This window comes from Bradyrhizobium sp. MI1.11, assembly GCF_055811255.1.
Window position 1 is genome coordinate 1 of the sequence record NZ_JBVVPM010000053.1, and the last position, 53537, is coordinate 53537.

The 53537-nt window shown below is 61.9% G+C and carries 39 protein-coding genes and 4 pseudogenes; 24 read left to right on the forward strand and 19 right to left on the reverse strand.

Going from position 1 to position 53537, the window contains the following annotated elements:
• Positions 1–78 precede the first annotated feature (78 nt).
• A pseudogene (locus AC0L30_RS33955) lies at positions 79–1423 on the forward strand (IS5 family transposase).
• Between the two features lie 121 nt (positions 1424–1544).
• Here AC0L30_RS33955 and AC0L30_RS33960 read toward each other — a convergent pair.
• The 4 genes from AC0L30_RS33960 to AC0L30_RS33975 all read right to left on the reverse strand — a co-directional run bounded on the left by AC0L30_RS33960 (position 1545) and on the right by AC0L30_RS33975 (position 11609).
• Entirely contained in the window at positions 1545–7997 is a 6453-nt protein-coding gene (locus tag AC0L30_RS33960; RefSeq protein WP_473406165.1) for an amino acid adenylation domain-containing protein, read from the reverse strand.
• Positions 7998–8120: 123 nt separating this feature from the next.
• Entirely contained in the window at positions 8121–10070 is a 1950-nt protein-coding gene (locus AC0L30_RS33965) for an alpha/beta fold hydrolase (protein WP_473406166.1), read from the reverse strand.
• A gap of 38 nt (positions 10071–10108) precedes the next feature.
• Entirely contained in the window at positions 10109–10579 is a 471-nt protein-coding gene (locus AC0L30_RS33970) for a hypothetical protein (protein ID WP_473406167.1), read from the reverse strand.
• A gap of 808 nt (positions 10580–11387) precedes the next feature.
• On the reverse strand, positions 11388–11609 hold the full coding sequence (locus AC0L30_RS33975; RefSeq protein ID WP_473406168.1) for an MbtH family protein: 222 nt from the start codon (positions 11607–11609) through the stop codon (positions 11388–11390).
• A gap of 435 nt (positions 11610–12044) precedes the next feature.
• Between AC0L30_RS33975 and AC0L30_RS33980 the strand changes: the two genes are divergently transcribed.
• Genes AC0L30_RS33980 through AC0L30_RS34020 form a run of 9 tightly spaced genes read left to right on the forward strand, consistent with a single transcriptional unit; the run spans position 12045 to position 23552 of the window.
• Complete coding sequence (locus AC0L30_RS33980) at positions 12045–13346, forward strand: lysine N(6)-hydroxylase/L-ornithine N(5)-oxygenase family protein (protein WP_473406169.1); 1302 nt, start codon at positions 12045–12047, stop codon at positions 13344–13346.
• A 10-nt stretch (positions 13347–13356) separates the two neighbouring features.
• A complete protein-coding gene (locus tag AC0L30_RS33985; protein WP_473406170.1) occupies positions 13357–14394 on the forward strand; it encodes an NAD(P)/FAD-dependent oxidoreductase in 1038 nt (345 codons plus the stop codon).
• Positions 14395–14419: 25 nt separating this feature from the next.
• Positions 14420–16462, forward strand: a complete 2043-nt coding sequence (locus AC0L30_RS33990; protein ID WP_473406171.1) for a class I tRNA ligase family protein — start codon at positions 14420–14422, stop codon at positions 16460–16462.
• On the forward strand, positions 16456–16773 hold the full coding sequence (locus AC0L30_RS33995) for a phosphopantetheine-binding protein (protein WP_473406172.1): 318 nt from the start codon (positions 16456–16458) through the stop codon (positions 16771–16773). Before AC0L30_RS33990 ends, AC0L30_RS33995 begins: the two co-directional genes overlap by 7 nt.
• Positions 16770–20126 (forward strand): non-ribosomal peptide synthetase, encoded by a 3357-nt coding sequence (locus AC0L30_RS34000; protein ID WP_473406173.1) that lies wholly within the window; start codon positions 16770–16772, stop codon positions 20124–20126. The genes AC0L30_RS33995 and AC0L30_RS34000 overlap by 4 nt, the downstream gene beginning before the upstream one ends.
• A 1-nt stretch (position 20127) precedes the next feature.
• Positions 20128–21639, forward strand: a complete 1512-nt coding sequence (locus tag AC0L30_RS34005; protein ID WP_473406174.1) for an AMP-binding protein — start codon at positions 20128–20130, stop codon at positions 21637–21639.
• Complete coding sequence (locus tag AC0L30_RS34010) at positions 21636–21890, forward strand: acyl carrier protein (RefSeq protein ID WP_473406175.1); 255 nt, start codon at positions 21636–21638, stop codon at positions 21888–21890. Before AC0L30_RS34005 ends, AC0L30_RS34010 begins: the two co-directional genes overlap by 4 nt.
• Before the next feature lies 1 nt (position 21891).
• Positions 21892–22521: a GNAT family N-acetyltransferase gene (locus tag AC0L30_RS34015; RefSeq protein ID WP_473406176.1), complete on the forward strand. Its 630-nt coding sequence runs from the start codon at positions 21892–21894 to the stop codon at positions 22519–22521.
• Positions 22518–23552, forward strand: a complete 1035-nt coding sequence (locus AC0L30_RS34020; RefSeq protein ID WP_473255506.1) for a C45 family autoproteolytic acyltransferase/hydolase — start codon at positions 22518–22520, stop codon at positions 23550–23552. Before AC0L30_RS34015 ends, AC0L30_RS34020 begins: the two co-directional genes overlap by 4 nt.
• A 43-nt stretch (positions 23553–23595) precedes the next feature.
• On the opposite strand, the gene AC0L30_RS34025 is transcribed toward AC0L30_RS34020, so the two are convergent.
• Positions 23596–24507 (reverse strand): beta-ketoacyl-[acyl-carrier-protein] synthase family protein, encoded by a 912-nt coding sequence (locus AC0L30_RS34025; protein WP_473406177.1) that lies wholly within the window; start codon positions 24505–24507, stop codon positions 23596–23598.
• A gap of 53 nt (positions 24508–24560) precedes the next feature.
• Here AC0L30_RS34025 and AC0L30_RS34030 point away from each other — a divergent pair, with 53 nt between their 5' ends.
• Together AC0L30_RS34030 and AC0L30_RS34035 are read left to right on the forward strand one after the other, a co-directional pair.
• Entirely contained in the window at positions 24561–26864 is a 2304-nt protein-coding gene (locus AC0L30_RS34030; RefSeq protein WP_473406178.1) for an iron-containing redox enzyme family protein, read from the forward strand.
• A 103-nt stretch (positions 26865–26967) separates the two neighbouring features.
• A complete protein-coding gene (locus AC0L30_RS34035; RefSeq protein WP_473406179.1) occupies positions 26968–28134 on the forward strand; it encodes an acyl-CoA dehydrogenase family protein in 1167 nt (388 codons plus the stop codon).
• A 112-nt stretch (positions 28135–28246) separates the two neighbouring features.
• Here AC0L30_RS34035 and AC0L30_RS34040 read toward each other — a convergent pair whose 3' ends face one another.
• Complete coding sequence (locus tag AC0L30_RS34040; protein ID WP_473406196.1) at positions 28247–29014, reverse strand: alpha/beta fold hydrolase; 768 nt, start codon at positions 29012–29014, stop codon at positions 28247–28249.
• Between the two features lie 270 nt (positions 29015–29284).
• Here AC0L30_RS34040 and AC0L30_RS34045 point away from each other — a divergent pair, with 270 nt between their 5' ends.
• Positions 29285–30100, forward strand: a complete 816-nt coding sequence (locus tag AC0L30_RS34045) for a 4'-phosphopantetheinyl transferase family protein (protein ID WP_473406180.1) — start codon at positions 29285–29287, stop codon at positions 30098–30100.
• Positions 30101–30579: 479 nt separating this feature from the next.
• Here AC0L30_RS34045 and AC0L30_RS34050 read toward each other — a convergent pair whose 3' ends face one another.
• The 7 genes and pseudogenes from AC0L30_RS34050 to AC0L30_RS34080 all read right to left on the reverse strand — a co-directional run bounded on the left by AC0L30_RS34050 (position 30580) and on the right by AC0L30_RS34080 (position 35394).
• Positions 30580–31083, reverse strand: a complete 504-nt coding sequence (locus AC0L30_RS34050; protein WP_473406181.1) for a hypothetical protein — start codon at positions 31081–31083, stop codon at positions 30580–30582.
• A 9-nt stretch (positions 31084–31092) separates the two neighbouring features.
• Complete coding sequence (locus AC0L30_RS34055; protein ID WP_473406182.1) at positions 31093–31995, reverse strand: 3'-5' exonuclease; 903 nt, start codon at positions 31993–31995, stop codon at positions 31093–31095.
• Between the two features lie 344 nt (positions 31996–32339).
• A pseudogene (locus AC0L30_RS34060) lies at positions 32340–32630 on the reverse strand (UvrD-helicase domain-containing protein); the annotation flags it as partial.
• Between the two features lie 30 nt (positions 32631–32660).
• Positions 32661–33671, reverse strand: a complete 1011-nt coding sequence (locus AC0L30_RS34065; protein WP_473406183.1) for a UvrD-helicase domain-containing protein — start codon at positions 33669–33671, stop codon at positions 32661–32663.
• On the reverse strand, positions 33619–34257 hold the full coding sequence (locus AC0L30_RS34070; RefSeq protein WP_473406184.1) for a PD-(D/E)XK nuclease family protein: 639 nt from the start codon (positions 34255–34257) through the stop codon (positions 33619–33621). Before AC0L30_RS34070 ends, AC0L30_RS34065 begins: the two co-directional genes overlap by 53 nt.
• Positions 34254–34655 (reverse strand): PD-(D/E)XK nuclease family protein, encoded by a 402-nt coding sequence (locus AC0L30_RS34075; protein ID WP_473406185.1) that lies wholly within the window; start codon positions 34653–34655, stop codon positions 34254–34256. The genes AC0L30_RS34070 and AC0L30_RS34075 overlap by 4 nt, the downstream gene beginning before the upstream one ends.
• Entirely contained in the window at positions 34642–35394 is a 753-nt protein-coding gene (locus AC0L30_RS34080; RefSeq protein ID WP_473406186.1) for a DUF6088 family protein, read from the reverse strand. The genes AC0L30_RS34075 and AC0L30_RS34080 overlap by 14 nt, the downstream gene beginning before the upstream one ends.
• Positions 35395–35854: 460 nt before the next feature.
• On the opposite strand from AC0L30_RS34080, the pseudogene AC0L30_RS34085 reads away from it, so the two are divergent.
• Together AC0L30_RS34085 and AC0L30_RS34090 are read left to right on the forward strand one after the other, a co-directional pair.
• Positions 35855–36055, forward strand: a pseudogene (locus tag AC0L30_RS34085) (aldo/keto reductase); the annotation flags it as partial.
• Between the two features lie 281 nt (positions 36056–36336).
• The gene (locus AC0L30_RS34090; RefSeq protein ID WP_473406187.1) at positions 36337–37041 is read left to right on the forward strand and encodes an autoinducer binding domain-containing protein; all 705 of its coding nucleotides are present in this window, start codon (positions 36337–36339) and stop codon (positions 37039–37041) included.
• Positions 37042–37662: 621 nt separating this feature from the next.
• Here AC0L30_RS34090 and AC0L30_RS34095 read toward each other — a convergent pair.
• From AC0L30_RS34095 to traA, 4 genes are read right to left on the reverse strand one after another with little or no spacing between them, the layout of a single operon-like run.
• Positions 37663–38280, reverse strand: a complete 618-nt coding sequence (locus tag AC0L30_RS34095; RefSeq protein ID WP_473309316.1) for a TraH family protein — start codon at positions 38278–38280, stop codon at positions 37663–37665.
• A gap of 11 nt (positions 38281–38291) precedes the next feature.
• Complete coding sequence (locus tag AC0L30_RS34100; protein ID WP_473406188.1) at positions 38292–39434, reverse strand: conjugal transfer protein TraB; 1143 nt, start codon at positions 39432–39434, stop codon at positions 38292–38294.
• Between the two features lie 13 nt (positions 39435–39447).
• The gene (gene traF / locus AC0L30_RS34105) at positions 39448–39981 is read right to left on the reverse strand and encodes a conjugative transfer signal peptidase TraF (RefSeq protein WP_473406189.1); all 534 of its coding nucleotides are present in this window, start codon (positions 39979–39981) and stop codon (positions 39448–39450) included.
• Entirely contained in the window at positions 39978–43286 is a 3309-nt protein-coding gene (gene traA, locus AC0L30_RS34110; protein ID WP_473406190.1) for a Ti-type conjugative transfer relaxase TraA, read from the reverse strand. The genes traF and traA overlap by 4 nt, the downstream gene beginning before the upstream one ends.
• Positions 43287–43541: 255 nt before the next feature.
• Between traA and traC the strand changes: the two genes are divergently transcribed.
• The 5 genes from traC (at position 43542) to AC0L30_RS34135 (ending at position 47106) form a co-directional block, all read left to right on the forward strand.
• On the forward strand, positions 43542–43802 hold the full coding sequence (gene traC / locus AC0L30_RS34115; protein WP_473255525.1) for a conjugal transfer protein TraC: 261 nt from the start codon (positions 43542–43544) through the stop codon (positions 43800–43802).
• A 4-nt stretch (positions 43803–43806) separates the two neighbouring features.
• Entirely contained in the window at positions 43807–44022 is a 216-nt protein-coding gene (gene traD, locus AC0L30_RS34120; protein ID WP_473309291.1) for a type IV conjugative transfer system coupling protein TraD, read from the forward strand.
• Positions 44009–45958, forward strand: coding sequence for a Ti-type conjugative transfer system protein TraG (gene traG / locus AC0L30_RS34125; protein WP_473406191.1), 1950 nt, complete (start codon positions 44009–44011; stop codon positions 45956–45958). Before traD ends, traG begins: the two co-directional genes overlap by 14 nt.
• Before the next feature lie 265 nt (positions 45959–46223).
• Positions 46224–46577 (forward strand): hypothetical protein, encoded by a 354-nt coding sequence (locus AC0L30_RS34130; RefSeq protein WP_473406192.1) that lies wholly within the window; start codon positions 46224–46226, stop codon positions 46575–46577.
• 241 nt (positions 46578–46818) lie between these two features.
• The gene (locus AC0L30_RS34135) at positions 46819–47106 is read left to right on the forward strand and encodes a WGR domain-containing protein (RefSeq protein WP_473406197.1); all 288 of its coding nucleotides are present in this window, start codon (positions 46819–46821) and stop codon (positions 47104–47106) included.
• 612 nt (positions 47107–47718) lie between these two features.
• Here the strand turns inward: AC0L30_RS34135 and AC0L30_RS34140 are convergent.
• Entirely contained in the window at positions 47719–47862 is a 144-nt protein-coding gene (locus tag AC0L30_RS34140) for a hypothetical protein (protein ID WP_473256551.1), read from the reverse strand.
• A gap of 748 nt (positions 47863–48610) precedes the next feature.
• Here AC0L30_RS34140 and ltrA point away from each other — a divergent pair.
• A pseudogene (gene ltrA, locus AC0L30_RS34145) lies at positions 48611–49993 on the forward strand (group II intron reverse transcriptase/maturase).
• 269 nt (positions 49994–50262) lie between these two features.
• Here the strand turns inward: ltrA and AC0L30_RS34150 are convergent.
• Positions 50263–50445: a hypothetical protein gene (locus AC0L30_RS34150; RefSeq protein WP_473255530.1), complete on the reverse strand. Its 183-nt coding sequence runs from the start codon at positions 50443–50445 to the stop codon at positions 50263–50265.
• 410 nt (positions 50446–50855) lie between these two features.
• Here AC0L30_RS34150 and AC0L30_RS34155 point away from each other — a divergent pair, with 410 nt between their 5' ends.
• The 3 genes from AC0L30_RS34155 to AC0L30_RS34165 all read left to right on the forward strand — a co-directional run bounded on the left by AC0L30_RS34155 (position 50856) and on the right by AC0L30_RS34165 (position 52289).
• Entirely contained in the window at positions 50856–51041 is a 186-nt protein-coding gene (locus tag AC0L30_RS34155) for a hypothetical protein (RefSeq protein WP_473406193.1), read from the forward strand.
• 698 nt (positions 51042–51739) lie between these two features.
• A complete protein-coding gene (locus tag AC0L30_RS34160) occupies positions 51740–52027 on the forward strand; it encodes a hypothetical protein (protein WP_473406194.1) in 288 nt (95 codons plus the stop codon).
• A gap of 43 nt (positions 52028–52070) precedes the next feature.
• Positions 52071–52289, forward strand: a complete 219-nt coding sequence (locus AC0L30_RS34165; protein WP_473406195.1) for a hypothetical protein — start codon at positions 52071–52073, stop codon at positions 52287–52289.
• The last annotated feature ends 1248 nt before the right edge of the window (positions 52290–53537 follow it).

Genomic DNA, 53537 nt, shown 5'->3' on the forward strand with positions numbered 1-53537 from the left:
CCGGCTTCAATGAGGTCGCGTCACAAGCGCCTGCCGCGCCCTCGCGTGAGCGCGACCTCACAGAACCCTCCAGATTCGATGCGGCCACGGGAGCGTAGCGAGACGGGGGAGCAGGATCTTTTTCGGTCCCGGCTCGATCAGATCATCGACATGAAGCATCCGCTGGTGACGTTGGGCCGCACGGTGGATTGGGGCTTTTTGGAAGGGCGGTTCGGCGAGGTTTACGACGATGACCCCGGCCGGCCGCCGCTGCCGACACGCTTGATGGCGGGGCTGGCGATCCTCAAGCACACCTACGACCTGTCCGACGAGGTGCTGTGCGAGCGGTGGGTCGAGAACCCCTATTACCAATACTTCTGCGGCGAGGAGTTCTTCCAGCACCGACTGGTGTTCGACACCGCTCGTCGCTGACGCGCTGGCGCAACCGCATGGGCGAGGAACGGCTGGCGGCGCTGATCCAGGAGAGCCTGTCGATTGCCGTCAAGACCAAGGCGATCAAGCCGTCCGAACTGTCGCGGGTGATCGTCGACACCACGGTTCAGCCCAAGAACGTGACGTTCCCCACCGACGCGAAGCTTCTGAACCGGGCGCGCGAGAAGCTGGTGCGGCTGGCGCAGCGCCATGGGGTTCCCTTGCGCCAGTCCTTTGCGCGGGTGGGTAAGTTCGCCCTGATCCAGCACCAGCGCTATGCCCACGCCAAGCAGTTCAAGCGCGCCAGGCGGAAGCTCAAGACGCTGCGGACCTATCTGGGCCGCGTGATCCGCGATATCGACCGCAAGATCGAGGGTAACGGCGGGCTCGAAGCGGCGTTCGCAAAGCTGCTATTGCTGGCGCGGCGCGTGCGCGAGCAGCAGCAACGTCAACGTGGGCCGAAGGTCTATTCCCTTCACGCGCCGGAGGTCGAGTGCATTGGCAATGGTAAGGCCCATCGGCCTTACGAGTTCGGCGTCAAAGTCTCCGTCGCCACCACGATCGGCCACGCCAAGGGCGGCCAGTTCGTCACCCATGTGAAGGCGCTGCCCGGCAATCCCTACGACGGTCACACGCTGGCCACCGTGATCCCGGACACGGAGGCGCTCATCGGCAACATCATCGCGCGCCTCCTCGCCGACAAGGGATATCGCGGCCACAATGCGCCGCCCGAATACAAGTTCAGAGTCTTCCTCTCCGGCCAGAAGCGAGGAGTGACACCCAGGATCAAACGCGAATTGCGCCGCAGGGCCGCTGTCGAGCCCGTCATCGGCCATCTCAAAGCCGAGCACCGCATGGGCCGCAACTACCTCTGGTTCCGCACGGCGACGCCGCAAACGCCGTCCTCGCCGCCGCCGGATACAACTTCCGCCGCCTCATCCGATTGCTCAGGCTTTTGCTGCGCCTGTTCCTGACCGCACTCTCCCCCGGCGCTCTGACCGTTCCAGCGTGAGATCGGCCTTCTTCACGGACGACCAATTACGTCATCGTTTGCAAATCCGTTTTGGTCCGCACTGCTGTAAGTGCTTGATTTGCTGTGGGCGCACCTGGGCTCGAACCTGGGACCGGCTGATTCAGCGACCAGCTGAGCTGGAGACGGCCTCATCTGACATTTGCTCCGCGAGCCGGCGACCGATTTGATCGTCTCCTCGCTTCTCCAGCATGGCTTCGACGGTCGCAAGTGCCAGCGCTTCGACCGTGGGGTTGTCGAACATGAGCCGGACGGGCAGTTCGGCCCCGAACTCATCTCTGATCCGAGAAATGACGCGAGTGGCCAACAATGAATGCCCGCCCAGTTCGAAGAAATTGTCTCTAATGCCGACGTTCGGCACCTGAAGAATCTCGCTCCACAGGCGCACCAGTGCAATCTCCACGGGCGTCCTCGGGACCGCGCCGGTGATGGAATCGGACGCCTCCTCTTGCGTATCGGGCAGGTTGCTTCGGCTAAGCTTGCCACTCGGCGTAAGCGGTAGCGATCCCACAATGACATATGTCGCCGGAACCATTTGTTCAGGCAAAATGGCTCGAAGATGCGCCCGGAGGTCCTCCGTCGACACGGGCGATTCCGGATCTGCCTGAATGTAGCCGAACAGACGAAGCTCCCCGCCGCTTTCGCGCGCCACCACGACGGCTTCGCGGACGGACGGATGCATCCGTAGGGCAACTTCAATCTCGCCAAGCTCGACGCGAAAGCCTCGAATCTTGACCTGCTGGTCCGACCGTCCGAGGAACTGAAGCTCTCCGTTCGACATGAAGCGCGCGCGGTCGCCTGTCCTATATAGTCGTCCTCTCTTCGCGCTTTGACCATCCGGGACGAAACGCTCGGCCGTCAGGGCGGGCTGCTCCAGATAGCCGTGCGCCAGTGCAGACCCACCGATGCACAGCTCGCCCGGAACACCGATCGGACAAAGCTGTCCGTGCGAGTCGAGGATCTGGATCATCGTATTGGGAAGCGCGCGGCCGATCGACGGGCGCGCCGGCCAGTCGCTTGCCGCGCCGGTCAACCTGAGCTCGGTAACGACATGAGACTCGGTCGGTCCGTATTGATTGTACAGATCCGCATTGAGCCGAGTGATCATTGCAGCTATCTGTGGCGTGATCTGCAGTTGTTCGCCGGCCGTTACGATCTCTGTCAACGATTGCGGAAGGACGGGGGCATGTCGAGCATGTTCTGCCAGTTGCTGGAGCGCGACATAGGGAAGGAAGAGCCGACGCACGTTTTCCTGATACAGCAATTTCCATAGAGCGGGCGGATCCCTGCGCTGCTCCTCTGTTATGAGTACGAGCGTTCCGCCGGCGCCCAACGTAGCGAATATTTCCTGAAACGAGACGTCGAAACTCAGCGAGGCGAATTGCAGCGTTGGCGCTCCCGTCGGCAGCGCGGACCGGGCGATTTGCCAACGGATCAGCGACGCAAGTGGATCATGTGGCATCGCTACGCCTTTCGGCCTGCCCGTCGATCCGGATGTATAGATGACATAAGCGAGACAGTCGGCCGAAGCGGGCACGGCCGGATTGTCGTGGGAGAGGTTAGCGAGTTCGGAGTCGTCCATGGCGAGGAGCGCGCCAGTCACTCCCGACAATTCATTGCGCCGCGCACCCTGCGTCAGCACCAGTGCGGCCCGAGCGTCTGCCGCCATATAGGCGATACGCTCTTTCGGGTAGGACGGGTCGATCGGAACATAGGCCGCCCCGGCCTTTAGCGTCGCGATAAGGGCGACGATCATATCCATCCCACGGTCGATGCAGATAGCGACGCGAGAACCCGGTCCGATGCCAAGCCCAATCAGACGGTGCGCCAGAGCATTGGCGTGAGAATTGAGTTCCTTGTAGGTGGCTTTTTTCTCCCCCGCGACGAGCGCAACTTCATCCGGCAACAGCGCCGCCTGCCTCTCAAACAGCACATGGCAAATTTCCGGTTGGACCGGGTCCTCGGTGTCGTTCCAGTCCGCGAGAGCTTTGGTCTCGGCCGGCAGAAGCATTGGCAGCGACCATATCGGACAGTCCGGCTCCTTCATCGCCGCGGTGAGCAAGGCGCCATAATGTCCCGCAAGTCGTTCAACCGTCGACAGATCGAACAGATCGGAATTGTATTCCAGCCCGGCCTGAAGGTCGCTCGCCGTTTCCGACAGGAACATGGTCAGGTCGAATTTGGCTACGCCCGCGCTTAGCGTCGCCATATCATCATCGAGCGTGCCGTTGACTGCCGGGGGTCGGCCGGTGTTCTGCAAGGCGAACATGACCTGGAAGAGCGGGTTGTAAGACAGGTTTCTCTCCGGCTGGATCTCCTCGACCAGCCTTTCAAAAGGAATGGCTTGGTGTGCGAACGCTGCCATCGTCATATCGCGCACCTCTGAAACGAGGGTGCGGAAAGTGGAATTTGCTGAAAGTTCGGTGCGGAGGACGAGTGTATTCGTAATGAAGCCGATCAACCCTTCGAATTCAGGGCGAACCCGATTGGCGATCGGAGAACCAACGACCAGGTCTTCACGACCTGTGTAGCGGTAGAGAAGAACATAGAACGCCGACAGCAATGTCGTAAAAAGAGTTACCTGTTGCTGCTCCGAGAACTTCTTGACGCTCTTGAGGAGCGAAAGGGGCAGGACGAACGGGTACAACCCTCCGATGAAGGTTTGCCGCGCTGGCCGCGGTCGGTCTGTCGGCAACTCGAGCAAGGGCGGTACGCCTTCGAGCTTGTTCTTCCAGTAGCTGACATCGCGCTGCAGTACCGGGTCGGACAGATATCGGCGTTGCCAGCAGGCGAAATCCGCATATTGGATCGGAAGGTCCGGCAACGATGGAGACCTCCGGCTAAGCCGCGCTTCGTAGAACGCGACGAGCTCCCGGGCAATTATTTCCATCGACCAACCATCCGCGGCGATGTGGTGGATGATGAGAAGGAGTAGATTGTCATTCGTTCGCAGACGTATGAGTTCAGCGCGCAAGACCGGCCCGTGCTTGAGGTCGAACGGCTTCCGCATCTGCTGCGCCATCAGACGTTGTGACTCGATTTTCTTGGCCTGCTCGGGCCAGTTGCGAAGGTCGTGAACGGGCATCTTGATCTGGAGCAGCGGTGCGATCACTTGCACAGGCTCGTCCGCGACCGTGTCAAATGTCGTACGCAGCGTTTCGTGGCGCGCAATGAGGTCATTGAAGGCGCCTTGGAGCATTGCCACGTCGACCGGTGCTGAGAAGCGCACCGGCATCGCTATGTTGTAAACGGCGCTATCGGGATCGAACTGATCCAGGAACCATAGGCGCTGCTGTGCAAACGATAGCGGGATAGGCCGATCCCTGGGCACGCGGGTGATCGTGGTGACCTGGGCTTGAGGATCTGAACCAATGAGCGGCCTTATCATTGACGCCAGTTGCTCGATCGTTGGCGCTTCGAACAAGCCCTGGAGCGGCACGTCGACCTGCAACGTATCGCTAATTCGTGCGACGATCTGCGTCGCAATCAGGGAATGGCCGCCGAGTCGGAAGAAATTGTCGCGGATACCGACAACGTCCATGTGGAGGACGTCCATCCAAATCTGCGTCAAATGAATTTCCAGATTGTCGCGCGGCGCAAGATAGTCTTCGGCCCCGGATGTCGGAGCGTCGAGCCGCGCGACCATGTCCGCCAACGCACGTCGGTCGATGCCGCCTTTGCTGTCGTAGGGGATCTCTCGCCTGAGTTCAAACGACGAGGGTATCAGCCGCGCTGGCATCCGCTCAGCGAGGAAGCTCTGCAGTTCCGATACGGGAACGTCCCGAGACAGTTTTAGAAATGCGACCAGCCCTCGTTCATGCAATCCCTGGCGGACTCTTGGCGCAACGGCCGCTGCCTTGACGGCCGGATGGTCGCGAAGAGCAGCCTCGATCTCGACAAAGTAGATCTTCAAATGCTCCGTCAGCAGAGCATCTTGCATCTCGCCATGCAAGACGAACTGCCCGTCTTCGAGCCGAGCAAAGTCACCCGTGCGATAGCCCGGCTCGCGCAGATCGGCATTCTGAACATAAATATCTCCAGGCACGCGTCCCGGCACAGGCTCAAGGTCCTGTCCCAGAAGGTTTATGCGGGCGCCCGCAGCAGGAATTCCGAGTGGAATGACCGCGGCATCCGGCTTGAGAAGCGCCAGCGCCTGTATCATGTAGAAGCCACCCGCGGCCGGGTCGCCCGACACCATATAGACCCGTTCCAGAATCTCGGGCGCGAGCGCTTCCTGAAGCTGGCCCCAATCCAACCCGCGTTCAGTGGAAAGCACGAGCCGCACGCTTCGCAAGGACCGCGGAAATTCGCGGGCTAACCGCACCAGATCCGCCAGAGCGAGAGACATGACGGTAACGGCGGTCTCTTGCAACAATGCTGCAAAGCGCCGGGAGCGAGATGACAGTTCGGGCGGAACGAGTACGATCGCCGCCCCGGCGGCCAGCGCGCCGAAGATTTCGTACCGCGCGCAATCAGAGCCGATACTGGAAAGAAGCGCGACGCGATCCTCCGGCGAAAGGCGAAGGAAGCGGTCACGTCCGGCACGGTTAAGCATCCGATGGCTCAGGTGCACAACGCTCATCTTGACCGTGCTGTTAACCCGGGCAAGCATCACGGCGGGAGATCCGGGCGTCACGCTGTTGGTGAGTTCATCGTCCGGTTGGGTCTCCGAATCTGCCCAGACCTCCTCAAGGCGGACGATCTGTCCGCCCAATGGGCGGAAGCATGGCTCGCTCGCTTCGTCCACGACGATCAATGCCGGCCGAAGTGTCGCCAAGATGCGCTCCGCCCGATCGGAGTTCAGCGGCTTTCCGTCTGGCGTCAAGATGTCGGCAGGATCGATCGGAGCCCAGACCAAGCCCGCCTTCAGGATTGCCAGGATGACCGCGAGCTCTCCCGATCGGGGCCGCCCGCAAGCGACCGCGACGGTGCTGCCAGCACTCAGATTGGCGAGGAACGATGTGCGCGCGATCCGGATCGCCCGTTGGTTCAGCTCAAGATAGGTGCACGTACCATTGGGATCGACGATGGCAAGGGCTGTCGGTGAGCGCGCCGCATGGGCGGCGATCCGCACGCCCATGACTTCCACTGGCTCCACCGATGTTTCCGGGTCGTCGGCGGAATGCGCGGTGTTGATGACCTCATCTTCCATCCATATGGAGAGGTGCGACAGCTTTTCGTGAGGATTCTCTACAATTCTGTGCAGCAGCGTCATGTAGCGCGCAATCATGGTCTCGGCAGTCGCCGCGTCGAAAAGGTCTGTGTTGAACTCGAGAGAACCTTGCGCACCGGCTCCGGTATCGAACACCGACATCGTCAGATCAAACTTGGCAGTACCATTGCCGACCGGGCCTGCCTGCATTTCGGACCCTAACGGCTGGATAGGAGCCGCGCTACGGTCGACGGTTCCGATGTTCTGGACCCCGAACAAGACCTGGAAAAACGGATTGCGGCTCAAGTCTCGATCGAGCTGAAGTTCGTCGACCAACTTCTCGAACGGCATGTCCTGATTGGCATAGGCGTCCAGCGCTACATCCCGCTCACGCACGAGCAACTCGACAAAGGTCGGATCGCCCGAGAGATCCGTTCGGAGCACCAGCGTGTTGACAAAGAAGCCGATCAACGATTCATGCTCTGAACGGGTCCGGTTGGCGATAGGCGACCCCACGGCAATGTCGGTTTCTCCACTCAGACGGTGGAGTAATATCTTGAGCGCGGCGAGCAGCGTCATGAACAGCGAGGCGCGGTTGGTGTTGCCGAGCGTCTTGAGAGCTTCGCACAGCTTCTGATCCAGCGTAAACGTGCGGACTGACCCGTTGCTGGTCTGCACCGGTGGTCTGCGACGATCGGTGGGAAGATTGAGCACAGATCGCAGTCCGCTGAGTTGCTTGCGCCAATAACGGAGCTGCTTTTGCAGCAGCTCGCCGCGAAACCACTCCGCCTGCCATACGGCGAAGTCCGGATATTGAATTGTCAGTTCCGGCAATGGAGAGGGCTGCCTGCGTAAGAATGCCATGTATATCGTCGTCAATTCCCGACTTAGCACCGACATCGACCAGCCATCGGACACGATATGATGCATCACCAGCATAAGACAGCTCTGGCTCGAATTCAGATGCACCAGTGAAGCATGCAGCAGCGGGCCCGTTCTAAGATCGAACGGCCGTCGACTTTCCGTGTAGACGAAGCGGCTCACATCCTCATCCCGCGCTACACCGGAACGCGAACGCAGATCCACACTGTTGAGCTGGAGCTTCAAGGAAGCCTTTACGACCTGTGCGGGTTGACCGTCGATCACTTCGAATGTCGTCCTCAAGGCTTCGTGCCGCCGAATGATTTCATTTATGGTTCGCTCGAGAACCGTCGCGTCGACCCGGCCATACAGCGGGATCGCTGTCGCCAGATTGTACGCGGGATTGCCAGGCTGAAATCGGTCGAGAATCCACAACCGGGATTGCGCGAAGGACATAGGACAAACACGCCGTTCGCCATTCTTGACGAACTGGGACACGGAGCCGTGCGGATTACCGGGTGCCTGAGAGCTCAAGGACATCATTACAGCTCCACTTTCTGCGGAAAACCCCTGCGAGGCGGCGCTCGAGTAGTGCCCGCTTCCCCGGAGAGGGGGCCGCAAAACACGCCGCAGGATCGGGCGAGGTTCGATTTTCGTGTTCCGGGCTCATTTATCGGCCCGGCGCAACCCGGCCGTATCAGCTGAGCTGCTCCCGTGTGGGGGACCCAAGGGTGGCATATCTCCGTCGCGACGTTCGGGCATGCCATCACCAGAGGCAAACCATTCAATCACGCGTGCCACGACATCAGCTCGATCATAGAGAAAGTAGTGCGTCGCTCCCGGAGCCTGCAGCAGGCGAACGCGGGGAAATAACCCGCGCGCCCATTCCGACGCTTTGGGCGCTGCGACACGGTCGTACTCCGACGCCAGAAGCAAGATCGGGACGTCGACATGGCCCGCGACTTTGCTAACATCGTAATGCCAAAAGTCGATCATCTGATGCGCAAATCTCATCGTTGAGTTCGCGTCGCGAAACGGCCGTAGAACAGGCTTTCGCAGGTCACGGTTCATCGCACCGAGAACGGCCTCCGACTCATCGGTTTCTGTCTCCAACATCAGGTCCAGGCCGGCCTCACTCGCACCCGACGTTAGAGAAACCGCTATCGACGAGGCCGTCGACGGACTTTGTTCCAACTCGCTGAAAATGGCCTGAAACTCGGTTTCAAATGGCGTGTCAAAATCGAGCGAGCTCTCAAGACACTTCACCTGCATATTCAGGAACGTCATGGAGCGCACCCGACCAGGGTGACGCAGAGCGAATTCCGCCCCGATTTTAGGGCCAGTGCACCATCCCACCAAATGAACGCCGGTCACCGACTCGCGCTTGATGATCGACGCCAGATCGGCAACATGGTCAAGAAGCGAAAACCGAGCTTCTGACTCCTCGAGTCCGCGCGGATCCCAACTTAGGACTCGAAACTGCCGGCGTAGATGAGTTATCAGCCGAGACCATGGCTTCGGTCCCTGACCGAGAGCATTGAGCAGCACAATAGCCTCGCCCTTGCTGCCGGTGGAACGATAAGATAGCTCTCGGTCGCCACCATGCGTCTTTCCGGTGTCCGTCAGCTCCGATGCGCGCGAAACGAGCGCACTATGCTCGGACAACTGCGCCTGACGTGCCGCTTCCACCAAATCATCGAACTCGGTCGGAACCAGGCAGGCCTGACCAACCTCCATACCTGCGATCTTGTAGGCATGTTCGATCACGTCGAGGTCCGGCTGACCCAAGTGTTCGGCGAAGTTCATCAACCGTCGATCGAACAGCTCGTCGATGGCAGTTAGCTGCGGAGAGAACGGTGCCTTGCCGTCCAATGCCAGTAGGCTTACGCCGTAAGTGTTGCCGACGCGCTCGAGAAACTCTTCCCCCGACAGGCTCGCCGTCCCCGCTACAACATAGTTGCCGCCCACGGTCCGATCAGCAATCGCCGTTATGATCGCTGCCGCCTTCTCGGTTCTTAGGATATTGATCCGGGCACTCGGCGCAATCAGGCACCGCAACCCTCGGTATTCGAATAGATCGTCAGCCCTTTCATCGATTTCCGTCTTGAGATCGAATAGAGTGGACAGGAAATGAAGGACGCCTTCTTGTGCGATGTCGTCGGGTGGGGCGATATCAAGCGTGAGGGTCGTTCGGAACGACCTCGTCACGGGAAACTCGATCATAGCCGGACTGCCCTCGACGGCCGAGGCGTCTCGCGGCAGAATCCAGCGCCAACGCTGGCCACCGCAATAAGGGGTCGTGACGACGTTCAGCGCACCGATGCGGGCGAGCTGAAAGTTTTCGAGCACCGATCCGGCAATGGATTCGCCGCTCGACGCGAAGTGCCATACTTCCGCGCCGGCAGCGTTCTCCAATGAAGATAGGTGCTCCAGCTGTCCCGCCTCGGCCTTCGGCTCACGGCGGAGCGAAATCCGCCGGACCAAGGACTCGAAGCGTGCATACGCTCCCGATGGAGCCATGACGGCCACTCGCTGGGAACGCGACAACCGCTCGGCGGCGATGAAGGCCGCCAGGAGGCCCGGCATCCCAGTGAAGACAGCATTGCCTTGCGACATGCCGAGTTCCTCCCAACGTCGTCCGCCTCGGCGATGTATCAGTTGGCTGCTCCGGGCGCCCCTTTCGGTGGGGTGAAGGGATCGCTGGCAGCGATCACGCCAGAACCTGGTGCCACCAAGTTCATTGCCGTCGTTGAAACGTAAAGCAGGCTTTGGCCCAGATTCCTTATATCTGTGAAACCCAAGTCGTTCATGTCGCACTCGGCAATCAGTCGCTTCAATTCAGCTTTGTACCTATCGTACGCCTCGGCGTATTGACGCGGCAGGGTCTGATCGCTGAAGAATGATTGCACCTTCTGTTGATATTCATCTTGCGCGGTGCGGTAATGCTCTGCTTGTTGACTTTGAAAGGCCTTTTCGACCCCGCGATCGAATTCGTTGAGGATGCCACGGTACCGGCTCTGACAGTCCGCCCACGCCTCAGACACATCCCGGAAATATCTTTCGTGCAACAATTGCAGCTCTCTGTGTGGCGCCGCGTTTGATCTGTCTTGGTCTGCCTGGTTCATCGAAAACCTCCCTATGTTTGGTTGGGTTGGGTCTCTTGCGATAGTGCCACGCGCAATCTTCTGGTTGTGCCTAAGACATCTACGGACTCATGTCGGTCGCTAGCATTCATCTGAAAGGATCGTGAGACCCTGGAATTGCTTGCCGCCCGTTGGGCTTTCCGATGCACGCCACAATCCGCTCCACCGATATGGCAGCTTGCTGCTGGCAAAGCGGCTACCGAGATCCGACATTCCGGCACGGCCTCAAAGCTCACTATCGGCAGATCGAGCTCGATATCGCCAAGGGAGCTGACGCTGGCAAATTCGTCACGCCACCTGAATGATAAATCGTCGGACAAATGATCGGTTGGCTCGGTCGCCGCCGACGCCTCAGCAAGCCTGGGAAATGATTCAATCAAAGCGCACTTGCCTTTCTGCTCTGAGCAACTCGACAGAGGGCCAGAAAACTATGCCGAGGAATTCTATGCTTCCGGACAGGCACCCACCTCAACTCCCCCGCAATTTGGGGTGCAGCGTCCTTTCGCTCGCACGAATTCGCGCTCAAGTTGTATTGGTCGTTTCTCTCAGAGGTTGTAATAACACATTCGGCATGCTTCTGTGAAAAGAAATTTTTGCGAATTTAGATCCAAAGAATTTTGATCCAAAGATCGAAAGGCGAGCGATCTCGGTTCGCCTTCGCCGATGGACTAATCCGCGATCCCCGCTTTCTTGCGATTGCAACGAGTTCAAGATTGCAAGGATGATAGCCCGATCAATGGGTATCGATTGATCGGGGACTACGCCATAAGGCCTGCCGCGACGATTTCTCTCAGCGCTCTTTATCAGCAGGAGCTTCCTGATCCGCCATGTATTTCCTGAGGCTCAGCGGACGCATGTCGGTCCAGACTTGCTCGACAAATGACAGGCATTCCTCCTTCGAGCCGACCTTGCCCACATCCTGCCAGCCAATCGGATTGTCCCGGTCAGCCGGCCAAATCGAATACTGCTCCTCATGATTGATCACGACTTTCATTTGTGTGTCATCAGACATGTCAGCTCTTCCATACAGCGTTAGCGGAAAATCACGATTCCAGTCATCGGATACTTTCCTAACAACTAAGAGTAGGATATAGTACCTGAAGAAACTGGGAATAGAATACCAAATTCAACCACGTCTCTTTATGACTCTCGTAGAGACTGACTCTCGTACCAATCTTAAATCGACGCTGATCTCCGGACTTCGCGGCGGTGCGGGAACTTGTTTGATTGCCAAGTTTAAGTTCGCGCAGATCTGGCAAATGTGGCGAGGGAGCAAGATGTCGGAATTTCCGATTTATGCTGCCGGCGCGTCGACGCCGGCGATATCGACAAGACGACCACTGCTCCAGGTAAACCGGCGACGGCAAATTTGCTTTCTACAGGCGCGCCCTATCCGTCAAGCTGCTAGTACATCACGCCTTTTGGGCCGTATCACCGAGAGATTGCCATGATCTATCAGTGTGTCGGTATCGGAGTCGGGCCGTCGAACTTGAGCCTTGCCTCGCTTCTGCATCCGTATAAGGGCCTGCTCAGCGCTTTCTTCGACCGAAAGCCGGAGTTCACGTGGCATGACGGGATGTATTTCCCCGGCGCGACGCTGCAAGTGGCGCTGTTCAAGGACTTGGTGACATTATCGGACCCTACCAATCCTTTCTCGTTCATTTCTTACCTGCACGCCGAGGGTAAGATTCATCACTTTCTCAACGCACGATTTGAATCGGTGCCGCGGCGGGAGTTTCGGAACTATCTGAAATGGGCAAGCGATGCGAACGAGAACGTCCATTTTGGTGAAGAGGTCAAGCAGGTCCGGTTCGACGGGCATTTTATCGTGGAGACGGAGAAGCGCTGTGTCCATGCCGAGAACATTGCCGTCGGCGTCGGCACCGAGGTCCACATTCCCGTCTGCGCCCGAAATCATATCGGCGCCACGCAATTCCATGTCAGCGAGTACGGCGCCAAGGCCAAGTCGCTGAAGGCCAAACGTGTCGTTGTCGTCGGCGGCGGGCAGTCCGGCGCCGAAGCCTTTCTCGACGCAATCACTTGCGAGCGCGACCTGCTGCCGAAGGAGGTCATCTGGGTATCGCGGCGTGAGAATTTCTTGCCGTTGGACGATTCTCCATTCGTCAACGACTATTTCATGCCGAGCTTTTCCGATTACTTTTTCGATCAGGGTGCCGATTTCAGGAGGTCATTCCTCGAACGGAATGTTCTGGCCAGCGATGGCATCTCGGAAAAGACAATCAAGGAAATCTATCAGCGACTTTACGTGCTCCGCTTTATCGAAGATTGCGGCAATGTGACCGTGCTGATGCCCGGTCGAACGGTCGAGCAGGTATGGCACGACGGGCGGCAATGGGGGCTGTCCGTGACCCATGATGCGACCAAATCGGAGGAGGAGGCCGTCTACGCCGACATCGTCATATGGGCGACCGGCTTCCGCAGCGCCGCAATGCCATTTCTCCAACCGCTCGTGTCGCGCCTTGAATACGACGACGTCGAGGTTCGCATCGACTCCGATTTTGCGGCGGTCTGGGACGGTCCGGCCAACCGGCGCATCTTCATGCTGAATGCCGCGCGGCGGCAACGCGGGTTGGCCGAGCCCAATCTCAGCCTGATCGCCTGGCGCAGCCAATGCGTGATCGATGCGATGCTGGGCCGGGCGGGCTGCACGCGCGCATCCCAAAAGCGGTCCTTTGTGACCTGGCAGCCGGTCAACACTTGGTCCGAGCGCCAGCACCGTGCAGTGTGAGGGGGCAGCCATGGGCGAACGTGTCGTTGTTGCAGGTGCGGGGATTATCGGCTCCGTCGTCGTTCGACAGATTCTGGCCGAGCGCCCCGGCACCGAGATCATCGCGATCGACCGGGACTTGGTCGGTTCGGGCGCGTCGCGGCGTTCTGCTGGGTTGCATTTTCCGGCTGGCCGGACCGAGCGCGTCCGCGCCATGGCCGAAATGAGCCAGCGCTACTATCAAGCGCTCGCAGCCCGCGACCCCAGCCTGCCGATCTATCCAGTCGCACTTCACGCGGTTGCCTTCGGCGCCGCCGCCGAGGCCGCACGGTGCAATTTCGTCGAGGCCGGACCGATCGAAACATCGCCAGCCTGCGGGCACGCGACGAGGGGCCAGCCGCTCGGCGCATCCGTCTGGTCTGTCCCAGGTTGCCACTACACCGATGTCGGGGCCCTGGCAGGTCGCCTTGCCCGTGATTTCCGGTCCACGATCTCGCTGCTCGAGGGCGTCGCCATCGCGAGTATCCAGGAGGAGAAGGGCGCCGCCGCACTGCTGCTCTCGACCGGCGAGACGTTGAGGGCGGACCGATTGGTGCTGGCGCCGGGCCCGTGGGTGAATGCGCCGGCATGGCGGGCGCTGGTCGCGCCGCTCGGCATCCGGATCAAGAAAATCGTCGCCCTTCATGTAGACGCTCCGGTGGGCATGGCAGATGCCGCGGTCTTGTTTCCGGAGGAGGACGCCTTCCTGCTGCCGCTGCAGCATCGTGGCCATTGGCTCTTTAGTTATACGTGCCTCGATTGGGATGTCGATCCGGACGCGCCGCAGCCTGGCGTGACTCGACAGAATCTCGATGAGGCGCAGGCGGTGCTTCGGCGCTACGCACCTGAGCTGGTTGGGAGATTGCGGTCCGGCCGTGTGTTTTGCGACGCGTATAGTCCGTGTCGGGAACCGGTTGTCGCCACGGTCGGCGCAGGCGGCCGGATCATTTTCGCCGGTGCTGCAAACGGGTCCGGCTACCGTCTGGCACCGGCCATTGCTGCTGCGACGCTGCCTCTGCTCGATGATTGATCACTCGGCTTTAGGAACGCACGCTATGAGAATCATAACCGTGGACGAAAGCGCCTACTCGGTTGCGTTCGGCATCGAGATGGCGCCGGTCGGCAGCCTTGCCGGCCCAGGCGCTTCCGCGAGTTTCGGGCGCGTCTTATCGGGGGGCCAGACGACACCGCACCAGCATGACGAGACCGAGGCATTCGTCATACTCAAGGGCAAGGGCGAGCTGGTGGTCGACAACGTCATCCATGACGTCGGCCCGGGCTCGGTGGCGATATTCGAGCCTTTTGAAACTCACACGCTGCGAAATCCGGGCAGCGTGCCGCTGGAGTTCTTGGATCTCTATTGTCGCGATCCAGCCCGCGCCGCCGAAGCGGCCAAGAATACCGGCAAGGAACGCTTTTCCGGACGGCCTGTCTTCGTCTTTTCGACGCCGCCCACGCCAAACGGCGATCTTCATCTGGGGCATCTCTCCGGCCCCTATCTCGGCGCCGACGTATTCGTCCGCTTCCAACGCATGAACGGGGTCGCGGCTTATCACCTCACCGGCAGCGACGATTTCCAAAGCTATGTGGTCAGCCGCGCCTTGAAGGAAGGCACCGAACCTTCGCGCGTTGCCGCGCACTATGGCGCCGAGATACGCGCGACGCTTTCTCTCATGGACATCATGGTCGACCAATTCACCGTTACCGGAACGGACCCGACCTACCGGAAAGGACTACAGGACTTCTTCTCGCGCCTGGTTGAATCCGGTGCGGTGCAACGGCGAAAAGACGGGGCACTCTTCGATGGAGAGACCCGGAAGTATCTCTATGAGGTCGATATCGGCGGGTTGTGCCCGAGTTGCTCGGCACCGACCGGCGGCAACATCTGCGAGGAATGCGGCGAGCCCAATCTCTGCGTCGATATCGTCAGAGCCAGATCCAATCTTTGCGCGGCGGAGCCAGCGCGCGGGACGGCCGAACGCTACTCCCTGCCGCTCCATGATTTTCGCGACATCGTGCTGGCGCATCACCGCATCGGCAAGGTTTCGCCGCGGCTCCAGGATCTCGCCCGGCGTGTCTTTGCGCGGAAGGAATTCCATTTGCCCGTCACCCACCCAGCCGAGTGGGGAGTGCCGCCGGTAGAACCGGTCGAAGGACGCCAAGTCATCTGGGTCTGGCCCGAAATGGCCTATGGATTCTTGCATGGCATTGCTGAGCTTGGCCGCCGCCACGGCCAGGATTGGTCGGCGGACGCGCCGCAGCGCAACTGGAAGATCGTCCATTTCTTCGGTTACGATAACAGCTTTTACCACACGATCCTGTATCCGGTGCTGTACGCCCTCGCTTATCCCGATTGGTCCTGCGACATCGACTATAACGTCAACGAGTTCTACCTGCTCGACGGCAAGAAGTTTTCGACCAGCCGGCGGCATGCGATTTGGGGCAAGGATGTTCTGTCGCCCGAGACGGTCGATGCCGTGCGCTATTATCTCGCGCTGACGCGCGGCGAGACGGAGCGAACCAATTTCAAGTTGAAGAGCTGCCAGGCCGTCATCTCGGGGACATTGATAGAGCGATGGCAAACCTGGCTGAACGGGCTGGGCGATCGTGTCGCCTCGCAGTTCGAGGGCCACGCCCCGGACGCCGGCGCCTGGTCACCGCTTCAGAGCGCTTTGCTCGCGCGGTTGCAGACCAGGCTCGATACGATCGCGGTACATTATGGCGCAGACGGCTTTTCGCTCAATGGCGTGATGCGCGAACTCAATGGATTGGTCGACGACGTGATTCATTTCACGACGACGCACCAGTCCCTGTCCGGTGATCCTGACGCCTGTGATGAGTGGCGCACCGTTATCGCGCTCGAACTGGCAGCAGTGCGGTTGCTCGCTCAATGCGCCGCCCCGGTCATGCCGCGCTTCGCCGGCAAGCTGGCCGAAGCGATCGGTGCCGATGACGCCACGTCGCACTGGCCGGATCGGGTGACGCTGCTGCAGCCCGGCGCGAAAATCATGCTTGCCACGACGTGCTTCTTCGCTGTTCCGGGAGCGGCATCGTCCGACGATGCCGGACGGCTTGTTAGGAGCGCTCGGCCATGCTGAGGCAGCCTCAGATAAAGATCGAGATACACGGCCAGTCACCGTCCGATCCGGAAGCGGTCATACGGACTGAATTTGAAGCGACACTTCGAGCGATCCTGCACCTCGTACCCGATGCACTGATCCGGTCACAGAGACCGGCTGATCTCGGCCTCACCTCGCTCGGCGCGATGTCGTTGCAATACAAGCTGCAGAACAACTGGGGCATCGAGCTTTCGGTCGGCGACATTCTGGAGGCAGAGACGGTCGACGCACTCTTCGTCCTGGCGATCGCGCGGCCTGCCGCCTGTCAGCAAGAAGGAATCGATATATGAGTGCCGAGAGCATTCTGAGAGTCGTCGCCGAGCGGGGCCTCGTCCTGTTGCGCAACGGCTCGAACCTGCGCCTCGAGGGGCCTCGATCGGCGATCGACCCGGCGCTGATCGGACTGATCCGCGGCGCCAAGTCCGAGCTGATCGAGCATTTGCGGGCCGCAAAGAACGACGGCGGGTGCGTCGCGCTGACACCGATGCAGGCAAGCTATTACTATGGTCGCCAATATCACTTCGCCATGGGTGGCGTGTCTTCCCATGTCTACCGCGAGATTGAAGGTGTGTTTGATGCCGCTCGGCTCGAAGCGACCCTGGCCGTGGTCGTCGAGCGGCATGGCATGCTGCGCACCCGCTTCGCTGACGATGCGACGCAGGTTGAAGATAGTGTCGCCGAGTGTCAGCCGGTGCGGATCGCGGTGGCGGATCTGCGTGGCCTGAAGAGTGCCGACCGGCACGCGGCGCGGGATCGTACGCGGGCCGAAATGTCCCACCAGGTGTTGCCGGCCAACCGCGCGCCGCTGATCGAAGTACGGCTGACAATCCTGGGCGAAGCCCAGATGATCCTTCATGTCAGCCACGACGGGCTCATCATGGACGGCGGCAGCGCATTCCTGTTCTTCGAGGATTGGCACCGGGCCTATGTCGCGCCGGGCCGGCCGGGCTTGCGCGACCGCTTACAAGTATCGTTTTTCGATTACGTTCGCGCGCTCGCGGCGGCGCGCAGCGCACCGGAATATCGGCGTGCGCGCAATTACTGGCTCAGTCAGCTGGAAAAGATCCCGCCCCATCCGCAGCTGCCGCTGTGCGGCAACCCGGCGACGATGAGCGGTATGGTCTCGGTCCGCCATGGATTCCGCATCGAGCCGGAGCGCTGGTCCGCGCTCAGGGCGCAGGCGGCCCGCCGGACGTTGACACCGAATGCCGTGCTCGCCGCCGCCTATGCAGAGGTCTTGTCGCTTTGGGGCGCCGGCGAGCGCTTTTCGCTCAACGTCACCCTGGCGAACCGCCTACCGATCCATCGCGATATCGATCGCGTCATCGGCAATTTCACCGATTGCCTGCTGCTGCCGATCGAGATCGATGTCCGAGCCGATTTCGCCGAGCGCGCCACTACAATCCAGACCCGACTGCGCGAGGCACTGGATCATCGCCAATTCTCCGGTCTCGACGTCATGCGGGAAATCGGCCGGCGTGCCTGCAGCGGTCAGGCCGCGCCTATGCCGTTCACCTTCAATAGCACGCTCGGAGCCGTTCCGGACGGTTCGGCGATCGCCGCCTGGGGGCACGAGGTCTATTCGGTCAGCCAGACACCGCAGGTATGGCTCAATGTGTTCGCGCTGGAGAGCGACGGCGATCTCGTGATCCAGATGGATTCGGTTGACGCGCTGTTTCCGGCAGGGCTCGTCGCCGCTCTAACCGAGAGCTATGAGCGGCTTCTCGTCGCGCTCGCCGCCGGTGACGCGGCGTGGTGCCGCATCGACCAGGGGCTTCTGCCGCCGGACCAGCTCGCTCAGCGCCGGGCAGCCAATGACACGGCCGTCGCAATTCCACCGGGGCCGCCCTTAGCGCGCTTTCTGCGGCATGCCGCGGCAGCACCAGATGCCCTGGCAATCAATTGCGGCGCCAAGCGCCTGAGCTATGGCGAGTTGCGCGCCGGAGCGTGCGCAGTGGCGCGCTGGCTCAAGCACAACCGAATTGGCCGTGACGATCTGGTCGGCGTCGTGATGCACAAGGGGTGGGAGCAGATCGTCGCGATCCTCGGTGCGAGCCTCGCGGGCGCCGCCTATGTGCCGATTGAGGCGGGGCTTCCAGCGGCGCGGATCGAGGCCCTGCTGTCGGTCGGGCCAATACGGTGCTCGCTGGTGCAGGATGCCGCAGTCCAAAACCGCGAGGGCACGGCGAGCTTGACTATCGACGACACCTTTCTGGAGCGGGCTCAGCACACGGAAGCTGATACGCGGCCCGAGGACTTCGCTCCGGTCGATTCAGCACAAGACGATCTTGCCTATGTCCTCTATACCTCAGGCTCGACCGGCGTACCGAAAGGCGTGATGGTCGCTCAGCGCAACCTGGTCAATCTGGTCGCCGATACGACAGCGCGCTTCGAGATTTGTGCCAGGGACCGCTTCTTCGCGGTCAGCAGCTGCAGCTTCGATCTCTCCGTTTTCGACATATTCGGCGCGTTGTCGGCCGGTGCCGCGCTGGTCATTCCCGACGCAGCACGCGCAGCAGATCCGGAGCATTGGCTCGATCTGGCCACACGGGCGGGTGTCACGGTGTGGAATTCGGTGCCGGCGATCGTGGGGTTGCTGGTGGATGAGGCCGTTGCGTCCGGCCGGGCGCTGCCACACACGCTGCGCCTCGTGCTCATGAGCGGCGACCGCATTCCGGCGACGCTGCCGGGGCGGATCGCGGCACTGCAGCCAGATGTTCGGATAGTCAGCCTGGGCGGCCCGACGGAGACGACGGTGTGGAACATCCTTTATCCGATCGACCACCCCGACTTGAGCGATGGACCGATACCTTACGGGAAGCCGAATGCCAATAACCGTGCCTATATCCTCGATGCGCAGCGCCGCGAATGCCCCGATTGGGTGACGGGCGAACTCCATGCCGCCGGCGAGGGGCTTGCCAAGGGCTATTTCGGCAATCCAGCCCTTACCGCTGCCGCCTTCTTCGACCACGAGTCGCTGCGCGAACGGCTCTATCGTACCGGCGACAGCGCCCGCTATCGGCCGGACGGAAACATCGAGATCCTTGGCCGGGTCGATTTCCAGATCAAGCTCAATGGCTATCGCATCGATCCGGCGGAGATCGAAGCCGTGCTGATCAATCAGCCGGGTATTGCCGCTGCCGCCGTCATAGGGTGCAGCACGCGAGACGGTCCCCGCCTCGTCGCCTGTCTCGTTGGAACCGGCGACGAGGCCATGGCAGCCGAATGCCAGCTGACTGCGGCGCTCGAAGCGGCTCTGCCCGAGTACATGGTGCCGCGCCAATTCGTTTGGTTGGAGCGCTTGGCGCTGACCGGGAACGGCAAGGTCGACCGAGCCTTGCTCGCCCAGACGGCGATCCCGGACGCGCCGGACACGGCGACTGAAGCCATTCCGGCTCCGCCAACCGAACTCGAAGCGAAGGTTATCCGCATCTGGTCCGACATATTGCGCAATGACGCGATTGATCCGGTTAGTGGATTCTACCAACTGGGCGGCACGTCGCTGTCGGGCGTCCGGCTCCTCGCCCGCATACGCAAGGAGTTCGGCATCTCCGTGCCGATCGCCAAACTGCCGCACCTCGACACGCCGCGTAAGATGGCAAGCCACCTCGACCAAGCGCAACCTCAAATCAAGACCTCTTGACATGGAGCAGATCATCAACCGGGTCGCGAATGGTCGGCCCTCAAGCGCAAAGTCGATCACCATCTTCGGCCCGGGCGGGCGAACCGTGCTGTCGCTGTCCGAGCTCGACCGGCTTGCTCGGAAGACGGCTGTCCATCTCCAGCGCCTTGGTGTTTCCGCCGGGGACCGGATCGGCATCGTGGCCAAGAACCGGCTCGAATGGCTGCTGCTCGACTTGGCCGCGCTGAAGCTCAAGGCAGTCACCGCCACTTTCGAGGCGGGGAAATTCCCGGCAACGCCCGCACTCGCCGAGCGATACACGCTGCGCATCGTCTTCAGCGATGAAGCCTCGAGCGCATCTTGCATTCTGCCGATGGACAACCTGCTTGCCACGCTGGAAGCGATGCCGGAGGATCTCGACCTGCCTCCCGTCACCTTTGCGCCTGGTGACGTGACGACGATCAAATTCACGTCCGGGAGCACCGGTGAGCCCAAGGGCCTCGCGGCCACGGTCGGCAGCATCGACAGCTCGATCACTGCGACACAGGCGCTGTTCAATCATTCGCCCGAAGACAAGCTCTTTATTTTCTTGCCGCTATCGCTGCTGCAGCAGCGTTATTGGGTCTATTCCGCTCTCGTCTACGGGCATGACGTTGTGCTGTCGACTTACGAATTGGCATATTACGCGCTGTCGCGCGAGGCGCCGACAGTCGTGATGGGTGTTCCGGCCTTCTTCGAGACGCTGCGCAAAGCGATCGCGACGCGGGTCGCGAGCGCCAATCCGGATGCGCTCCGCCGCGCCGCAATCGAGGCGATGGGACCTCGGATCCGTTATCTCTGGACCGGCTCCGCTCCGGCTCGCCCGGACATGTTGCGCTTCTTCGAGGATTGCGGCACGCCGATCTTCGAAGGCTATGGCATGAACGAGACCTGCATCGTCACCAAGAATGCGCCAGGTGCTCATCGACGCGGCAGCGTCGGCAAGCCGATCGACGGCAAACATGTTTCGATCGACGGGGAGGGCATTGTCGTCGTGCACAGCGATTTCCCGGTGAATACGAGGTACCTGTTCTGCGCTCCTGGCGACTCGGAGCGCATCTTCCAGCCTGACGGCTCGGTACGCACCGGCGATTTCGGCCGCTTCGACCAGGATGGGTTTCTCTACATTCTGGGCCGAGCCGACGATATCGTCGTGCTCACCAATGGCCGCAACGTCCTTGTCCGGCCGATCGAGGAAAGACTTCGGACCTGTCCCGAGGTCGAGAACTGCATCGTTGTCGGTTCAGGGCAGGATCGCCTTTCGGCGATCCTCTGCGCGCCGCTCGACGAGACGGCGCGCGACGCCATCAAGCATCATATCGCCGATCTCAATGAGACGAGCCGGCCGGATGAGCGGATCGGCATGTTCCTGATCGTTGACGAGCCGTTCAGCATCGAAAACGGTCTGTTGACCTCGCAATTCAAACCAAAACGCAGGGCCATTTTGGCCCGATTTGCGGATGACATCACCCAAGCGTCGAGGGATTCGGTATGAGCAATCTTCAGTCTATCGTCAGCCGAAACCTCGCAAAACTACTCGATGTCGACGTCGATCGGATCGCCCTCGATGCCGACCTTTCCGCTGAATACGGTCTGACATCGCTCAATCTGGTGCTGCTCATGACGTCGCTATGCGAGGAGACGGGGGTCCCCGTTTTCAACTTTGCCGACAAGGATATCGCCCGCCTGAAGACCCCGCGCGATGTTGTCACGCTGTTCGCGGCTGCCGGCCGCCAGGAGGCTTGATATGGCTTGGAAGGACCTCGCCGAGGTACGGCTCGAAAACGATTATGCGCTGCTGCGCCCAATCGCTTTCACCGATCGTGCGGCGCTCGCCGAAGTCGCGTTCGATGACGATATCTGGCGCTATTTCGTGCAGCGGATCGACGCGGACGTGGATCTGGCCCGCTTCATCAAGCAAGCGGTCGAGGACACCGCTGCCGTCCGCCGGGTCGTCTTTGCCGTCATCGACAAGGCGACGGGGTCTGTGGCGGGCAGCATGGCCTACGGAAATCTGGCTGAGGCCGACCGGCGGCTCGAAATTGGCTGGTCGTGGCTCGGCCGCCCCTATCGAGGGAAGGGGCTCAATCGTTGGGCTAAATTTCTCCTGCTGCAGCACGCCTTCGAGCGGCTCGACTGCGAACGTGTCGAATTCAAGACTGACGTGCTCAATCTCCAGGCCCGCAAGGGCTTGCAGAATATTGGTGCGACCGAGGAGGGTGTGCTGCGAAGTTTCAACTACATGCCAGGTGGGCGTCGCCGCGACGCGATCTATTACAGCATCCTGCGCCGCGAATGGACGATCGTTCGGTCCGGCCTGCTCGAAGAAGTGAAACTGACCAGGGCAGCCAGCGAACTGGTTGGTGCGGGCCAGTGAAGCCGCTGTGCCTCGAAGGCATGCCGCGCGAGCTCGGACGCGGCCATGGAATGGCGCTGCGCCAGCAGATCCGCACCTTTCTCGATGACGATCTGGCGCGGCTCAATCGGGTCTTGCCGCGGCAGATCAGCCTCACGACATTGCAGCCGGAGCTTGCGGCCTATCGCCGCGAGATCGCCGCGGCGGCGCCGTCGCTTGCCGAAGAAATCGAGGGCTTGGCCGAAGGCGCCGAGATCGCGCCGGACGAAGCGATGTTGCTGCAAATACGCCGTGAGGTGATGGGCTATTCGCGGTTTCATACGGCAGGCGACTGTACGACACTGTGCAGGCACGGCGAAGACAACCCCGTGCTTGCCCAGACCATCGACCTCAATGGCAATCTGGACGACCAGATGGTCATTCTCCGGATTGCTCATCGGTCGAGTCCGCGCCGGGTCCTGCTGCTGAGCTTCACGGGGCTGCTCGGGTATCTCGGCCTCAACAGCGACGGTTTGGCGATCGGGCTCAACCTTGTGCTCGGCGGCACATGGCGCCCCGGCATCCCACCCTATCTCGCTATCCGCCATTTGCTCGACAGCTGCAGCGATATCGATTCATGCCTGGATTGGTTGTCAAGGGCGCCGCTCGCCAGTTCACGTTCGCTCTCGCTATGCGATGCACGTCGTAGCGTTACCGTCGAACTCTGCGACGGAAAGCTTTCCGTGCAAACGGGTACCACGCTCGTGCACACCAATCATTTCCTGTCGGAAGAGTTTGTCGCAATGGACCAGATGAACCTATTCTCGCGCAATTCCTCGGTGCGCCGGCTGCAGGCGTGTGCCAAGCAGCTTGATTGTCTGGGGAGTCACAAAGGCCCGGAGGATTACATGGTCCTTTTATGCCAGGAGCCGATCTGCGTGCCCGACACCGGCAACATAAGCCGCGAGAAGACCATCGGCGCCGTGGTCCTGTTGCCGAAGGACGGCACACTCCTTGTCCGACGCGGCAATCCCGCCCTGGCTCGAACCGAACAATTCAGTCTGGTCGTGTGAGATGGCCCGTCATCTCGCCGTTTCAGCCGGCCCAGGTCTCGATTCAACACTTGCGCAGCAATGCACCGAAGCGGGCGCCGGATACGCTCGATCCCAGGGCCAGCAGCTCGCCCGACGCTACGGCACCGCTTGCCGCCAGGTCGATCATATTGATCAGTGGATCGCAGGAGAAGACGTGGCCGATGCGTGGAATATTGTCGAGATGGAGCTGGTCGCGGCGGAATCCAGCCTGCTGTTCCTTCATGAGCACGATCGGCTTCCACAGATTGTTGTGCGCGAGGTACTTGATATCGCGGAAACCAACCTCCGCCCGCGCGAACAGTTCGGCATTAGCCTGCCGCGTCAGATCGGTCGAGATTTCGCCATTTGGTTTCATCACTCGGGCATCAACCGCCGCGGCGGTGCCAAGCAGTTGGAATTCACCACCTTGTCCGGTGCTGACGATGCAGCTTGCTGCCCCGTCGCTGAACACCGCGAAGGGACGCAGCCTTTCATCGTGCGCGATTGTATCTGCGGCCGCCACCAGGATCGCGTGGTGCCGCCCGCTGCGGACCAGCGCCTCGGCCAGACCGAGAGCAGATGTGAGGGTCGCACAGCGATTCAGGGTCACGCCGTACGGGATGGCTTGGTGCAATCCCAGAGTCTCGAGCAGCCGGCCGATGAAATCGGCATGCCCTTCGACATCGGTCGGAAAGTGCGTTGCGCACAGGATGACGGCATCGACGGGTGGCTGACGGACACCAAAATCCGACAGGCTCCGGCGCGCCGTCTCGGCCAGCAGCTCGATCCTCGGTCTGACCGTAACGCGGAAACGATCCCAGCCCCACAAACCAGGGTCGTCGATCATCTGGTTTCGCGCGAGCCACCCGGCCAGGCCGGAAATCTCCGACACACGCCGCTCTTCTTCTCCGAGGAGATAGTGGCAGCCGTGAAGATGCAATTTCGAGTCTTCCATGCCGCGCCGATCCGCCAGTTGGTGTGATGGGGTAGCCACAGCGAGGATGTGAAATGAAAAGCTGGCCGCAATCAATCGGCAAGTTGTCCAAGTCGGATACGACCGTGAATGACGTGCAAAGCCTCCCCGAACATCGTTTCCTTGGTGGCATGATCGGTCTATTCCATTTCAACCCGGCCGCCCGACCATTGGCCGATGCTGTATTGGCCGCAGAACCGGCCGACATTGCCGCCTTCCTGTTGAAGGATGGCGAGAGTGAGGCGATGCTGCTGGTCGCCAAGCAGATTCTGGATGCCACGCTGAGCGTCGAGGAGTGGGGCGATGGAGCGCTGGAAGCAATAGTGCAGGCGCCGCTCCTCCGCGGCGACCGCGTAGATCGGGAACGGCTGTGGCACTGGCTTGAAGAGCACCGTATCACCATCGCCGCAGCGCTCGACGGCGTGATCGCCTCAGGTCCGGCGGCCAGACACTCTCTCCTTCGTAGGCGGGCTGTCCTGTCGTTACTCGGCGATTGCTGGCTCGACACCGTATCGCAACCCGCGACCCAGCCTGCCGCCATCGTCAACATCCTGTTCGGTCAGAGATGGCTGCTTCTTGGCGAGGGCTGCCCGGCCCGCTCATGTGTAGCTTTGCGCCGGCGATCGCTCGAGGCGGCCGGCATTATCCTGCCGTCGATCTCCGATGCCGGCTTCTTCCGCGCCGCCGCGACGGAACCGATGATATTGCTGCAGGCCGCTTTCCTGCTGTCGCTGTCTCGCTATCCGGCGACCTACCTCCCCGAGTTGGTGGGAATCCACGCCGCTTACCACACCGTGGGGATTGACGACCAGGTCGCGGCGCTAGCTCCCATCGTCACACCCGAAGCGGCATGGGAGGCGCTCGACACCTATCTCGACGGGCTGGAAGATGATCCGGCAGGCGAAGCCTTGTCCCGTCGTGTTGTCGATGCGATGAGTGTCTTTGTCGGCCTCGAAAGGCGACAGGTGGCGATGCTGGCGGAACTGGCCGGGAAATCGACCGACCGCTCCCTTGATCTGCAGGTTGCCGATATTATCCGGCGCCACGCGCCGTTTGCCGGGAAGCAGCACGGGCGCATCCGGATCGGCGGAAGGCTGCTCTCCGACAGTTTTGCTGAAGCCGACCTGGATCTCGCCATCTTCCTGCGGGATTTCAAGCGATCCGGCTATCTGCGCGCCGATGCGAAAGGCAGCTGCCGCTTCGTCGACGCCATCAAATTCGGCGGGCCGATGTTCGGCATATTTTCCGAACAGGAAGCGTGCGTCCTCAAATCGTGGTTCTATGGCGCGGCTCAAACAATCAACGAGCCGATCGTCCTGGAACCCGAGGCGCATGACGAACCGGTCGCGCGATTGTGGCTCGCCGCCATCCGGAATCGCCCGCCCCGCGGCACGGTGTTCGAAACTGCCCCCGATCTCGACGACCGGACGCTGCTCTATCGGCTGGTCAATATTGAGAATTTCGCAAATACATTGTCGGTCGCGCTGGCGCGCGCACGCGCCGGGTTGGCTCGAGCGGAAGTCCTTTTCAGCAACGAGGCCTCGGGGCGATATACGGACGGCCGCTTCTTCGAGTATTCTCCCGAGGCCCTGGAAGCGCGGGTCGAGTCGATCTATTGGCATAAACTCATCGAACCCTATGCGCCACTCGGCGACATTCCGCCCCGCGACGAAGTTGTGTTCGGTCAGAAAATCTACGCGCTGGGCAACCTGCTCGATGGCTGTTGGGCATTTCGATGCAGCGGGACGGGCCGCTTCGAGCGAAACGCAGATGCGACTTTGTTCAACATCTATGCCGACGAGATGGGATTGGGCGACATTCAGAAGAACCACATCACGTTGATCCATCGGGTCCTGAGGAGCCTTCAGATCGACCTGCCGCATATCCGCGACGAAGCGTTCATCGATCAGGACGAAATCCCCGACAACTTCTACGCTTTCCCGTTGAATCAGCTGTCGCTCGGCCTGTTTCCGGACCGCCTCCATCCCGAGATTCTCGGATACACCCTGGGCGTCGAAATGTTCGGCCTCGGGGAGGTGCGGCTGCATGAGATCCAAAAGCTGAAGCACTGGGGCTTCGATCACATTTACGAGGATGTGCACCTCTCTATCGACAATCTCTCGGCCGGACATGCGCGGCAAGCGGTGGCGATCATCCAGGCGCATCTCGACGAAACCGAGCGGCGATACGGTACCGCTGCAAGCGCTGCCGAATGGCGCCGCATTTGGAATGGCTATGCTGCATTTGCCTACTTCATGGAAGGTGGGACGCTGGAATCGTCATCCTCCGTGATGATCAGCGATGAGGCGACCCGCGAACATTGTGCTTTGACGCTTTGACCGTTCGGCGAGCCGGTTGTCGTGCGTCCGGCGCTGCCGCCACGAGCGTCCAGCACCGCTTGTCCTTCGGAAGAACTTGCAATACCGGATCGAAGGGGCCGCCGTGAAAATATTCGACACCTCGATTCTAAGATTGCCGCTCTACGAGGAACGGCATCGGCAGCTCGCAGGGCGAATTGAAAGCTGGGCCGAGGAGATGTCGTCTGAACTTGGCGAGATCGAAGGTCGGTCACCCGCTGAGACGGGGCGCCGTCTAACGGCCCTGTTCGGGCGAAACGGCTGGTACGCCGCCGTCGGCGGCGCCGACGCTGTCCCCGATTTCCGCAGTATCTGTTTGATTCGCGAAGGCTTCGCGTTCGTCCATGATTTGTGCGACTTCGCCTTCTCGATTCAAGCGCTCGCCGCTACTCCGCTGATCCGGCATGGTTCTACGGAACAGCGCACGAGTCTGCTCCCGGACATACTGGCGGGTCGGTCGATCGGGTGTCTGGCCTTATCCGAACCCGAGGTCGGCTCGGACATTGCCAACGTTTCGCTGCGCGCCGAACGCCGTGGCGACTCCTATGTTCTGAACGGGACGAAAACCTGGATTTCCAACGCCGACATCGCCGATTTCGCGATTGTCCTGGCCCGAACGGCAGACCGGTCGGGGCCACTCGGGCTTAGTTTGTTTTTCGTGCGCGCGCAATCGCCCGGGCTGCGTGTCGCGAACACGATAGAGGCGATAGCACCGCGCTCCTTTGGTAGCCTGAGCTTTGACGAGTGCATCGTGCCGGCAACCCAAATGATCGGAAACCCGGGACTCGGCTTCCAAATCGCGGGCGAGATCCTTGAACAGTATCGGATGACGGTCGGCGCTGCAGCGACCGGTTTCGCCCGCCGGGCGCGGAGCGCCGCGCTCAAATGGGCGCGCTCCAGGCGCCTCGCAACCGGCACGATCTGGGACATGCAATTGACCAAGTCGAAGCTCGCCGATAGCGAGGTGGCGCTGACCGCCAGCGCGCTGCTGATCGCCCAGGCGGCCTGGGAAGCCGACCAGCAGATCCGTGGTTATGGAAAGCATTCCAGCATCGCGAAACTGTTTGCGACTGAACAGGCACAGCGAATCGTGGATGACGCAGTGCAGATCTTCGGCGCCGCGGGAATCGTGAAGGATGCCGTGCCGGAACGGCTCTACCGACAGATCCGATCGCTGCGCATCTACGAAGGAACCTCCGAGATTCAGCGCCTGATCATCGCAGGCCATCTCCAGCACCCTGACATCGGATGAGCCCTCGATCCGACGCTGGGCGAATAGCTGATTTCTACAATCTTCTGTCCAAGGCCGGGGCGCGGGACCCTACGAAACGGGCAAGGATCTCGAGGCCGATATCTCTAACCGGTCATAACCCGCCGCGTGGGGTGCGCGGCCCGAGAAGAAACTGGTTGACCGCATCCGCAAACTCGTCCGGGTCCTCGACCATCACCGCGTGGCCCGCATGAGAAATTTCGCACAGCTGGCCGTCTTTCAACAAGCGGAGGATATCCAGTGCTTCATTCTTGCTCAGGACCGCAGAGCCTCGGCCTCGTATCAATAATGTTCGACATGGGATCTTGGAAAGGATAGTCCGAAATTCGTCGGTTCGTGCCGATCCTGGCTCGATCATCTGCTGAATCCTCCGATCGACTTTGAGTACAAGTCTTCCGTCGGCAGTCTCGCGCAGCGCATTGTCTACAATGATACGAAGCATGCGTGGATGGGTCAGCGGTCGTTTGGCCGATATCCAGGCGGCATACTCTGCGCGCGAATTGTAGCCATCGCATTGTTCGTGGAACTGCGACAGGATGTTCTGGGAAACGGCCCGTTCAGCGCTCAAAGAGAAATCTACAAGAATCAAGTCTGTTACTAGGTGGGGAGCGGCTCCAGCAACCTTGAGCGCGACGGCCGCACCGAGAGAATGCCCGACAAGAGAAATATTCCTGAGTTTCCGCTTCTGAATGAGATTGAGAACGTCTGTGGAATAGGGGCCAATGCCGTAATTTCCTGCTGGATCTTCGGCGGAGTTTCCGTGCCCCCTGAATTCTATGACGATGGTGCGATATTGTTTCGGCAAGCGAGGCGCAAAGTCGTACCATACGTAGCCGCCTTCGCCGAAGCCATGAAGGAGCATACAGATCACGTCCCCACTCCCGCGCTCCTCTATGTGGAAAGATAATTGGTCTGCCCCAGGCGCCGGTGTATGTAACAGGTCCTGCTCTTTCATAAGCAACACTTTATCCGTTCGCGATGTTGTTTGTAATTCAAAACCGATCGCAGGTTACCCAATGATGTTGGACAAGGATACGGCTATGGACGACGGCCGGAGCCGTTCTTTGTCTTGTCTGGACCTTGCCTTTGAAATGCCGTCGCGATCGCGCGGGACTCCAGGAACTAGCGCTCGATGAGTGATCAGTCGTCATCACTGCCCGCGGCCGGTGATCTTGCGGTCGGCGGCTGTGCAGCTGCCTGGGCTCTGGACGGTGGTGGCGTTCCCGGCGTTGTGCGGGTGACCCATTTGTCCTTCCCCGATGAGGCTGCGATGCCCGGACAGGACGAAGTCTTGCTATGGATGGGCGCGCCGGACGGCGAGCAGGCCGCTCGTGTCACCGCGATGGACGTGCTCGATAGCAATCTCATCGCCATGATCGGCCGGCTGCAGGATGCGCGCGATCGCGCCGCATCATTGACCGCTCATGCCGGCCTACGGATCGCGCTTGCGTCGGCGCTTGGACGCGCGCCTTACGACATTCTCTTTGACCGCGGTCAGTTTGGCAAACCGCAGGTGCGTGCCTCCGCCGAATTGCATTTTAGTATGAGCCACGCGCGCGGCGTTGTCGGGTTTGCGTTGGGGCGCCAGCCGGTCGGCTTCGATGTGGAAGGCGTCAAGGTGCTCCCTGACATGCTGGCCGTCGCCGACATCGCGTTCGCTCAAGAAGCGCGCGCGGCACTCACCGCTGCGCCAGAAGCGGCAAGAACCGCGCTATTCTACCGGTTCTGGACATTGGGCGAGGCGTATATCAAAGCAACCGGGCTAGGTGTCTCGCAGGGCCTGCAGACCTTTGCGTTTGCGGCTGACGATCCGCCGCGCCTGTCGCGCGCAACGCCGGGCTGGGGACCGCCTGAGCGCTGGCGGTTCGGCGCCTTGAATCCGGTGCCGCTTACGCCATTACAGTACCGCCACGCGCAGCGCGGCGAGGTAGCGGCGCGTCCGCGCTAGGCGAAGCCACATTGAAGAACTCCACGCCGCCGGGAAAAGAGCTAGCCGCTGCGGTAGCGCGCAGCTATCCCACCAATTCTCAACGGAGAGTACGGAGGACGAACAAATTTTTCAAACCGGACGTCAACCTGAGAAGTCCGTTTCGAGATGCACTGCTGTAAGTGCTTGATTTGCTTGGTGGGCGCACCAGGGCTCGAACCTAGGACCCGATGATTAAGAGTTATGAGGCGCATGCCAAATTGGTCATCAGTGCCCCCGCGTCTTATCGATCGATCCAATCCATTTCGCCAAGCGTAAGATAGACGACAGCTCCGCAAGGAGCACCCACCGCGTCCAGATATTGCAGCAGCTGCCCAGCATAAGCCTGCCGGTCACCGGCAGTCGGGGCCACGTCGCTCTTCCAGTCAAAGGCGACAACGGCTCGGCCGGCTGCGATGGCGACAGCGTCTGCGCGCCCGGCCATCAGGACGCGGCCGGCGTCACGGGGCGGCATAGAGCGCCAACTCCGGCACAAGCGCGGCGCGGTGTTCCGCGACACCCGGCAGGCGCAGGGTTCGCAACGCGGTCGCAGCCATCTCCGCCGGATCGGGCAGCGACTGCGCATCGGTTGGCGCCAGCTGTGCGAGGAGGTCAGTGGCACGCCCTTGCAGATCAGATGCAGTCTCCTCGATCTCGCCCGTCAATATCTCTTCGATCAGGTTGTGCAACACTGCGCCCCGGATGGCGCTGCCCGCTACCGTCACGAGACCGGCAGGGTCAGTGTCGGCGCTCTCGTCAACGCGAGCGACCTCGACCAAGCGATCGGTGTCGCCGTCGCTCGGCCGAACCCAGCGGATGGGCCGGGACGCATCCGCGACCGCGGCTTGCTCGGCGGCAAACACCTCCTCGCTCTGATGGTTTTCCTCTGGCGCGACGCGCGCCAGAGGACGCCGAGAGAAACGTGCTAGATCCCATTCCGGGATATCGTCCTGCCCGAGATCCAAAAGGTGCGCTCAGCTGTTGGCGCGCGGCACCGACAATGTCGGCAGAATCAGCATTTCGATTGCCCGCGTGCAGGCGACATAGAGGAGCCGCTCGTGCTCCTCTGCACTGTCCTGGTCGTCAAGGTGGATGGCATCCGCGATCGCTGGCGGAACGACATCGCCCAGCACCCAGTGAAGCGTGTCATCCTGACGGCGGTGGATAAACGGGTCGCGCCGTCTGAGTTCGGATCCCATATTGATTGGAATGACGATCGGCCATTCAAGGCCCTTGGCACTGTGAACCGTGTTGATTTCAATGGCTTCGCGGTCTGCATCGAGCCGCGCTTCGTCGTAGAGCTCGGGTCCGAGAGGGCCGCCCTCCCAGTCGGCGCCAATGTCCTGTGCCAATTGCTTGAGACCGCGCACGCCATAGCGGCGTGCGCGCTCCATCAGAAGGTCGAGATTGGCCAGAGCCCGAGCTGCCTGGTCACTGCCCCGCGTGGCAAGTGTGGCCCGCACGCGCAGCCGATCGACCGCCTCGCTCAACAAGAGAAACGGCGTCGTTCGCCGCACACGCCGCCGCAGATCTGTAAGTACGATCAACGTCTCCCGCGCCAGCGGATTGCCGATCTGCTCTGGCTGCGTCTGCAGCGTTAGGCTCGGTGCCAGCGCACTATCTTCGGTCTCATTCGGCGCGAGAGCTCGCCTAATATCGAGCAATTCGTGATTGGTGAGACCGACGAGCGGTCCGCGCAACAGGGCGCCGAGTGCCAGCGTATCACTTGGGTCTGCGAGCGTGCGGATCAGCGCGACGAAATCCTGCGCTTCCTGGCGCCGGAAGAGGTTGCGACCGGCCTGCGAGACGAGCGGCAGGCCACGCTCCTCAAGCGCCCGTTCGTAACGCCAGAGCTCGGTACCGACCGGCGCGAGCAAGGCGATGTCGCCGGCACGAACAAGGAGATTTCTCCGCCGGATCGCCGCACGCGGACATTTCCGATGAGCTGGGAGCAGATGTCGGCAATGGCGCGCGCTTCCTCGTCGCGTATGAACGCCGCCCGGCTCTTCTCGCCGATACGGATCGTGGCCTTCATGACGCAAGGCAGACCGTGCTCTGCTGGACCAAGTGAGGACACCAGGGGGACGTAACCTGGGGCCTGTCGGTCCAACGGATCGCGGAAACAGCGATTGACGTGGTCCAGGATCTCGCCGCGCGAGCGGAAGCTCGTCGTGATCCGCAAGATATTGCCGGGAAACTGAAGCTCGACGGCATTGCGCGCCTCCATATAGGTTGCGACATCCGCGCCTCGAAATCTACAGATCGCCTGCTTGGGATCGCCGACCATAAACAGGTTGCCCGGAATCAGTTCCCGCTCCTGCCAGGCCAGAGGCGCGCCAGGAGCACTCGCGATCAGAAACAGGATCTCGGACTGCACCGGATCGGTGTCCTGGAATTCATCGACGAGGATTCTCGCGTAGCGGTTCGATGCCGCCTGCCGGACGATTTCGTGACTGCGCAAAAGCGCGCGTGTGGCGAGCAGCAGATCGTCAAAGTCAAGAACGGCAGCGTTACGCTTGAACGTCTCGAAGTCTCTAGGAGCTCATTCGAGCGCGCCGGAAAAGGTCGCGACCAGCGCTGTTGCGATGCCGCCGAGAAGAGCCCCAAACTCCGCCGCGCACCGATCATAGTGGGATGCGGCCTCCTCTGCGAGGCGCGTGCCTTCGTCTTTGCCGGCAACGTACTTCCAGGCTCCCAAGCGCCGATACGGGCGCAGATTATTGGAGCGCCAGGCCATTGCATTGACGCGAGGCGGATGGGCAAGTTCCCAGAGCCGTTCGAACGACGGAGGAGGATCGAAGGCGCCTGCGAAGAAGGCGGCGAGCCTCTCAAGATCGGCAATGTCTTCGAGCGCCCGGTCAGGAGCCCGTGTGCCGTCGATCCAGCGACGAAATTCCCGCACACTCTCGACAAACTCCAGATCGGCGTGTTCGGCGAGATCGCGGGGTAGTGGCTTTGCGGTACGAAAGTCGCGCCGGAACTTGCCGAGCTTTTTCAGGGTGTCGACGGCTTCCCTTGGGTCTCGGCGCGCCATGACAACAACCGGATCGGTCGGGTCAGCGTTCTCGCCGAGGCGCCGCCGTAGCCAACGCTCGAACACTGTCGTGAAGGCAAACTCGGTCTGGACCGCATCGAGGACCTCGGCGCCGGGGTCGACGCCAGCCTCGATCGCATAGCTGCGAAGCAGCTTGTGGCGGAAGCCGTGGATCGTGGTTGCCGTGAGTTCGTCCAGCCGCGAACGAGCCGCTATGAGCGCGGCTATCTGCGGCGCGGTGAGGGTTTTCTTTACGGCAAGCGCCAGGTCATCGGGGATGTTTCCATTCAGCAGTTCGTTGACGAACCGCTCCACGTGCGCGCGCAATTCGCCGGCCGCGAGCTCGGTGAACGTGATGGCGGCGATGTTGCGTGGCGCGACGCCGCTGGCCAGAAGCATGGTCACGCGGCCGGCAAGGAGCGAGGTCTTGCCGGTGCCTGCCGCGGCCTCGACAAGCAAGGTTTGATCAAGAACAGGGAGGGCGCGCCGCCGGTCGGCGCTGTCGGCGAGCGCGTTCATGGCAACTCCCAAAATCGGGCCAGATCGCCGGCGGCGGCGATGAACGCAACCTGCTTTCTACGGAAGTAGGCCGGAGATGCAGGAAGCGCGAGCCTAAGATCGTTGAGACGGTCGTCGGCGGCCGCCCCGGCACAGCATGGCCGCGCGTCAAGGCAGCGCAGGCCGCGTTGACGAAGGCCGCAGTTTGCGCAATTGCGGCATCGAGATCCGGCAGCAAGGCTATTGCCGGTTCGTCCTTCAGATAGCTAAGCCGGGTTCGGATGGCGGGCACCTCGGGCAGAAGTTGGCGGCATGCCAGGGCGTAAAGGACGCGCTGCAGTTCAGCGCCGCCAGCTATGACTCTGTCAGCAGCATTCTCCGGCCGCTCACCTGTCTTGTCGGTCACCCGGACAGCGACGCCGCCGGCGCGCAGGTCAACGCGGTCGATTTTTCCGCGAATGGCGATCGCCGTACCGGGCACATCGACGCGCAACGTAGGGTCCCACGGCCAATCCGGATTTTTGGGCTCTGGCGGATTGGCGTGCTCGCCGAACGGCACCTCGGTCCAGCTGCCCGTGCCGCTCTCGGTGAATGTCTCGTTCGTCAAGCCGACCGCGCCATGGCGGATGCCTGGCGCACGGTGTTGACCCAAAGCACGTCGGGCGGCACGGGCATTTCCAGCGGCCACGCTGCAATCACGTGTCGCACCGCCGCCTCCAGCGCGCCCTCGATCTCCTCCTTAGCGGCCCCGATGAAACCGGGCACCGGCTCGAGCGCGTCGACGGTGCGGCGCAAAAGCTCATGGACCAGTCGGCCAAACTCATCGGCTGGAAGGATCAGTGGACGCTCCCGGTCGCCCGGCGCACGCCATCCGAGAGCGTATTTCCAGACAAAGCCCAGCGGATCGCGCAGGAGCCGCGCGAGCGAGGTCGGCGATTGGATCTCTGCGAGGCTTTCGGCGATAACGGCGTGATCCGCGATCAGGAGCCGGTCATGGGCCGTCAAATCCGGTCTGTCCCAGCTCTGCCAGCACCGAAGGGCGGCGCCTGTCGCGAGGTGTTCGGCTATCTCTTGCGGGCGCGCGGTAAGCCGGTCCGATTCGCTTGCCGCCTGTTCTGCGATCCGCGTGCGTGCAAGTGCAAGCACATTGCCGCCCGGAGCCAAGAGCGGGCTCGGGCCCGCGCGACCACCCTGGCCCGGTCGACGGATCGTCGAAAAGCTTGGCTAGCTTCTGTCTAACCCGATCACTCTCGCCTGCGCGGACCAGGAGATCACGCAACCAGTGAAGTGCCTGGATGACGCGCATTGCGGGCCGGCCGGCCCAAAACAGCTTGCTGGCTGCGGTTAGACGGAAAGTGATGGTGACGTTGCCGAGCTTGATCGGTTGTTTGCGAGCGTCGGTGTGGACCACGATTTTCGCTGGCACGGCGTCGGTCAGGCCAAGGTCGTTGGTGGCGGTCATGCCGTCGACGAGCATCCGGGCTTGGTCGCGCCGACTGACGGCGTCGATGACGGAGCGCGGATCGGGGGGATTGGGCTTTTGGGTCAGCTTGTTGAAACCGAGCTGATCATAGAGCCCTCGGTCAATCCTTCTCAGGTTCTTGGCGTTGGTCAACCGCTGCAACGTTTTGTCGACGGCGTTCCGGGAGGCGAGGTCGACGAAGTCGGTCGGCGTCCAAACCTTGCGTGGCGCATCGGCCCGGATTCGCTCCAGGATTGCGGCTTTCAGTGAGTCGTCGGCCATGTCCGAAAAATGTATACCTTTTTCGGACAAAGGCAAAATGACCTGTCCGAAATTCGTATACAGATTTCGGACAATCCCACCAAACTAGTCCAAATTACCCCATCTTGACGGTTCCCGGCATTTTCCGCGAGCCACCCCCGTGCCGTCTCCACCCGCATCTGGTGCAGGGCCATCAACCGCGCATAGAGTTCGGCCAGCACTCGATACGTGCTCAGTCCGGTACGGTTCGCGAGCTCCAGATAGCCCGAATAGTTGATCTCGAACCGGCGTCCGCCCTCTGGATCCCCCAGCAATTCTCTCGATTGCCGCCCGCACCAGCTCCAGATGGTATTGCCAGCCGCTTTTGGCGAGTTCGAGCTGCCAAACCGCCAAATATCCCGATTTCTCGTAAGCCCGGCGGAGGTGCCGATCCTCCTCGGGATGGGCCAGCAAATAGCCGATGATGTCGTTGAGATTTTGAATGCTCTCGGACCGCTTACGGGCGGCTTTAAGAACTGCATTCGTCGCCTCTCGGCTCGAAGCCGGCAAGATCGCAGAATTGGATTCCCGTCCGCAATCGATTCGTTCAGCCGTGGAAGGGTCGCTGCGCCGATTGCGGCGCGACTACATTGACGTCCTCTATCAGCATCGTCCTGACCCAAACATTTCGGTCGAAGAGGTCGTCGGCACGATGTCGGATCTCGTGAAAGAAGGGAAAGTGCTTGAGCTTGGCCTGTCCGCTCGCGTTGAGCACCTTGGCGACGGTGGCCTTGATGCCTTCGTGGGCGTCGAAGACGACCAGCTTGACGCCACGCAGGCCACAGCGGGTTGCCCAAGAAGAGTCCAATTCGTCCAGCCGCTGTGAAAAGCTGGTCAAATCAAAATAAGGACAGAATCGCAATGCTCCTCCGGTAGCAGGGCTTCCATCGCTTTGGTTGAGCTTGAGATGAGGAGGACGTTAGTTTGGACGGGCAGTTACAAGCGTTGATGGAGGCTGTCGATGTGGCACGCGACGAGCGCTCGATTCGCAACACGATCAAGAAATTTACTGTCTCATCCGGCTTCGACCGCTACGTCTACAGTCATATTCACGGCGACGACGCGGTTGTCTTCAGCGATTATCCCACGGAGTGGCTGAACCTCTATTTTGCGAAGCGTTACACGATCATCGATCCTGTCGTGACGACGGCCAAGCGCAGCATGCGGATGTTTGCCTGGTCAGCGGAGGAGCACAAGCTGCGCAGGAGCTCGCGAGAGATCAAGCAGTTCGTCTCGGAGGCAACTGACTTCGGGCTACGTTCCGGCGTTTCCGTTCCGATCAGAACGAGCTATGGGCGAGCGGCGATCATCACCTTCGCATCAGATCGGCGGCGGGTTGAGGTCCCCCCGTGGGACCCGATACAGGCGGCACTGGCCCTCGCTTGTATTCACGTTCGGCTCAGCGTGGTGTCTGACTCGTCGTTCAAAACGGGGGATGTGAGGTTGTCGACGCAGGAAGCGACCTCGCTCAGTTGGTCGTCGCACGGCAAATCAATGAATGTTATCGCGGATTTGCTCGGGATCAGACCGCGAACAGTCCAATTCTATCTGGACAATGCGCGCGACAAACTCGGTGCCAGTAATCTCCAACATGCTGTTCGAATAGCAATGGAGAAGAAGTTGATCTAGTCTAGCCTGAGCCTAATGGACGACCGAGATCTTCTCGATGCAGCAACCGACTCGCGGCGTTCGGCACAGGAAGCCCGGTGCGGCAGGCGCTGCAATCGGACCAGGTCGGCGCGCGCCGGTGGTTGGACCATGCCGCTGACCTGCAGGAGGAGGCGCCTAGACATACGTCCCGGCCCCTCCCGTTACGTCAGAGGATCAGGGGAGAGTCACGATGGGCACCGTCGCCAATCGACACGTTTTTGATCCCCAAGGCAGCCCGTACTGCCTTGTCCCTTGTAGATTGAAGTCGGGATTTGGCGGCAGCGTGGATAATCCGAGCCACTTAAACCAAGACGAGCCTGACCGACCACTTGAGGGAGCGTCCATGATGGTTGACGTCCGCAACCCTGCTGATCAAAGAAAACAGAACCACCACGCAAGCCCCCCTGCATATGCCCTGGCAGCGTTCCCGCGCTCGATCGTGTGCGAGAGCCCGTGAAAGGGGCGACCTCACGGTCCAGAGAACCATCACGATGGCGGACCCTTGCACATCAGGATTGAGAACCTTCCGGCAGACAACGTAGCTCTGTCGCCGATCAATCGACCCGGCTTCCCCCCGGGACAGAGGCCCTGCGCAAAGCGCTATTTCGGCTTGCCGACGCCAATCCCAGTGAGATCGATTCTGATGCCCGCCTTGTTCGGATCATCCGGCTCCTTGGCCCGCTGGGAGCCATTGCCGGGCCCCCTCGCAGGGCTCGCCGCCTCGGCCGCGGTCTTGTCGCGAGCCTCGGACGCCCGCGTGCTGGCCGGCAGGCTGCCGGGATCGGGCTCGTCGAATACATATTTCCCGTCGAAATAGCCGGTCTTCCAGGCGTCAATCGCAGCGCCGAACGCCTCGTCGATCTCAGTGCCATACCATGTCGTGACGATGCGATGGACCTTGCCGAACAGCGCGGTGCCTATCCTGATATTGGTGCAGGCATCGACGAGATCAGGCTTGAGCTCAGCAAGTTTGGTGGCGCCGAGCCCGGCAGGATATTGGGTGACGCCGACGCGGACCATGGCTTGGCCGACGTAACGGCGTATCAGCTCCATGGCATGATCCGGCGTCTTGGGTGGTGTGACCAGGATGACGCGGTTTCCGATCCGGACCGTGACGGCGAGCGGATCGGGTGCCCCGACCGCGCGGATGAATTTCTCGACGATCGCAGGCTTCAAACCCGGGTCGGCGCATCGATGAATAGTGGCTGCATCGATCATGATGATCCCCTTCAGCTGTTGAACGCGAGCACGAGCGGCAGCCCGAACAGGCGCGCCCAGGCTTCGGTGCTGGCTCGCTGAATCGCGACTACGTTGGTTCGGGCGGCCCACCAGTCGTTGCCGATCGCGACAAGCACGTCGGGCGCATGGAGCATCGACTGTAGCACCGGCCAGATGAGCAACTGCTCGTAACAGATCAGCGGCGCGACGCGCCGGCCGGCGGACTCCACGACGGGATTGCCGAAGAAGGTGGCCCTGGCGCCGCCGCCCTGGCCCGTCCATGCCAGCCAGGGTTGCCACATCGAGACGGGGACCGGCATGCGCTCGCCATAGAGCCGGCGCGTGCGCCCGGCGCTGATCTCCACCATGGCGTTGTCGTAATTTTCGCGATGGACGATCACCGCACCAGCGATCACCGTGATGTCGGTGCGGCGAAGGCCGTCCATCCAGAAGCCGCTGGTGGTCGGCGTCCACAGCCCGGCCGCACTTTCTGGAAGCACGACAATTTGCGCTCCGGCTCCGCCCGCTTCGCGCACGCGCTGGAGAAGCGCTTGGGCCTGGTCGAGATCCAGAGACCGGCCGAGCGCGCCGCCAAGCTCGGTATCCAGGCCAGCCCATCCGGCTGGTTGCGCTGGCGCAGTCCAATGCGCGGCCGACCCGATCCAGAAGCCGCCGGCGACAACCGCCGCGATGGGCCACTTGCCGCTCGTCATGGTGAGCAGGATGGCCGCGGTCGTGCCCAGTCCCCACCATCCCCATCCCGGAAACAAAACCCCGGCCGCGGTGATCGGCTGCGCCCATCCGACGATCCCAAAAGGCGGCACGCTCATCAGGATCGCAGCACATCCAAACCGAAGCGCCCTCTCCCCTCCCGGCCGTCGACACCAGAGCACTGCGTGGACAAGGACAAAGACGGCTGCCGCGCCAATCCACAAGGCGATGCCGACACCGAGATCAGTGCCGTAGAAGTTGACGACGCCCTGCGGCAGCCCGTGGGATGCCGCAAGGACATAGGCGGCGCTCACACCCGCCGAGATCACCCGCGAGCGCGCCAAGGCCCACAGCATTGGAAAGGCGCAGGCGAGTGGCAGAGCGAGTGCGTGACCACACCAGGCAATCGCGCCGACCGCAGCCGCCGCGGCGACCATCGCCACGCCGCGCCAGAGCTCATGGACCGAAAACGAACACGGGCCGGGCGAGGCCGAGAAGGCCGGATGACGGGATCGGGCCGAAGTAACGGGAATCATAGGAGCCTGCGAAATCGGAGTGGAGATAGAGCTCGCCAGCGGGAATCACGCCGCCAGCGAACAGCGCGAGAACACGGCCGGCGCTGTCCGTCCGCCGGAGGTCGGAATGGCGGAGCGGATGGCCGTCGATGAAGACCTGATCAGCGACATCAACCTGGTGGCCAGCGAGGGCGGCGACGGTCTTGATGAGCGGGCTTAAGCCCCCAGCGCACAGTCCGCGCCGGATGTAGCCGCGCGCGAATGCGCGTTGGAACTCGGCGGTGTCCGGCGGACAGATGAAGACGAGATCGCCGGCAGCGGCCGCCCGATTTAGAGGCTCGATCTGCCACAGGCCGCGCGGATAGCTCGGCGTCATATTGATCCGCAGCCCGGCGCACCAGCCGGTGCCGGCTACGGCGGCAACAACGCCTGCGCCTGCCAGCACAATCACCAAGGCGGAGCGCCGAACGCTCACTTCAGGGTCTGTCCCTGGCGCGGGGTCAGACGCTGCGCCTCGGCCTGCTTGAGGGCCTGCGCGGTGCGCTCCAGGCTGGCGAGCTGCTGTGCCGCACGCATCGCAGGCCAGGCTTCCTTCAGCTGCTCCCGCCGCGCCGGATCCATCCCGGCGGTCGCCTTCTGGAAGGCCTGCCCGTCGGGTCCGCTCGCGGCATTCGGCAGGAATGTACGATCGCCAAAGCGCTCGGCGATGGCCTTGTTGAAGCTGTCGATCTCGGCTTTCACAAGACCGTCCGCGGAGGCAAATTCGAGCGCGCTTGGCTGGTCGTTGCGATCGATCGCATCGCACACCCGCGCCAGCACCCGCTGCGCCTCGCGCGACAAAGCAGGGATGTCGATGGCGACACGATGCCGGATCGCGCGTTCCTCGGCCTCATACTTGTGCCCGGCCTCGGCGCGCAGACGCACGTAGCGCTCGATGTCGTGCTTGAGCGCCGCCACATTGGCCTCGGCGCGCCGACGCAGCTGCTTCTCGGCCTGACCCGCCAGCAGCCCGACCTTGCCGCGCAGAGCCCCGAAGGACTCCGGGCTCGAGGCAACACGCGCCATCGTCGAGCTCGCGGCCGCGGGATCCCTCAGCAAGACGTCAAAATTCGTCGCGCGGAACGCGCGCTCGGGATCGGCAAAGACGAGGCGGAAGCGGGTGGAGACATCCTGCCATTGCTTCTTGATGGCGGGGTCGGCGAGGATCCTGTCCTCGACCGTGTCGATGAGGGATCTGGGGAATGTCGTGACCCCCGCGACCATGGGCTTGGCCTTCGTCTGTGCGGTGCTGATGATGGGATTGCGGCCCTCGACGAGGCCGAGTTTTGCGGCGAGCGCGCCCAATCGGGCAGCGATGTCGGCCAGGCGTTGCTTCTGGCGAACCGTCCAGCGCAGGCGATCGCTCATGAGCGTGCGTGCCACCCTGACGATGTGCAGTCCGCGGGCCGCGGCAAAGCGCAGCGCATCGCGATAGAGGCTGCCGCGGTCGTAATCGAGTGTGGTCTCCTTGGCCCGCCGCTGCGACAGGATGGCAACGAGGCCACCGGCCTTCTGGAACGAACGCCGGCCGTAATAGAGCGCCACATTCTCGCGATGGCGGGTCAGCGCGACATAGGTCAGATGCTTGTCCAGCGACAGCGTTGCCAGCACCTTGACCCGATCGACCGTGACCCCTTGCGCCTTGTGCACCGTCGTCGCATAGCCGTGGTCGATATTGCGATAGACGCGCTGATCGATTTCGACGCGGCGGCAGTCCTCGCCCTCACCGATCTCGGCGAGCAGGCGCGCAGGACCGGCTTCCACGACCCTGCCGATCATGCCGTTCTTGACCCCGAGCGAGCCCTCGTTCTTCAGGAAGACGATCTGGTCGCGCGCTGCAAACCGGCGCTCGCCATCCTCGGTGCGGAAGGCATGTCCCGGTTCGACCAAACCGCGCGCCACGAGTTTGGCCCGCGCCATCTCGTTGAGCGCGCGGACGTCGCGGCGAAGATGGGCCAGGATCAAAGTCGATTTGGACGGATCATAGTCACGGTTCCAATCGGCGATGAGACTTTCGATCGCCTGCGCCTTCAACTCCGAGCCGAACAGGCGTCCATGATCGCGATAGGCGGACAGGGCCTCTCCCGTCCGGCCACGGGCAAGATTGAGCGAGGCGTCGCGCATCCATTGCTGGCGCTGGCGATAGATGGTCTCGAGCTCGGCATAGCCGGTGCGCTCGAGGATCGCGCGAAACGCCGCGCCGGCTTCGATCGGCTGGAGCTGCTCGGGATCGCCGACCAGGACGAGCTTGGCCCCCGCCTTTGACGCGGTTTCCACGACCAGCGCCATCTGGCGCGAGGCCACCATGCCGGCCTCGTCCAGGACAAAAATGGTTTGATCATCGAGGCCGTCGCGGCCGCCTTTCCATCGTAATTCCCAGGAGGCGAGCGTCCGGGATTCGATGCCCGCCTCCTTCTGCAATCCCTCGGCCGCCTTGCCCGCCAGGGCGCCGCCGACCACGCGGTAGCCGGCGGCTTCCCACATCTCGCGCGCAGCCCGCATCATCGTGGTCTTGCCGGCGCCGGCCCGGCCGACAACCGCCGCGATCCGCTCTCCAGATGCCACGTGCGCGATGGCTGAGCGCTGCTCGGCCGAGAGCTTGGCGTGCCGCGCGGACACGGCTGAAATGACCGGTGCCTTCACGGCGAAAGCCGCACCGCCCGACAGGTGGACCGCGCGCCGCACCATCTCCGCTTCGAGCCGGATCAGCTCGCGCGTGGCATATTTTGCCGGCGTTCGAGCTCCCGTGGCAAAGTCGACCGACTCGACGTCGAGCCGCAGAGCCTCCGGGCTTTGCAGCACCCGCGCCATCAAGTGCTGGAAGGTGCCGGCATCTTCGACATAGCGATGCAGCAGCATGCCGACATCCCGCTCGTCGAACACGCTGCGTTCCCGCGAAATCATGTCGAGCACGATCTCGGGACGGCGCTGGATTCGTCTCAGCGTCTCGGCACGGCTCTCCTCAAAGACACGCAGCCGTTCGAGGTTGGGATCACGCCCCTCGCGCTTGGCCCGGCGTTGGATCGCCTTGGCTGCAACCCCGATATGGGTGGTCGGCACGACGTCGATGCCGCGCTCGGCGTAGGAGCGTCCATCGACGCGAATGTCGTGACCGTTCAGAGCCAGATGCTGGTTCTGCAGGTCGAGCCAGCCGTTGCGCTGCTCGAGGAACTGCTGTTTCCCGCCGGCCCACAGCCGGTAGGCGATCTTGCCGGATTGCATGCGCAACGGCTGGCCGTCCTCGCCGATGACCGCGACCCGCTTTGGCCCGAATCCGTGCTCGGTAAGGGGTCGCAGCGTCGTCATCAGGTGGATATGCGGATTGCCCGGCTCATCATGATAGACCCAATCCGCCATTTGTCCGCGCGACAGCACCTGCTCGAGCACGAACTGGCGTACCAGCGCGATGTTCTGGTCTGTCGTCAGCTCGGCAGGCAGCGCGATGATGAACTCCTTGGCGAACTGCGCATCGCCCCGCGTCTCGAAGGCCTCGACCTTGTTCCAGAAGGCCTCCGAGGCACCCGCAACGGAGCGATCGGCGATCATGGTCCTGAGCCAGGCGGGCGCGTCGGCCGGCAGCAGGAACTCCTCGTGGATCATGCCGCGCTTATTGGAATAGTCGACGGTGCGGCCCTCGGCCTCGAACGCCATCCTCGCGCAATGCCGGTAGGCGGCGGCCAGCACGGCGCTGCGGCCATCGCCGCGTCCGATGAGCTGGGGCGTGAAATGGGTGATGGCCACGGCAGGAAGCGATCCTTAGGACGAACGAACATGCAGTTCCGTCGGAATCGCTCTGCCCTTTCGTGGGCGGGAAGCAGGACGTCGCGTCAGCGACGTATTACTGCGCCCTTGGAAGCCGCTCCTTCGGAACGGCGGGATGATCTTCCAAAGCGTCGGCTTCGCCGACCCCGTTAATTACCCGGGTCGCGCTTCGCGCTCACACCGGCTTTGCTGTCGAGCGCTTCGCGTCAGTCATGACAGGAAAGGTCTTCCGGAATGAAAAAGCCCTCGCGGCAGATCAGGGACGAAATCGCACGGCTCCAGGAGCAGTTGAAGCAGGCTGAAACGCGCGAAGCCGAGCGCATCGGCCGCATCGCGCTCAAGGCCGGAATGGGAGAGATCGAGATCGAGGAAGCGGCGCTGCTCTCGGCATTCGAGGAGATCGCCGGCCGGTTTCGCAAGGACGGGCGCAGAGCCGCCAACGCGGCTACGGCGATCCCGCCTGTCGCGCCTGCGGGCGTGGCTGAACAGGGCTGAACGCATGCGGCGCTCCGATGCCAGCGATGCCCGCAAGAAGGACACCCGGGAGAAGATCGAGCTCGGCGGCCTGATCGCCAAGGCGGGGCTGCGCTACGAGAAGCGGGCGCTGCTGCTCGGCCTGTTGATCGATGCCGCCGACCGTCTGCGGGGTAACGATGCGGAACGCGATCGGCTGGCGGCGATCGGCGCGAAAGCGTTCGGCCATGAAAGCAAATAGGATTGCGCTGGCGCTCGCGCCGGCCGTGCTGATGGCGGGCATGTGCGTTGCCTTGACCGGCCTCGAAGCGTGGCTTTCCAAGTTCGGGACTACCCCGAAGGCCCACGTGGTGCTCGGCCGGATCGGCATCGCCCTGCCCTACCTGATGAGCTCGGTGATCGGCCTCGTCTTCCTGTCCGCGGCGGCGGGCGCGACCGCGATCCGCTCCGCCGGCTGGGGCGTCACGTGCGGCGGTCTCCTTGTGGTCGTGATCGCCACCTCGCGCGAGATCGCACGGCTGCATTCCTTCGCCAACGCCCTGCCCTCTGGAGACCGGCTTTTGAGTTATGCCGATCCCTCCACCATCACCGGAGCGATGTTCGCGGCGCTCGTGGCCGTGTTCGGGTTGAGGGTAGCCATCAGGGGCAATGCCGCCTTCGCGGCCGCTGAGCCGCGCCGCATCCGGGGGCAACGCGCCATCCATGGCGAGGCCGACTGGATGGCGATGACCGAGGCTGCGCGGCTGTTTCCTGATGCGGGTGGCATGGTGGTCGGGGAGCGCTATCGGGTCGATCGAGATCCAGGTGCCGAGCAGTCCTTCCGCGCCGACGACCCGGAGACATGGGGCACCGGGGGCAAGTCTGCTCTGCTCTGTTTCGATGCGTCCTTTGGCTCGTCGCACGGCATCGTGTTCGCCGGGTCCGGCGGCTTCAAGACGACATCCGTGACGGTGCCGACAGCGCTCAAATGGGGCAGCGGCCTGGTCGTCCTCGACCCCTCGAACGAGGTCGCACCGATGGTCCGGCGACACCGGCACGAGGCGGGCCGGCAGGTGTTCGTGCTTGACCCGCGTTCCTCGGCGGTCGGCTTCAATGTGCTCGACTGGATCGGCCAGCACGGCGCGACAAAGGAAGAGGACATTGCCGCCGTGGCGTCATGGATCATGACCGACAATCCGCGCCAGGGTTCGGCGCGGGACGACTTCTTTCGAGCTTCGGCATTGCAACTGCTGACCGCGCTGATCGCCGATGTCTGCCTGTCCGGCCATACGGAACTCCAGCATCAGCACCTGCGCCAGGTCCGCGCCAATCTGTCTGAGCCGGAGCCGAAGCTGCGCCAGCGGCTGCAGTCGATTTACGCCAACTCCGCCTCCGGATTCGTGCAAGAGAACGTCGCGCCCTTTATCGCCATGACCCCGGAAACCTTCAGCGGCGTCTATGCCAATGCGGTCAAGGAAACCCACTGGCTCTCCTACGGCAACTATGCGGCGCTGGTGTCTGGATCGAGCTTCACGACGGCCGAGCTCGCGCAAGGTCGGACCGACGTCTTCATCAACCTCGACCTGAAGACGTTGGAAAATCATGCCGGTCTCGCCCGGACCATCATCGGCTCGCTGCTCAACGCGATTTACAATCGCAACGGAGACGTGCCCGGCCGCACCCTGTTCCTGCTCGATGAGGTCGCCCGCCTCGGCTACTTACGCATTCTTGAAACCGCGCGCGATGCCGGACGCAAATACGGCATCACCCTCTTGATGCTGTACCAGTCCATCGGCCAAATGCGCGAGGCCTATGGCGGCCGTGACGCCACCAGCAAATGGTTCGAGAGCGCCTCCTGGATTTCCTTTTCGGCGATCAACGATCCCGAAACCGCCGACTACATCTCCAAACGCTGCGGCGACACGACCGTCGAGGTCGATCAGTTGAGCCGATCCTCGCAGATGTCGGGTTCCTCCCGGACGCGCTCCAAGCAGCTCGCGCGCCGGCCGCTGATGCTGCCCCATGAGGTTCTGCGGATGCGGACCGACGAGCAGGTCATCTTCACCGCCGGCAACCCGCCGCTGCGCTGCGGACGCGCGATCTGGTTCCGGCGCGCCGACATGCGAGCCTGCGTCGGTGAGAACAAGTTCCACCGGAGAGACGCTGGTCGCGTAGCTGATGATCGTGAAACGTCGTGACGGGAGTATAGAGAGGCGCAGTTCCCCGCAGAGACAGTAGAGCCGTCCCGAGAGAACCCACCGATTCCCTATCGATGGAAAAGAGGAGGCATTGTATCGGCGAGCTCGGGCCCACCATCGTCGGACCTCCACCGGACTCGGCAGACCATCACTGGTCCAGGCTCCCCGAGGGAGAAGCAGGACCGCGTGTCAAACAGCGGCCTCTGGCTGCAGCCAAGGCCGGGGGCGAGTCCTGGTGAGATCGAATTCGCGACGGAGAAAGTAGATGAGCCAAGACAGCGGTCTCGAAAGCGAAACTGTGAAAGCGATACAGCGCTATCGCGAGGCGCTTGCATTGGTGGAAAACCTGGAACAAGAGGACGCTTGCGCGGACCGGGCGCTGACGCGCACGCTGCTCGATTTGCCGCGAACACTGCGAAACGGAGCGGCACCGCATCTCAAGAAACGCCTTTTTGAGATTTGCTCCGCAGCTGTTGCGCGGTCGGACCGAATGGCGGCCGACCTGCTCGAGGCGACCTCGAGATTGGAGTCCGCCCGCTTAAGTTTGGCTCTCCTGGTCCGGCAATTGGGATATATTCCAAAAGTAGCACTTCGGCCGGATGCCGATGAGACCCACTGAGTCCAACTAAGAGACCTTAGCAAGATCGGAAGCTCGGTTTGAGAGCGGCGGCCCACGCGTCCGTCGATGCAGGGAGCACCGCCGCAGTTCCCCGACGCGGCTTCATACTACTCCATGAATGCTACCGCTGCCCCAGGTGAACGATCGCTGCACTCGAAGTACGGAGACAATGAATCGTTTAGCCCTGATCGATTCAAAGAAAGCATTGGACCTCGATTCCGCGAGGAGCCAGACTCCACGCATGCCGAACCGCAAGCAAAAGCCGCTTTACCTTCGCCGCATCGACGCTGCCCGCAACATGCGACGATTTTACCTGCTTTCGATTCAGCCGACTTTATTCGGCGGGATCTCGCTGATCCGCAACTGGGGCCGGATTGGCACGAGCGGGCAGGTCATGATCCAAACCTTCGAGGACAGCACGGAAGCTGGGGAAGCATTCGCACGGCTCGAGCGCGCCAAGTGCAGGCGCGGATATGCCTCTGCTGAGGAGAAAGTCGGAGGTTTAGTCAGTGTTCCAAGGCTTTTCTAACGCAGTTGCGACGTTCTGTTCAGCGAAGTTCAGCGCCAGGTCGCCGGGCAACGTGGCTTGTTGGAAGAAAAACGAGAATGCCCTTTTGTTTGGTCTATCATCTTCTCGATCAACTGCCGCACATCGCTAGGCACGTCCACAATTTGGTTCTTTATCGCCTGCGGCCACCGGATTGCTGGCGGCGCGGCCCGGCATCAACCCTCAGGCCCCAACCCGGGGTCGTCTCTAAGCCGCGCGGCCGTGCCTTACTCCGTCAACGGCGGAGCTCGGAGACGGCCCGCCCGAGCCCCTGGCAACCGCAACAGCGTCCTCCCGTCTAGGACCGCTCGGTAGGCTGACAGACTTAAATCACGCGAGGCTTGAATGGTCCGTGCATTTCGGTCGGGGCGGCCATAACTTGGGCGCCGAGCTTTGAAGCAGCGCGATCGACGCTGCAATCTGCTCCCGAGATCGGCGGAGCATTTCCGCCGTCATCTGCTTGCTGCCGAATTGAGACTTAGCGAGGGGGCCGTTTCAGATTGATTGTCGGTGAGCATGGCAGGGTCCCGCCTGACCACCGCAACATCAAGCCAGGTGAGAAATGCCGCTGCCGCGCGGTGCGCCGCCCGCAGATCAGAAGCTCCGGCGCTTTGTGGCGCCGGCAGGCAAGCTCGACCGGACCGCGCTGGTCTGGTGGCTACCCCAGATCAGAACCCCGGCGAAAACCACGAACATCGCGACTACGCCGGCCGAAACCAGAATCGAATCAATGGGCATTGCGACCTCCTATTAGGACCCGGTCGACTATGCATAAAGGAGCGGATGTGCGCTTTGATGCGGATCAAACCACCGCCATCAACATTCGTTGGGGCGGTCACCTTCCTGACGCCAGCGGCGTTCCGGGTAACGGTGAGCGCCACAGACGCCCCTCCTCCATCCGGGCGCACGGTCAGACAGTGGTTCCTCGGTTGCGTTGGCGTGTCGCAACCCGATCCTACCGGAGAACTGCCGGTGACTACCGCAAAGCCGCCCGCCCGCTACGGCGCTATGGGGGCGCGCGTCCGGGCGGCTTTGCTACCGAGCTACACCACCACCGGGGAGTACGTCATGCCAAGCTGATGAATGCTTGTGGGTGCAAGTCCCATCCGGCCAAAGCCGAAGCAGGCAGGCCGGGACCGAGTCTTGCGGGCGTCGCGGCAACGCGGGGTTCGAAGTGTAGACAGGAGCCATGCGGGGTGCGGGAATGAGCCTCGAAAGGTGGATGTTCGCGGAGGCCAAGTGTGTTCCCTAAACACGAAGGCAGCATGAGCATCGTCGTTATGCGAGACGATGCCGCTCCGTCGGGGTCGATGGCCGGATCACGCATGGAAGGTAATCATCGGAACATGAGAGGCCCGACCGGGTCCGTTGGATTGGTCTCCAACGGGGGGCAGCGGCAAGGCAGTGCCAGAGCCGCGGTCCGAGCTGAGGTCGGGAGTCGGACTGGTCCATAGTACCTGTGAAGTCGTCGAAGGAAACGAGACGCATGGAGGGAAGGGGCCAGCCCGAGGGGAGCCCGCGCGAGAAGGCCAGGGTCCGGACACAGAGCCGGGTTGCCTTGCCGCCGAACCTCGAACGGGTGAACACGGCAGCCAAGCAGGCTGCCCAAACCCGGTTCACGGCCTTGCTGCACCACGTCGACGAGGACGCTCTGCGTCGGGCGTTTCGACGACAAAAGCGGCAGGCCAGCGCGGGGGTCGACGGGATAACGGTGGCGAAGTACGAAGAGAGGCTCACGGATAACCTCCGGGAGCTCTGCGGACGCGTCCACACGGGTCGCTACCGGCCACAGCCGGTGCGACGAGTCTACATCCCCAAAGCCGATGGCGGTAAGCGGCCTCTCGGTGTGCCGGCGCTAGAGGACAAGATTGTCCAAAGCGCGGTACCCGAGGTGCTGAGCTCCGTCTACGAGGTCGACTTCCTCGGGTTCTCCTACGGCTTCCGGCCGGGGCGGAATTCTCATATGGCGCTTGACGCCTTGCACACAGCGATCATGAGCCAGCGCGTCAACTGGGTGCTCGATGCCGACATACGCAACTTCTTCGACTCGGTCGACCACGAGTAGCTGCTGCGGATGGTGGCGCACAGGATCGCCGATCCTCGCATATTGCGGCTCATAGAGCTGTGGCTGCGGGCCGGCGTTCTTGAGAGCGGCGAGAAGCAAGAAACGGACAGGGGTACCCCGCAGGGGGCGGGCATCAGTCCGCTCCTCGCCAACATCTTTCTGCACTACATCCTCGATCTCTGGACCCATCAATGGCGCCGTCGCCGCGCACGCGGTCGCGTTGTGGCCGTTCGCTATGCGGACGACTTCGTCATGGCCTTCGAGAGCAAGGTGGATGCGCAGGAGATGCTCTTGGCCCTCAACGCGCGGCTGGCCAGCTTTGGCCTGATGCTTCATGAGGGCAAGACGCGGTTGATCGAGTTCGGTCGATTTGCGGCCCTCTCGCGTCAGCGGCGCGGCGAGCGGCGACCCGAGACCTTCGCCTTCCTCGGCTTCATCCACTACTGCGGGCGGACCCGGGACGGCCGGTTTATCGTGAAGCACAAGACGGAAGGGAAACGCCTGACGCGCAAGCTGACGGCGTTGCGCCAGGAGGCCTGGCGGCTCATGCACGAGTCACTGGCCACCCAGCACGAGTGGTTCGCCGCAGTGCTGCGTGGACACTACGGCTACTACGGCAGGCCGCACAATTATCCAGCGCTTAACGGCTTCTACCGCGAAGTGCGTCGGATCTGGCTGCACTGTCTGAGACGGCGCAGTCAGAAAAGTCGGCGCATGGGCTGGTCGGAGTTCGAGACCCTGACGGCACGCTTCCGTCTGCCCGTTCCACGCATCACTCGCACTTGGGCGCAGGCGCGGATATGACGCGGGTTACCCTCGGGAAGAGCCGGGTGCGGGAAAGCCGCCTGCCCGGATCTGTGAGGGCGAAGCCAAATGGCTGAGCTACTCGACCACGACCTCTTGCAAGTAACAACTGCTGACCTCGAACATCGACCTTATCCCAACCGAGGTCCCGGCTGGCAGCTTGTTCGCCGGGATCGGACGCTTCACAACTGCTCTACCGGCGGCCGAACTGGCAATCGGTCAGCGCGTGATGGCGCGGCGGGGCTGGGTCTAACGGGGCAAGGCCCTCGCTACAACTCGCAGGCGTCGACCTCCTCGTCCGAGAACTTCTCGCTCTCCAGGTTCAGCCGATCCATCGCCTCCTCCAACTCCCCCGTGACCACGGCGTAGTCCTCGAACGTGTTCGAACGTCCGATGTGGATTTCTATCAGCCGCCGAAGCTCGGTCCTGAACTCATATTTGCTGACGGTCATCAGTCTCCTCCGTGAGCCCGGCGCCGGATCTCATTCTACAGCGCTGAGCGCTCAGGTTTGATCGAAGTTCGAGGCGAAACAACAAGACGCGGCGCGGGACATTTCGATACGATTCCAGTGCAGTCAAGCCGAGCATTTGCATTGATCGTTTGCATACAATTCGCGGAACGTTTGCCGATGTGACTAGGTTGCCGGGTTGCGTTGGCCATCCCATCACCATCGACGGACGGCGCCTCCGTGGGACGGCACCCCACGGAATTGACTAACAATCCTCCTGAAGGGGTCCGCCTTGGTTGCGGGCCATTCGTGGAGGCTGCGGCGGCGGTCCTGTCCAAGCTTCAGACAATGGGCCAGTCGTCGCTCGCTCCAGCTACCCGGGGGCACTTACTCCAGAAAAATGAACAGGTTCCATGGCGAAGCAGGTGAAGAAGAAAATCGAGCGCGTCCGCTACACGAAGGACGACGTCAAGGCGCTCAAAGCGCACTCGAAGGCGCGCACTCCGATCGGCAAGGTGGCCAAGCAGATGAAGCGCAGCGTTCCCGCCCTCCGCACCAAGGCGCACGCCCTCGGCATCGGTCTCGGGCACCAGCGGTGACCGGTCCGTAGGTTAGCGCGAAGCGCTCGCCGCTCTTGATGTTGCCCGAGCTGTCCTCAAGGGCATCTTTTCACCCGCCGCTCGCCGCCGCTACACTCGATGCTGGCCAATGCTCGCAGCCCGGGTCGCGGCCAAACCCACTCCCCCGGCCTGATGATCCAGGTCGGGGGTTTTTGTATGGATCAGCGCAACGAGCTTGCTACCCACGTCCGCCCAGGAACGAGCCGACGTGGCCGGCATTCCTCATTATGGACATGATGTGGCTCCCGATCATCTGCGTCCTGCTGCTGCTGATCGTGACGGCGGCACTCCTGGTCCGCCAGCCCGAGTTGATCGACGCGGATCGCGGTGAAGAGCCGATAGCGCGAAGCTAGGGCCGTCTGCCAAGCTGATACCTTGGCGGCGGCCTGATTTTGTGTTATCACAACGTATGGCAAAGTCAAGTAGTGATAACACAAGGCCACGGTGGCGCCGCTCGGCGGAGAAGGGCACGCTGGTTGGCGTTCGCTTACAGCCTGCTGATTTGTCGGCCGTCGACAACTGGATTGCAGAGCAGGCCGACGCGCCGACGCGGCCGGCGGCCATTAGGACGCTGATGAGGGGGGGCCTGAAGGTGAAGGCGAAATGAGGCATCCGGCGGTCAAATTACGCGATGCCGAAGAGCGGTCGGCCAACCGCCACTGGACGAGGGGTCCGGAGTGACAGACAGCGACGCACCCTCGACCGACCATCATCATATCAATTTCGATGCGCCGGCCGTCCTTCGGAAATGGTCCTCACTTGGCAACCAGAGGTGCGCCAGCCCTAGCGGACCGTATTTGCTGGTCGAGGCGACCTTGGACGAATGCATCAGGGAATTCATGGCCAAGCCGGCGCACCAGCGGCACCTTTACGAGATTCACACGGAGCCTCAGCCGCCGTTAATAGCCGATGTCCTCTCGGGAGAAATCATCGTGGAGCTCGCGCGGCTTCGGGATTTTCTCTGAACTTGCAGGTGGGCTGGTCGAACTCAAGCTGAGGGTGGAAGTAATGAGCAACGACTCACAAGTCAGCAAACTGGCGCGGCCCTTCCCCTCCTTTGCTCCCCAAATAACAAAAAAGGGACGTTGGTTTGTAGCTGTGAAAACCGGTGTTGGTCCCGTTTCCCACATCGGCGACTTCGCGACGGAATCGGAGGCCATGAACTGGATTTCGAACAAATCGGAATACTGGCCCGGCGGATCAGATGCGGAATCCAAAGCGCGCTAGCCGAGCAGAACCTCCCTCTCGGCCAGAGGCAATCCGCAAGCCTGGTCGAGATCGGGCTAAGGCAGAAAAATAAGTCAGATGCTTGAGGATCTGAAAAAGCAAGCCGAAGACGCGGAAACGAAAGCCCGCGCGCTTCCGCAGAATCCCGAGCGCGACCAGCTGCTCTGCGATCTCGCGGACTTCCGCGCGACGCTCGCGAAGCTGAGTTGCGAGAGTAAAATGGGTCAAGCTAGGAGGTTGTCCAGGCCGGCTGCTTTACCACCGCGGCTTGGCATTTTCCCCGCTATCCACAGTCCTGCGGTTGCCGCAACTTGACAAGAGCGATTGAACTGAACCTGACCGGGAGTAACCTTCGTCTTTTCCGATTGGCTTTCTTGCGGGGGAAATTCAATGGACAAAATCGAGCGAGCTTTCGTGCTTATTGCACTCGCGGGCTTTTACGGCACGATCGCCGGGCTGACGTGGCTGATCGTGAGCTAGGAAATAATTGGCGCAAAAAAAGAAGGGCCCGGGTGTGTAGAAGCCGGGCCCATAGCCTGAGCAACATGGCCGGCAAGTTTGCCACCGCTCGACCCGCGCTATCTTGCGATAAATCAACGGCACTGCCCGGATCGGGTGCCCGGCCAGCCTGCCGGCTGTAGTGTCGGGTGCGGCCGCCACAGCACCGACTGCCGTGAATTCAAACTTATCTTCGTTCGGACGGCCTCGGCGTGCCTTGATCGCTCGCAGCCACTCGTAAATTTCTCAATATCGCTCGCATCGAGATCATTCGACCATCTCGAAATGAAAGCGTCCAAGCCAAAGGAATGGACGCAGGCTGAACGAAAGCCGCTTGCGTGGCTGGCGCGTCGTCATGTCGTGTCGGAGATAGCGGCGGCGCTGGCTCGGCACACCGGATCAGTGAAGCGAATGGCACGTGCAATGGTGCTCATTCTGAAAAGATAAACCAGCAAACCCTTTAGCCTCATCCCTCGCACTGCGCTCCTCATGTGGCCGATATGCTTGGACACGCGGCATGCTCGCCTGGAACGTCGCGCGAATATCACTGTCGGCTCGCGTGTCTCTATCGAGGAGCCCGGTGAAGATGGTCTGCGGCCCCTCGCAGTCAAAGTTCTAAACAAATTGGCTCAAGTGCGTTCCTGCGGGCCACAGCATCCGGGACCGGCCAGATCCGCACTTTTGACCATCCATCGGATGCTCAGGCAACGCTTGCGCCCCAGTCAACTACCTCCCTTGGGAGTTGATGGA

Bases quoted from the DNA above. Each gene is read 5' to 3' on its own strand.
- AC0L30_RS34155 (WP_473406193.1), top strand. From the start codon at position 50,856: ATGGCGAAGCAGGTGAAGAAGAAAATCGAGCGCGTCCGCTACACGAAG.
- AC0L30_RS34165 (WP_473406195.1), top strand. From the start codon at position 52,071: ATGAGCAACGACTCACAAGTCAGCAAACTGGCGCGGCCCTTCCCCTCC.
- AC0L30_RS33970 (WP_473406167.1), bottom strand. From the start codon at position 10,579: ATGAACCAGGCAGACCAAGACAGATCAAACGCGGCGCCACACAGAGAG.
- AC0L30_RS33965 (WP_473406166.1), bottom strand. From the start codon at position 10,070: ATGTCGCAAGGCAATGCTGTCTTCACTGGGATGCCGGGCCTCCTGGCG.
- AC0L30_RS34025 (WP_473406177.1), bottom strand. From the start codon at position 24,507: ATGGAAGACTCGAAATTGCATCTTCACGGCTGCCACTATCTCCTCGGA.
- AC0L30_RS34000 (WP_473406173.1), top strand. From the start codon at position 16,770: ATGAGTGCCGAGAGCATTCTGAGAGTCGTCGCCGAGCGGGGCCTCGTC.
- AC0L30_RS34015 (WP_473406176.1), top strand. From the start codon at position 21,892: ATGGCTTGGAAGGACCTCGCCGAGGTACGGCTCGAAAACGATTATGCG.
- AC0L30_RS34030 (WP_473406178.1), top strand. From the start codon at position 24,561: ATGAAAAGCTGGCCGCAATCAATCGGCAAGTTGTCCAAGTCGGATACG.
- AC0L30_RS34150 (WP_473255530.1), bottom strand. From the start codon at position 50,445: ATGACCGTCAGCAAATATGAGTTCAGGACCGAGCTTCGGCGGCTGATA.
- AC0L30_RS33995 (WP_473406172.1), top strand. From the start codon at position 16,456: ATGCTGAGGCAGCCTCAGATAAAGATCGAGATACACGGCCAGTCACCG.
- traD (WP_473309291.1), top strand. From the start codon at position 43,807: ATGCGGCGCTCCGATGCCAGCGATGCCCGCAAGAAGGACACCCGGGAG.
- AC0L30_RS34045 (WP_473406180.1), top strand. From the start codon at position 29,285: ATGAGTGATCAGTCGTCATCACTGCCCGCGGCCGGTGATCTTGCGGTC.
- AC0L30_RS33990 (WP_473406171.1), top strand. From the start codon at position 14,420: ATGAGAATCATAACCGTGGACGAAAGCGCCTACTCGGTTGCGTTCGGC.
- AC0L30_RS33985 (WP_473406170.1), top strand. From the start codon at position 13,357: ATGGGCGAACGTGTCGTTGTTGCAGGTGCGGGGATTATCGGCTCCGTC.
- AC0L30_RS34135 (WP_473406197.1), top strand. From the start codon at position 46,819: ATGCCGAACCGCAAGCAAAAGCCGCTTTACCTTCGCCGCATCGACGCT.
- AC0L30_RS33960 (WP_473406165.1), bottom strand. From the start codon at position 7,997: ATGATGTCCTTGAGCTCTCAGGCACCCGGTAATCCGCACGGCTCCGTG.
- AC0L30_RS34010 (WP_473406175.1), top strand. From the start codon at position 21,636: ATGAGCAATCTTCAGTCTATCGTCAGCCGAAACCTCGCAAAACTACTC.
- traC (WP_473255525.1), top strand. From the start codon at position 43,542: ATGAAAAAGCCCTCGCGGCAGATCAGGGACGAAATCGCACGGCTCCAG.
- AC0L30_RS34130 (WP_473406192.1), top strand. From the start codon at position 46,224: ATGAGCCAAGACAGCGGTCTCGAAAGCGAAACTGTGAAAGCGATACAG.
- AC0L30_RS33980 (WP_473406169.1), top strand. From the start codon at position 12,045: ATGATCTATCAGTGTGTCGGTATCGGAGTCGGGCCGTCGAACTTGAGC.
- AC0L30_RS34140 (WP_473256551.1), bottom strand. From the start codon at position 47,862: ATGCCCATTGATTCGATTCTGGTTTCGGCCGGCGTAGTCGCGATGTTC.
- AC0L30_RS34005 (WP_473406174.1), top strand. From the start codon at position 20,128: ATGGAGCAGATCATCAACCGGGTCGCGAATGGTCGGCCCTCAAGCGCA.
- AC0L30_RS34065 (WP_473406183.1), bottom strand. From the start codon at position 33,671: ATGAACGCGCTCGCCGACAGCGCCGACCGGCGGCGCGCCCTCCCTGTT.
- AC0L30_RS34040 (WP_473406196.1), bottom strand. From the start codon at position 29,014: ATGCTCCTTCATGGCTTCGGCGAAGGCGGCTACGTATGGTACGACTTT.
- traG (WP_473406191.1), top strand. From the start codon at position 44,009: ATGAAAGCAAATAGGATTGCGCTGGCGCTCGCGCCGGCCGTGCTGATG.
- AC0L30_RS34080 (WP_473406186.1), bottom strand. From the start codon at position 35,394: ATGGCCGACGACTCACTGAAAGCCGCAATCCTGGAGCGAATCCGGGCC.
- AC0L30_RS33975 (WP_473406168.1), bottom strand. From the start codon at position 11,609: ATGTCTGATGACACACAAATGAAAGTCGTGATCAATCATGAGGAGCAG.
- AC0L30_RS34095 (WP_473309316.1), bottom strand. From the start codon at position 38,280: ATGATCGATGCAGCCACTATTCATCGATGCGCCGACCCGGGTTTGAAG.